At 65.6% G+C, this 54,476-nt stretch carries 58 protein-coding genes (2 of these 58 running past the window's edge); 31 read left to right on the top strand and 27 right to left on the bottom strand.

All coding sequences use genetic code 11. The features are described 5' to 3' along the window. Window positions 1–670: the 5' portion of a UTP--glucose-1-phosphate uridylyltransferase GalU gene (gene galU / locus BLT60_RS00830; RefSeq protein WP_090874323.1), read on the bottom strand. The gene continues 215 nt to the left of window position 1, outside the view; only the first 670 of its 885 coding nucleotides appear in the window; its start codon is at window positions 668–670; its stop codon lies off the left edge, out of view. A gap of 137 nt (window positions 671–807) precedes the next feature. Here galU and galE point away from each other — a divergent pair, with 137 nt between their 5' ends. From galE to BLT60_RS00815, 3 genes are all read left to right on the top strand, one after another. Further along, window positions 808–1,797 carry a UDP-glucose 4-epimerase GalE gene (gene galE / locus BLT60_RS00825; RefSeq protein ID WP_090874322.1) on the top strand — a complete coding sequence of 330 codons (990 nt, stop codon included), beginning with the start codon at window positions 808–810 and terminating at the stop codon, window positions 1,795–1,797. 165 nt (window positions 1,798–1,962) lie between these two features. Further along, window positions 1,963–3,207, top strand: coding sequence for a lytic murein transglycosylase (locus tag BLT60_RS00820; protein ID WP_090874892.1), 1,245 nt, complete (start codon window positions 1,963–1,965; stop codon window positions 3,205–3,207). A 70-nt stretch (window positions 3,208–3,277) separates the two neighbouring features. Beyond that, window positions 3,278–4,657, top strand: a complete 1,380-nt coding sequence (locus tag BLT60_RS00815) for an SGNH/GDSL hydrolase family protein (RefSeq protein WP_090874321.1) — start codon at window positions 3,278–3,280, stop codon at window positions 4,655–4,657. 119 nt (window positions 4,658–4,776) lie between these two features. Here the strand turns inward: BLT60_RS00815 and BLT60_RS00810 are convergent, their stop codons facing one another. The 3 genes from BLT60_RS00810 to gltB all read right to left on the bottom strand — a co-directional run bounded on the left by BLT60_RS00810 (window position 4,777) and on the right by gltB (window position 12,055). Next, window positions 4,777–5,652, bottom strand: a complete 876-nt coding sequence (locus BLT60_RS00810; protein ID WP_090874320.1) for a hypothetical protein — start codon at window positions 5,650–5,652, stop codon at window positions 4,777–4,779. A 72-nt stretch (window positions 5,653–5,724) separates the two neighbouring features. After that, on the bottom strand, window positions 5,725–7,143 hold the full coding sequence (locus tag BLT60_RS00805) for a glutamate synthase subunit beta (RefSeq protein WP_090874319.1): 1,419 nt from the start codon (window positions 7,141–7,143) through the stop codon (window positions 5,725–5,727). A gap of 181 nt (window positions 7,144–7,324) precedes the next feature. Next, window positions 7,325–12,055: a glutamate synthase large subunit gene (gene gltB / locus BLT60_RS00800; protein WP_090874318.1), complete on the bottom strand. Its 4,731-nt coding sequence runs from the start codon at window positions 12,053–12,055 to the stop codon at window positions 7,325–7,327. Between the two features lie 556 nt (window positions 12,056–12,611). Here gltB and BLT60_RS00795 point away from each other — a divergent pair. The 5 genes from BLT60_RS00795 to BLT60_RS00775 all read left to right on the top strand — a co-directional run bounded on the left by BLT60_RS00795 (window position 12,612) and on the right by BLT60_RS00775 (window position 16,347). Further along, a complete protein-coding gene (locus BLT60_RS00795) occupies window positions 12,612–12,899 on the top strand; it encodes a BufA1 family periplasmic bufferin-type metallophore (RefSeq protein ID WP_090874317.1) in 288 nt (95 codons plus the stop codon). Between the two features lie 172 nt (window positions 12,900–13,071). Next, the gene (gene bufB / locus BLT60_RS00790) at window positions 13,072–13,959 is read left to right on the top strand and encodes an MNIO family bufferin maturase (protein ID WP_090874316.1); all 888 of its coding nucleotides are present in this window, start codon (window positions 13,072–13,074) and stop codon (window positions 13,957–13,959) included. Then, complete coding sequence (locus BLT60_RS00785; protein ID WP_175478229.1) at window positions 13,934–14,728, top strand: HvfC/BufC N-terminal domain-containing protein; 795 nt, start codon at window positions 13,934–13,936, stop codon at window positions 14,726–14,728. The genes bufB and BLT60_RS00785 overlap by 26 nt, the downstream gene beginning before the upstream one ends. A gap of 53 nt (window positions 14,729–14,781) precedes the next feature. Continuing rightward, on the top strand, window positions 14,782–15,234 hold the full coding sequence (locus BLT60_RS00780) for a DoxX family protein (protein ID WP_210185514.1): 453 nt from the start codon (window positions 14,782–14,784) through the stop codon (window positions 15,232–15,234). Between the two features lie 45 nt (window positions 15,235–15,279). Then, complete coding sequence (locus BLT60_RS00775) at window positions 15,280–16,347, top strand: threonine aldolase family protein (RefSeq protein ID WP_090874315.1); 1,068 nt, start codon at window positions 15,280–15,282, stop codon at window positions 16,345–16,347. Between the two features lie 51 nt (window positions 16,348–16,398). On the opposite strand, the gene BLT60_RS00770 is transcribed toward BLT60_RS00775, so the two are convergent. After that, window positions 16,399–16,863: an Hsp20 family protein gene (locus BLT60_RS00770; RefSeq protein WP_090874314.1), complete on the bottom strand. Its 465-nt coding sequence runs from the start codon at window positions 16,861–16,863 to the stop codon at window positions 16,399–16,401. A gap of 507 nt (window positions 16,864–17,370) precedes the next feature. Here BLT60_RS00770 and BLT60_RS00765 point away from each other — a divergent pair. Continuing rightward, window positions 17,371–18,312 (top strand): alpha/beta hydrolase, encoded by a 942-nt coding sequence (locus BLT60_RS00765; protein WP_090874313.1) that lies wholly within the window; start codon window positions 17,371–17,373, stop codon window positions 18,310–18,312. 6 nt (window positions 18,313–18,318) lie between these two features. Here the strand turns inward: BLT60_RS00765 and hisN are convergent, their stop codons facing one another. Further along, window positions 18,319–19,101, bottom strand: a complete 783-nt coding sequence (hisN, locus tag BLT60_RS00760; RefSeq protein ID WP_090874312.1) for a histidinol-phosphatase — start codon at window positions 19,099–19,101, stop codon at window positions 18,319–18,321. A 306-nt stretch (window positions 19,102–19,407) separates the two neighbouring features. Next, window positions 19,408–20,298 carry an N-formylglutamate amidohydrolase gene (locus tag BLT60_RS00755; protein WP_090874311.1) on the bottom strand — a complete coding sequence of 297 codons (891 nt, stop codon included), beginning with the start codon at window positions 20,296–20,298 and terminating at the stop codon, window positions 19,408–19,410. 157 nt (window positions 20,299–20,455) lie between these two features. Here BLT60_RS00755 and cpdR point away from each other — a divergent pair, with 157 nt between their 5' ends. From cpdR to BLT60_RS00740, 3 genes are all read left to right on the top strand, one after another. Next, the gene (gene cpdR, locus BLT60_RS00750; RefSeq protein WP_090874310.1) at window positions 20,456–20,815 is read left to right on the top strand and encodes a cell cycle two-component system response regulator CpdR; all 360 of its coding nucleotides are present in this window, start codon (window positions 20,456–20,458) and stop codon (window positions 20,813–20,815) included. Window positions 20,816–20,935: 120 nt separating this feature from the next. Next, on the top strand, window positions 20,936–21,061 hold the full coding sequence (gene ykgO / locus BLT60_RS00745) for a type B 50S ribosomal protein L36 (RefSeq protein WP_090874309.1): 126 nt from the start codon (window positions 20,936–20,938) through the stop codon (window positions 21,059–21,061). A 78-nt stretch (window positions 21,062–21,139) separates the two neighbouring features. Next, window positions 21,140–21,754 carry a hypothetical protein gene (locus tag BLT60_RS00740; protein WP_090874308.1) on the top strand — a complete coding sequence of 205 codons (615 nt, stop codon included), beginning with the start codon at window positions 21,140–21,142 and terminating at the stop codon, window positions 21,752–21,754. An 18-nt stretch (window positions 21,755–21,772) separates the two neighbouring features. Here BLT60_RS00740 and pyk read toward each other — a convergent pair whose 3' ends face one another. Continuing rightward, complete coding sequence (gene pyk / locus BLT60_RS00735; protein WP_090874307.1) at window positions 21,773–23,215, bottom strand: pyruvate kinase; 1,443 nt, start codon at window positions 23,213–23,215, stop codon at window positions 21,773–21,775. After that, entirely contained in the window at window positions 23,212–23,673 is a 462-nt protein-coding gene (locus BLT60_RS00730; protein ID WP_090874889.1) for a DUF1036 domain-containing protein, read from the bottom strand. Before BLT60_RS00730 ends, pyk begins: the two co-directional genes overlap by 4 nt. A 428-nt stretch (window positions 23,674–24,101) precedes the next feature. On the opposite strand from BLT60_RS00730, the gene BLT60_RS00725 reads away from it, so the two are divergent. From BLT60_RS00725 to BLT60_RS00715, 3 genes are all read left to right on the top strand, one after another. After that, the gene (locus BLT60_RS00725; RefSeq protein WP_210185531.1) at window positions 24,102–24,941 is read left to right on the top strand and encodes an N-formylglutamate amidohydrolase; all 840 of its coding nucleotides are present in this window, start codon (window positions 24,102–24,104) and stop codon (window positions 24,939–24,941) included. 17 nt (window positions 24,942–24,958) lie between these two features. Beyond that, window positions 24,959–25,264 (top strand): DUF1244 domain-containing protein, encoded by a 306-nt coding sequence (locus tag BLT60_RS00720; RefSeq protein ID WP_090874305.1) that lies wholly within the window; start codon window positions 24,959–24,961, stop codon window positions 25,262–25,264. Between the two features lie 90 nt (window positions 25,265–25,354). Continuing rightward, a complete protein-coding gene (locus BLT60_RS00715; protein WP_090874304.1) occupies window positions 25,355–25,606 on the top strand; it encodes a DUF2312 domain-containing protein in 252 nt (83 codons plus the stop codon). Window positions 25,607–25,719: 113 nt separating this feature from the next. Here BLT60_RS00715 and mepK read toward each other — a convergent pair whose 3' ends face one another. The 4 genes from mepK to BLT60_RS24255 form a co-directional block, all read right to left on the bottom strand. Next, on the bottom strand, window positions 25,720–27,288 hold the full coding sequence (gene mepK / locus BLT60_RS25020; RefSeq protein ID WP_483073128.1) for a peptidoglycan L,D-endopeptidase MepK: 1,569 nt from the start codon (window positions 27,286–27,288) through the stop codon (window positions 25,720–25,722). 278 nt (window positions 27,289–27,566) lie between these two features. Beyond that, window positions 27,567–29,222 carry a L,D-transpeptidase family protein gene (locus tag BLT60_RS00705; protein WP_175478228.1) on the bottom strand — a complete coding sequence of 552 codons (1,656 nt, stop codon included), beginning with the start codon at window positions 29,220–29,222 and terminating at the stop codon, window positions 27,567–27,569. A gap of 122 nt (window positions 29,223–29,344) precedes the next feature. Then, window positions 29,345–30,838 carry a sigma-54-dependent transcriptional regulator gene (locus BLT60_RS00700; RefSeq protein ID WP_090874301.1) on the bottom strand — a complete coding sequence of 498 codons (1,494 nt, stop codon included), beginning with the start codon at window positions 30,836–30,838 and terminating at the stop codon, window positions 29,345–29,347. 37 nt (window positions 30,839–30,875) lie between these two features. Next, window positions 30,876–31,013 carry a hypothetical protein gene (locus BLT60_RS24255; RefSeq protein WP_175478227.1) on the bottom strand — a complete coding sequence of 46 codons (138 nt, stop codon included), beginning with the start codon at window positions 31,011–31,013 and terminating at the stop codon, window positions 30,876–30,878. A 44-nt stretch (window positions 31,014–31,057) separates the two neighbouring features. On the opposite strand from BLT60_RS24255, the gene BLT60_RS00695 reads away from it, so the two are divergent. Together BLT60_RS00695 and BLT60_RS24250 are read left to right on the top strand one after the other, a co-directional pair. After that, window positions 31,058–32,896 (top strand): M3 family oligoendopeptidase, encoded by a 1,839-nt coding sequence (locus tag BLT60_RS00695; protein ID WP_090874300.1) that lies wholly within the window; start codon window positions 31,058–31,060, stop codon window positions 32,894–32,896. 33 nt (window positions 32,897–32,929) lie between these two features. Continuing rightward, window positions 32,930–33,097: a hypothetical protein gene (locus BLT60_RS24250; protein ID WP_175478226.1), complete on the top strand. Its 168-nt coding sequence runs from the start codon at window positions 32,930–32,932 to the stop codon at window positions 33,095–33,097. 130 nt (window positions 33,098–33,227) lie between these two features. Here the strand turns inward: BLT60_RS24250 and BLT60_RS00690 are convergent, their stop codons facing one another. From BLT60_RS00690 to BLT60_RS00680, 3 genes are all read right to left on the bottom strand, one after another. Further along, window positions 33,228–34,097, bottom strand: a complete 870-nt coding sequence (locus tag BLT60_RS00690) for a calcium-binding protein (protein ID WP_090874299.1) — start codon at window positions 34,095–34,097, stop codon at window positions 33,228–33,230. Window positions 34,098–34,322: 225 nt separating this feature from the next. Beyond that, window positions 34,323–35,531 carry a beta-ketoacyl-[acyl-carrier-protein] synthase family protein gene (locus BLT60_RS00685; RefSeq protein WP_090874298.1) on the bottom strand — a complete coding sequence of 403 codons (1,209 nt, stop codon included), beginning with the start codon at window positions 35,529–35,531 and terminating at the stop codon, window positions 34,323–34,325. Further along, window positions 35,528–35,779 carry a phosphopantetheine-binding protein gene (locus tag BLT60_RS00680; RefSeq protein WP_175478225.1) on the bottom strand — a complete coding sequence of 84 codons (252 nt, stop codon included), beginning with the start codon at window positions 35,777–35,779 and terminating at the stop codon, window positions 35,528–35,530. The genes BLT60_RS00685 and BLT60_RS00680 overlap by 4 nt, the downstream gene beginning before the upstream one ends. 314 nt (window positions 35,780–36,093) lie before the next feature. On the opposite strand from BLT60_RS00680, the gene BLT60_RS00675 reads away from it, so the two are divergent. From BLT60_RS00675 to BLT60_RS00665, 3 genes are all read left to right on the top strand, one after another. Then, entirely contained in the window at window positions 36,094–36,531 is a 438-nt protein-coding gene (locus tag BLT60_RS00675) for a hypothetical protein (RefSeq protein ID WP_090874296.1), read from the top strand. A 76-nt stretch (window positions 36,532–36,607) separates the two neighbouring features. Further along, a complete protein-coding gene (locus BLT60_RS00670; RefSeq protein WP_090874295.1) occupies window positions 36,608–37,978 on the top strand; it encodes an ABC1 kinase family protein in 1,371 nt (456 codons plus the stop codon). An 80-nt stretch (window positions 37,979–38,058) separates the two neighbouring features. Next, window positions 38,059–38,502 carry a DoxX family protein gene (locus BLT60_RS00665; protein WP_090874294.1) on the top strand — a complete coding sequence of 148 codons (444 nt, stop codon included), beginning with the start codon at window positions 38,059–38,061 and terminating at the stop codon, window positions 38,500–38,502. Window positions 38,503–38,517: 15 nt separating this feature from the next. On the opposite strand, the gene BLT60_RS00660 is transcribed toward BLT60_RS00665, so the two are convergent. Continuing rightward, window positions 38,518–39,372 carry a metal-dependent phosphohydrolase gene (locus BLT60_RS00660; protein WP_090874293.1) on the bottom strand — a complete coding sequence of 285 codons (855 nt, stop codon included), beginning with the start codon at window positions 39,370–39,372 and terminating at the stop codon, window positions 38,518–38,520. A 200-nt stretch (window positions 39,373–39,572) separates the two neighbouring features. On the opposite strand from BLT60_RS00660, the gene BLT60_RS00655 reads away from it, so the two are divergent. From BLT60_RS00655 to BLT60_RS00635, 5 genes are all read left to right on the top strand, one after another. Beyond that, window positions 39,573–39,725 (top strand): aa3-type cytochrome c oxidase subunit IV, encoded by a 153-nt coding sequence (locus BLT60_RS00655; RefSeq protein ID WP_090874292.1) that lies wholly within the window; start codon window positions 39,573–39,575, stop codon window positions 39,723–39,725. Window positions 39,726–39,834: 109 nt separating this feature from the next. Beyond that, window positions 39,835–40,977 (top strand): Re/Si-specific NAD(P)(+) transhydrogenase subunit alpha, encoded by a 1,143-nt coding sequence (locus BLT60_RS00650; protein WP_090874291.1) that lies wholly within the window; start codon window positions 39,835–39,837, stop codon window positions 40,975–40,977. After that, complete coding sequence (locus BLT60_RS00645; protein WP_090874290.1) at window positions 40,977–41,453, top strand: NAD(P) transhydrogenase subunit alpha part 2; 477 nt, start codon at window positions 40,977–40,979, stop codon at window positions 41,451–41,453. Before BLT60_RS00650 ends, BLT60_RS00645 begins: the two co-directional genes overlap by 1 nt. Before the next feature lie 4 nt (window positions 41,454–41,457). Then, complete coding sequence (locus BLT60_RS00640; RefSeq protein ID WP_090874289.1) at window positions 41,458–42,855, top strand: NAD(P)(+) transhydrogenase (Re/Si-specific) subunit beta; 1,398 nt, start codon at window positions 41,458–41,460, stop codon at window positions 42,853–42,855. 120 nt (window positions 42,856–42,975) lie between these two features. Beyond that, the gene (locus BLT60_RS00635) at window positions 42,976–43,296 is read left to right on the top strand and encodes a hypothetical protein (RefSeq protein ID WP_175478223.1); all 321 of its coding nucleotides are present in this window, start codon (window positions 42,976–42,978) and stop codon (window positions 43,294–43,296) included. A 5-nt stretch (window positions 43,297–43,301) separates the two neighbouring features. On the opposite strand, the gene BLT60_RS00630 is transcribed toward BLT60_RS00635, so the two are convergent. The 3 genes from BLT60_RS00630 to BLT60_RS00620 all read right to left on the bottom strand — a co-directional run bounded on the left by BLT60_RS00630 (window position 43,302) and on the right by BLT60_RS00620 (window position 45,015). After that, complete coding sequence (locus tag BLT60_RS00630; protein WP_090874288.1) at window positions 43,302–43,562, bottom strand: hypothetical protein; 261 nt, start codon at window positions 43,560–43,562, stop codon at window positions 43,302–43,304. 79 nt (window positions 43,563–43,641) lie between these two features. Then, window positions 43,642–44,130 (bottom strand): tetratricopeptide repeat protein, encoded by a 489-nt coding sequence (locus BLT60_RS00625; RefSeq protein ID WP_139167723.1) that lies wholly within the window; start codon window positions 44,128–44,130, stop codon window positions 43,642–43,644. Between the two features lie 177 nt (window positions 44,131–44,307). Next, window positions 44,308–45,015 (bottom strand): HAD family hydrolase, encoded by a 708-nt coding sequence (locus BLT60_RS00620; protein ID WP_090874286.1) that lies wholly within the window; start codon window positions 45,013–45,015, stop codon window positions 44,308–44,310. Window positions 45,016–45,214: 199 nt separating this feature from the next. On the opposite strand from BLT60_RS00620, the gene BLT60_RS00615 reads away from it, so the two are divergent. Continuing rightward, complete coding sequence (locus BLT60_RS00615) at window positions 45,215–45,820, top strand: DUF1236 domain-containing protein (protein WP_175478222.1); 606 nt, start codon at window positions 45,215–45,217, stop codon at window positions 45,818–45,820. A 69-nt stretch (window positions 45,821–45,889) separates the two neighbouring features. On the opposite strand, the gene BLT60_RS00610 is transcribed toward BLT60_RS00615, so the two are convergent. The 4 genes from BLT60_RS00610 to BLT60_RS00595 form a co-directional block, all read right to left on the bottom strand. Beyond that, window positions 45,890–46,747 carry a tetratricopeptide repeat protein gene (locus BLT60_RS00610; RefSeq protein WP_090874284.1) on the bottom strand — a complete coding sequence of 286 codons (858 nt, stop codon included), beginning with the start codon at window positions 46,745–46,747 and terminating at the stop codon, window positions 45,890–45,892. Between the two features lie 226 nt (window positions 46,748–46,973). Beyond that, window positions 46,974–48,068: a 5-(carboxyamino)imidazole ribonucleotide synthase gene (locus tag BLT60_RS00605; protein ID WP_090874283.1), complete on the bottom strand. Its 1,095-nt coding sequence runs from the start codon at window positions 48,066–48,068 to the stop codon at window positions 46,974–46,976. Further along, complete coding sequence (gene purE, locus BLT60_RS00600) at window positions 48,061–48,558, bottom strand: 5-(carboxyamino)imidazole ribonucleotide mutase (protein ID WP_090874282.1); 498 nt, start codon at window positions 48,556–48,558, stop codon at window positions 48,061–48,063. The genes BLT60_RS00605 and purE overlap by 8 nt, the downstream gene beginning before the upstream one ends. Window positions 48,559–48,647: 89 nt before the next feature. Then, window positions 48,648–48,854, bottom strand: a complete 207-nt coding sequence (locus BLT60_RS00595; protein WP_175478284.1) for a YdcH family protein — start codon at window positions 48,852–48,854, stop codon at window positions 48,648–48,650. A 102-nt stretch (window positions 48,855–48,956) separates the two neighbouring features. Here BLT60_RS00595 and BLT60_RS24975 point away from each other — a divergent pair, with 102 nt between their 5' ends. Together BLT60_RS24975 and BLT60_RS00585 are read left to right on the top strand one after the other, a co-directional pair. Next, window positions 48,957–49,304 (top strand): YdcH family protein, encoded by a 348-nt coding sequence (locus BLT60_RS24975; protein WP_342028551.1) that lies wholly within the window; start codon window positions 48,957–48,959, stop codon window positions 49,302–49,304. 181 nt (window positions 49,305–49,485) lie between these two features. Beyond that, complete coding sequence (locus BLT60_RS00585; protein WP_090874279.1) at window positions 49,486–50,142, top strand: MarC family protein; 657 nt, start codon at window positions 49,486–49,488, stop codon at window positions 50,140–50,142. Here the strand turns inward: BLT60_RS00585 and BLT60_RS00580 are convergent. Then, a complete protein-coding gene (locus BLT60_RS00580) occupies window positions 50,139–50,891 on the bottom strand; it encodes a sulfite exporter TauE/SafE family protein (RefSeq protein WP_090874278.1) in 753 nt (250 codons plus the stop codon). The genes BLT60_RS00585 and BLT60_RS00580 overlap by 4 nt on opposite strands. A gap of 120 nt (window positions 50,892–51,011) precedes the next feature. Here BLT60_RS00580 and BLT60_RS00575 point away from each other — a divergent pair, with 120 nt between their 5' ends. From BLT60_RS00575 to BLT60_RS00565, 3 genes are all read left to right on the top strand, one after another. Next, a complete protein-coding gene (locus tag BLT60_RS00575) occupies window positions 51,012–51,797 on the top strand; it encodes an SDR family NAD(P)-dependent oxidoreductase (protein WP_090874277.1) in 786 nt (261 codons plus the stop codon). A 124-nt stretch (window positions 51,798–51,921) separates the two neighbouring features. Then, entirely contained in the window at window positions 51,922–52,296 is a 375-nt protein-coding gene (locus tag BLT60_RS00570; protein ID WP_090874276.1) for a VOC family protein, read from the top strand. Between the two features lie 4 nt (window positions 52,297–52,300). After that, window positions 52,301–52,984, top strand: a complete 684-nt coding sequence (locus BLT60_RS00565; RefSeq protein ID WP_090874275.1) for a helix-turn-helix transcriptional regulator — start codon at window positions 52,301–52,303, stop codon at window positions 52,982–52,984. Window positions 52,985–52,989: 5 nt separating this feature from the next. Here the strand turns inward: BLT60_RS00565 and BLT60_RS00560 are convergent, their stop codons facing one another. Continuing rightward, window positions 52,990–53,700: a DUF1013 domain-containing protein gene (locus BLT60_RS00560; protein WP_090874274.1), complete on the bottom strand. Its 711-nt coding sequence runs from the start codon at window positions 53,698–53,700 to the stop codon at window positions 52,990–52,992. A gap of 205 nt (window positions 53,701–53,905) precedes the next feature. Beyond that, a protein-coding gene (locus BLT60_RS00555) for an NAD(P)H-quinone oxidoreductase (protein ID WP_090874273.1) crosses the window boundary here: on the bottom strand, window positions 53,906–54,476 show its 3' portion. The gene runs 440 nt beyond the window's last position; 571 of the gene's 1,011 nt are visible here — the last part of the coding sequence; the start codon falls outside the window, past its right edge; the stop codon is at window positions 53,906–53,908.

Below are 54,476 nucleotides of genomic sequence, written 5' to 3'. Positions count from 1 at the left end.
GCCGGCCCTCGCCGAGCAGGTCGAAAATCTCCGGCTGCAGGATGTAGCGGCCGGTGATGTAAAGGTTGGACGGTGCGTCCTCCGGCTTCGGCTTCTCGACCATCGAGGTCATGCGGAAGGCGTCGCCGACCGCCTCGCCGACGCCGACAATGCCGTAGCTGGCGGTCTCGGACGGGTCGCATTCCTCGACCGAGACGAGGTTGCCGCCGGTTTCGTTATAGGTCGTCATCATCTGTTCGAGGCAGCTGGTCTCGCCGCGCATGATCATGTCGGGGAGGATCACGGCGAAGGGCTCGTTGCCGACGATTTCGCGGGCGCACCAGACGGCATGGCCAAGACCGAGTGGCTCCTGCTGGCGGGTGAAGGTCATGTCGCCGGCGCCGGCCTGGTCGCGGCGGAGGCCTTCGAGCGCCTCGAGCTTGCCGCGCTCCTTCAGGGTCGCCTCGAGTTCGTAGGCGACGTCGAAATGGTCCTCGATCACGACCTTGTTGCGGCCGGTGACCATAATGAAATGCTCGATGCCGGCGGCGCGCGCCTCATCGACGACATACTGGATCAGCGGACGATCGACGACGGTCAGCATTTCCTTGGGCATGGCCTTGGTCGCGGGCAGGAAGCGGGTGCCGAGTCCGGCGACGGGGAAGACTGCTTTGCGGATAGGTGCTGGCACGGCGCGTTACCTCGATCTGATCTGGTTTGGCTGACTATTGACCGGCGGATAATACATTTTGGTTACCAGCGTTCCTTTTTTGGCCTGTGGCGAAAGGATCGGCTGGACGCCGCCCGCCGGTTCCGTATAACCGCGCCATGAGCGTTCTGGTCACCGGCGGCGGCGGATATATCGGCAGTCACATGGTCTGGCATCTCACCGATGCCGGGGAAGACGTGGTCGTGCTCGACAACCTGACCACCGGCTTCGACTGGGCGATCGCGCCGGAAGCCAGCCTGGTCCAGGGCGATTGTGGCGATCTCGACCTGCTCGACCGGGTGATTGGTGAGAACGGCGTCGATGCCATCGTCCATTTTGCCGGTTCGATCGTGGTGCCGGAATCGGTCGCCGATCCGCTCGGCTACTACCTCAACAACACGGTCAAGTCGCGGACGCTGATCGAGGCGGCGGTGCGCGGCGGGGTCGGCAACTTCATCTTCTCCTCGACCGCGGCGGTCTACGGCACGCCGGAAACCTATCCGGTCTCCGAGGATGCGCCGCTGGCGCCGGAATCGCCCTATGGGCGGTCCAAGCTGATGACCGAGATGATGCTGGCCGACGCCTCGGCGGCGCACGGATTCACCTACGCGGCGCTGCGTTATTTCAACGTCGCCGGGGCCGATCCGAAGGGCCGGACCGGGCAATCGACCCGGGGCGCCACCCACCTGATCAAGGTCGCTTGCGAGGCGGCGCTCGGCAAGCGCGACAGCCTGACGGTGTTCGGCACCGACTATCCGACCGACGACGGAACCGGGGTGCGCGACTACATCCATGTCAGCGACCTGGTCGCCGCCCATGGCGACGCACTGCGCTACCTGCGGGACGGCGGGGCGAATCTCGTCGCCAATTGCGGCTACGGCCACGGTTTCTCGGTTCTCGAGGTCGTCGAGACGGTCAAACGGGTGTCCGGCGACGATTTCCGGGTCGATCTCGGGCCGCGCCGGCCCGGCGATCCGGCGGCGATCGTCGCCTCGCGCGAGCGGATTTCCCGCGAACTGGGCTGGCAGCCGCGATTCGACGATCTCGACGCAATTGTCGCCAGCGCCCTCAAATGGGAAGAATCGCTGGTCAGGCGGAACCAGCGCTAGGTCGATTTCGGCGGCATATTCCGTGGATTTTACCGGTTGTTAACGCCGTTTTGTCCCAATCTGGCCCTAACATCATCGTTAAAGGGGGGTTGCCGCGCTCCTCACGCAGACTATTTTTGCTCCAAGCATTCGGGCGGGGCGGCAGCTCGACGAAAGGTGATCATCATGACCACCGGGAACGATACCGGTCGCCGGTTTCGGCGGTTCTTCGGACTGCCCCTGGCGGGCATCGCACTCGTGATCTTTGCCGGCGCCGCCCAGGCGGCCGCCGCAAGCCCGTCGCAGTGGGTCAAGTCCTTCTGGCCGACGGCCAAGGCCGCTGGCATTTCGTGGAGCGTCTACGAACAGGCGCTCGGCAACTTCACACCCGATCCCGACGTGCTCAAGAAGGCCGGCTCGCAGGCGGAGTTCAAGTCGCAGATCTGGGACTATCTCGACATCACGGTGACCGACGACCGGATCACCAAGGGCAAGGCGCTGCTGCTGCAATATGCGCCGCAGCTTGCCGCCATCGAGCGGAAATACGGGGTCGACCGGCACTATTTCGTCGCTATCTGGGGCATCGAATCCCACTACGGCGAGGTTCTGGAGAATCCCAAGATCGTCAAGAGCACGATCCGGTCGCTGGCGACGCTCGCCTACCAGGGCGGCCGCCGCTCGAAATTCGGCCGGACGCAGCTCGTCGCGGCGTTGAAGATCCTGCAGCGCGGCGACGTCTCGCCTGCGGCGATGACCGGCTCCTGGGCCGGGGCGATGGGCCATACCCAGTTCATCCCGACCACCTACAACGCCTATGCGGTCGACTTTGACGGCGACGGGCGACGCGACATCTGGCGCTCGCCGATCGATGCGCTGGCCTCGGCCGCGGCCTATCTCGACAAGATGGGCTGGCGCGACGGCGAGACCTGGGGCTACGAAGTCGAGTTCACCCGAGGCTTCAACTACAAGCTCCTGCATGGCGCCGGCAGCAAGTCGCTTGGCGAGTGGCAGAAGCTCGGTGTGCGGCGGGTCGGCGGCAAGAATTTCCCGCGCCCCGGCGATTCGGCGACGCTGTTCGCGCCGGCCGGCGCACAGGGGCCGGCCTTCGTGCTGATCAAGAATTTCAGCGTTATCAAGCGGTACAACAATTCGGACTTCTACGCCCTGGCGGTCGGGCACCTGTCCGACCGGTTGCGCGGCGGCGACACCTTCCAGGCCTCATGGCCCCGTGACGAGCGGGCGTTGACGAGCGCCGAAAAGGAGCAGTTGCAGAAGCTCCTGGCCTCGAAAGGCCATTATGATGGCCCAATCGACGGTAAGATCGGCAGCGGAAGCCGCGGCGCGATTCGCGACTATCAGCTGAAGGTCGGTCTCGTCCCCGATGGGGTCGACTCGGTGAAGGTCTTGAAGCATCTGGAGGCCAGCCGCTAAAGTAGCCTCGGGGCGCGCGCAAAAACGGCCGGCTGACCAGCCGGCCAGAACTGGATATTCCTTCGTGCCGATGCCCCGAAAGCCGCTTTTTGCCTGCCTTGCCGTCCTGATCGGATTCGCGGTGGTCCTGCCCGACCTCGAGCCCGTCGTCGCGCAGGAAATCCAGCTCGCCCAGGCCAAGAAGCGAGACAGGCCCGGCCTGTTCGAACGGCTGTTCGGCAAGCGCAATACATCGAAACCCAGCACGACCGTCCGGAAGCGGGCGCCCATCATCAAGAAGCGGACGACGACGACGACCCGGCGCAAGACGACGACGAGCCGTCCGGCGGCGCCCGTGGTCAAGACGGTCGAGGTCGAGGAAAAGGATCCGAACGCCCACAAGATCCTGATCGTCGGCGACTTTGTCGCTTCGGGGCTGGCCTGGGGGCTCGACCAGGCGCTGGCCAAGGAATCGATGCTCGCCGTGTCCGAACGCACGGCGGATTCCTCGGGCTTCGTCCGGGCCGGCGACTTTGACTGGAACCAGAAGATTCTGGGCATCCTCAACGAGGAGTCACCGGATATCGTCGTGGTCGCACTGGGCGCCAACGATCGCGAGGCCATCAGTCAGGGCGAGGAGAAGCATCCGGTCAACTCGGCAGAGTGGGAAGAGATCTACACCACCCGAGTCGACGGTCTCATCGACACGCTGAAGGTCTATGGCCGTCCCTTCTTCTGGGTCAGCCTGCCGGCGCTGCGCGGTGCGGAGGCGACCGCCGACATGGCCTATATCAACGGCCTGTCAAAGCCGCGCGTCGAGAAAGCCGGCGGCTATTACGTCGACGTCTGGAACGGCTTCACCAATGCCAGCGGCCAGTTCATCACCAGCGGCCCGGACATCGACGGGCAGGTGAAGGCGCTGCGGACACGCGACGGGGTCAACTTCAGCAGCGCCGGCAAGTTGAAGCTCGCCTACTATGTCGAGCGCGACATCCGGCGGGCGACCGGGTTCGGCGCCGGCGCCATCGATCTTCTCGCTTCGGCGACACAATCGAGCACCATCGAAATCGGACCCGACGGCAAGAAGCGGCTGGTCGGTCCGGTGATCGCGCTCGCCGACCCGCTGCCGGGCGCCACCGCCGAACTCGCCGGTGAGCCCGACCCTGTAATCTTCGATCCGGTGACCGGCAAGGCACTGACCCTGCCCAAGCCGACCGACGATGCGATCGAGGCGGCCAACCTGACGCCGCAATACCGGCTGATCGTCAAGGGTGAGGCGCCGATCATCGTCGTCGGCCGTATCGACGACTTCACCTGGCCGCCCTCCAATCGGCAGGGACCGGCGTTCATCGATCCGATCGAGGCGGCGGCCCTGGCTGCCGAGGAGGCCGCCGCGCTGGCTGCCGAAGAGGGCGAAGGTGAGGGTGGCGGAGAGGCCGTCCTGACGCCGGTGTCGAAATCGTCCGAGTGACCGGACAGGCCGTCTCCTCGCCTGAAAAGGCGAGGGCAGGCCTCTTGTTCCCAACGTAACCAAATCAAGACATCGGCCCGACCGCTTCGAGCCTCTCGCTGTCCGGTAGTGATTCTCGATCAGCTTCGGGGCAGGATGACGCCGTTGCGGGTCTCGACACTCCAGTCGTTGCCACGACGGACGATGCGCTCGACCGTGCCGAGGCCGGGGAGGCGGGAGCCGGGCGCGACCTCGAAGTAGCCGTTCTCGCCCTGGACCAGCGCGCGCCCGTTGCGGACCCGCCAGAGAGTCCAGCCCTTCGCAATCGGCGATGACGGCGCGGCGATCGAGCCGGTGATCTCATTGGATACCCCTGCCGGGGCGTCGCTGACGGCGGCGAGCTTCGGCGCGGGCTGGATCCTGGCCGATTCGGCGCCGCCGAGAAGGCGGGGCGTGTCATCGGCAAGGCTTGCGATCCCGTTCCCGGCGACCATGGCCTTCAGGGATGCGATCTCGGCCGTCAACTGGCTGACGCTGGAGCGAAGCGCCCGCGTTGTCTCGCCGGAGCCAGCGTCGTTGCTGGCTAGGGAAACCGTGTAGCTGATGCCGTTGGAGACGGTGGTGCCGATCAGGGCGCCGACCCCGGCGGCGATGGCGATCATCGCGGCGCGACTGCTCAGCCAGTTGAGCAGCGGGTTCTGCCGGGCCCTGGCGATGGCGATGCCGGCGGCCGTGGCGCCGGACAGCGGCGACGGGCCGGCATCCTTGGCTTCCCTCTCGTCTGCGGGCTTGTCTGCCGCCTTTGCTTCCGGAATGGCGGCAGGTGAGGCGCTGGAGAGCTTGCTTTCGGGCTGGGCTTCGGCCTTCGGGTTGCTGACCGCCGCGGGGGCTTCCGCCGCCTCGGTCTTGGCGGGGGTTGGCGCCCCGGCCGTGGCCGGTTCGACCCCGTTGTCAGGCTTGTCGCCGGCCTTCGGGTCAGCGGTGACGGCAGTTCGGGTCGTGCTTTTCTTCGCCATGGCGCGCGGTCCTCCGGGATTGACCCATTGGTAACCGCGACTTGGTTAGCGAAAGGTTAGCTGACTGCCGCCTCAGCGCGGCAGGTTGGTCTCGCCCATCAGGTGCTTGTCGATCGAGCGGGCGCACTGGCGGCCCTCGCGGATCGCCCAGACCACCAGCGACTGGCCGCGCCGCATGTCACCGCAGGCAAAGACCTTGTCGCGGCTTGACCGATAGGCGTTGGTGTCGGCCAGCACGTTGCCGCGCTGGTCGAGATCGACGCCGAGCGTCTCGATCATGCCGTCCTGGACGGGGCCGAGGAAACCCATCGCCAGAAGGACGAGATCGGCCTTTAGGACGAACTCCGATCCCTCAATGGGCTGCATCTTGGCGTCGACGCGGATGCAGTGAAGCGCCTCGACCTTGCCGTCCCTGCCTTCGAACTTCTGGGTCATCACCGAAAAGTCGCGCTCGGCGCCTTCTTCCTGGCTCGACGACGTCCGCAGCTTCAGCGGCCAGTTCGGCCATGTCAGCATCTTGTCTTCGTGCACCGGCGGCTTCGGCATGATCTCAAGCTGCGTCACGGACAGCGCGCCTTGGCGGATCGACGTGCCGATGCAGTCGGAGCCGGTGTCGCCGCCACCGATGACGATGACATGCTTGCCGCCGGCGAGGATCGGCATGACGTTGCCGAGCGGCTCGTCGCTGACCCGCCGGTTCTGCTGCGGCAGGAACTCCATGGCGAAATGAACGCCATCGAGGTCGCGGCCGGGGATCGGCAGGTCGCGCGGCTTCTCCGCGCCGCCGGCCAGCGCCACGGCGTCGTGGCGCTCCAGCAATTCGGCGATCTCGAGTTCGACGCCGACATGGACGTTGCAATGGAAGACGACGCCCTCGGCTTCCATCTGCGCGACGCGGCGCGCGATATGGGTCTTCTCCATCTTGAAGTCCGGGATGCCATAGCGAAGCAGGCCGCCGGGCGTGGCGTTCTTCTCGTAGAGATGGACCTCATGGCCGGCGCGGCGAAGCTGCTGCGCACAGGCGAGGCCGGCCGGCCCCGAGCCGATGACGGCGACCGAACGACCGGTCTCCTTCGCCGGCGGCTCGGGCTTGACCCAGCCTTCGGCGAAACCCCGATCGATGATCGCGCATTCGATCGTCTTGATGGTCACCGGCGAGTCGATGATGTTGAGCGTGCAGGCGGCCTCGCAGGGCGCCGGGCAGATGCGGCCGGTGAATTCCGGGAAGTTGTTGGTCGAGTGGAGGTTGCGCAGCGCCTCCTTCCAGTCGCCGTTATAGACGAGGTCGTTCCAGTCGGGGATCTGGTTGTTGACCGGGCAGCCGTTGTGACAATAGGGGATGCCGCAGTCCATGCAGCGGGCGGCCTGGTCGCGGTTGGCCGCCTCGGACAGCGGAATGACGAATTCGCGATAGTTGCGAACCCGGTCGGCGGCCGGCGCATAACGCCGGTCCTGCCGGTCGATCTCGAGAAAACCCGTTACCTTGCCCACGTCAGCATTCTCACACTCAAATCGGCAACTTCACGAGGCCGGAAGACCGACACCCGATTGCTACCCCCAACACCAACGCCAGCGGCGCGATTCCGCCGTTGACGACAAACCCGACCGCCGGGAAACGAACCCGGCGGCAATCGACAGGCCGCGGTGAAGCCGGCGCCACCGCTGCGGCACGTCACTCCCCGGCAGCAGCCATTTCCGGCGCGTCCTCGCGCTGCTGACGCTCCAGTTCGGCAAGCGCGCGACGATACTCGACCGGCATGACCTTGCGGAACTTCGGCAGGTAGTCCGCCCAATTGTCGAGGATCTTGCGCGCGTGGTCCGAACCGGTGAAATGGACATGCCGGGTGATCAGCAGGCGCAGCCGCTCCGCGTCGTGGCGCGACAGGTCGCACAACACGTCGACCAGGCCCTTGTACTCGATGTCGCCGCCATGGTGCTGCAGGCGCTCGAGAAGATCATCCTCCTCGGTCACCGGCTCAAGCTCGACCATCGACAGGTTGCAACGGGTGGCGAAGCTGTCGTCCTCGTCCAGCACATAGGCAACGCCGCCCGACATGCCGGCCGCGAAGTTGCGCCCGGTGCGGCCGAGCACGACGACGACGCCGCCGGTCATGTACTCGCAGCAATGGTCGCCGGCGCCCTCGACGATGGCGACCGCGCCGGAATTGCGCACGGCGAAGCGTTCGCCGGCGACGCCGCGGAAGTAGCATTCGCCGGAGATCGCGCCGTAGAGCAGGGTGTTGCCGACGATGATCGATTCCTCTGGAACGATGCTCGAATCCTCGGCCGGCCGGACAACGATGCGTCCGCCGGAGAGACCCTTGCCGACATAGTCGTTGGCCTCGCCGATCAGCTCCATGCTGATGCCCTTCATCAGCCAGGCGCCGAAGCTCTGGCCGCCGGTGCCGGTCAGCTTGATGGCGATGGTGTCCTCGGGCAGGCCGTCATAGCCGTAGCGCTTGGCCACCTCGCCGGACAGCATGGCGCCGGCGGTGCGGTCGGTGTTGCCGATGGTCTCCTCGATGATGACCGGCTTGCCCTCTTCGAGCGCCGGCCGTGCCGCTTCGATCAGGCGGCGGTCGAGGATCTCCGAGATCGGGTGGTTCTGGACCTCGCAATGGTGGATCGCAACGTCGGCGCGCGGCACGGGCTTGTGGAACAGCCGGGCGAAATCGAGGCCCTTGGCCTTCCAGTGCTCGATCACCGCGCTGCGGTCGAGCATCTGCATTTGGCCGACCATCTCGTCGAACGAGCGGAAGCCAAGCGCCGCCATGAGCTCGCGGACATCCTCGGCGACGAAGAACATGTAGTTGATCACATGCTCCGGCGTGCCGGTGAAGCGCTTGCGCAGGACCGGGTCCTGGGTGGCGATGCCGACCGGGCAGGTGTTGAGGTGGCACTTGCGCATCATGATGCAGCCGGCGGCGATCAGTGGCGCCGTGGCAAGGCCGAACTCGTCGGCGCCGAGCAGGGCGCCGATCACCACGTCGCGACCGGTGCGGACACCGCCGTCCACCTGGACGGCGATGCGGCCGCGCAGGCCTTCGTTGACCAGCGTCTGGTGGGTCTCGGCCAGGCCGATCTCCCACGGGCTGCCGGCATGCTTGATCGAGGTCAGCGGCGAGGCGCCGGTGCCGCCCTCATAGCCGGCGATGGTGACATGGTCGGCGCGGGCCTTGGCAACGCCGGCGGCGACGGTGCCGACACCGACTTCAGAGCCGAGCTTGACCGAGATGGCGGCGTCCGGGTTGACGTTCTTGAGGTCGAAGATCAGCTGGGCGAGATCCTCGATCGAATAGATGTCGTGATGCGGCGGCGGCGAGATCAGGCCGACGCCCGGCGTCGAATGGCGCACCTTGGCGATGACCGCGTCGACCTTGTGGCCGGGCAGCTGTCCGCCTTCGCCGGGCTTGGCGCCCTGGACCATCTTGATCTGGATCATGTCGGAATTGACCAGATACTCGGCGGTGACGCCGAAGCGGCCCGAGGCGACCTGCTTGATCGCCGAGCGCATCGAATCGCCGTTCGGCAGCGGCTTGAAACGGTCCGGCTCCTCGCCGCCCTCGCCGGTGTTCGACTTGCCGCCGATCCGGTTCATGGCGATGGCCAGCGTCGTATGCGCCTCGCGGCTGATCGAGCCGTAGGACATGGCGCCGGTCGAGAAACGCTTGACGATCTCGGCGGCCGGTTCGACCTCCTCGATCGGTACCGGCTGGCGGCCGTCCTCGTTCGCGTCCTTGACGCGGAACAGCGAGCGGATGGTCAGGTGCTTGCCGTCGGCGTCGTTGATCAGCCGGGCGAAATCCCGGTACTTCTCCGGCAGGTTGCCGCGCACGGCGTGCTGCAGCGCCGACACCGTCTCGGGCGTCCAGACATGGGCCTCGCCGCGCAGCCGGAAGGCGTAGTCGCCGCCGACATCCAGCGCATTGCGCAGGACGGGCGAGTCGCCAAAGGCGGCGGCGTGGCGGCGCAGGGTCTCCTCGGCGATCTCGCGCAGTCCGGCGCCCTCGATCGTCGTCGCGGTGCCGGTGAAGTAGCGCCGGACGAAGTCCTGGGTCAGGCCGACGGCGTCGAAGATCTGGGCGCCGCAATAGGACTGGTAGGTCGAGATGCCCATCTTGGACATGACCTTGAGGATGCCCTTGTCGATCGCCTTGATGTAGCGGTGGACGACCTCTTCGTCGTCGACTTCCTCGGGGAATTCCGACTTCATCTGGGTCAGCGTGGCGAAGGCGAGATACGGGTTGATCGCCTCGGCGCCGTAGCCGGCCAGTACGCAGAAGTGATGGACCTCGCGCGCCTCGCCGGTCTCGACGACAAGGCCGACCGACGTCCGCAGCCCGACGCGGATCAGGTGATGGTGAACGCCGGCGGTGGCCAGAAGCGCCGGGATCGGCACGCGGTCGGGGCCGACCGTGCGGTCGGACAGGATGATGATGTTGATGCCGTCGCGCACCGCCTGCTCGGCGGCGGCGCACAGCGCTTCGAGAGCCGGTCCCATGCCGTCCGGGCCCTGGTCGGCCGGGAAGGCGATGTCGAGGGTGATCGACTGGAACGGGTTGTCCTCGAGGTCGCCGATGGCGCGGATCTTCTCGAGATCCTCGTTGGTGAGGATCGGCTGGCGCACTTCCAGACGCTTGCGCTGGCCGTGGCCTTCGAGATCGAACAGGTTCGGCCGCGGCCCGATGAAGGAGACCAGCGACATCACCAGTTCCTCGCGGATCGGATCGATCGGCGGGTTGGTGACCTGGGCGAAGTTCTGCTTGAAATAGGTGTAGAGGAGCTTCGACCGGTCGGACAGGGCCGAGATCGGCACGTCGTTGCCCATCGAGCCGATGGCTTCCTGGCCGGTGGTGGCCATCGGCGTCATCAGCATCTTCAGGTCTTCGCGGCTGTAGCCGAAGGCCTGCTGGAGATCGAGCAGGGTGCCGTTGGCGGCCGGGGTCTGCGGGGCGACCGACGGCAGGTCCTCCAGAACGATCTGGGTCCGCGCCAGCCAGCTCCGGTAGGGATGCTTCTTCGACAGCTCGGCCTTGATCTCGTCGTCGTCGATGATCCGGCCGTTCTCGATGTCGATCAGCAGCATCTTGCCGGGCTGCAGGCGCCACTTCTTGACGATGCGGCTCTCATCGACCGGCAGCACGCCGGATTCGGAGGCCATGATGACCTCGTCGTCGGCGGTGACCATGTAGCGGGCAGGGCGCAGGCCGTTGCGGTCGAGCGTCGCGCCGACATAGCGGCCGTCAGTGAAGGCGACCGCAGCCGGGCCGTCCCACGGCTCCATCAGCGCGGCGTGATACTCGTAGAAAGCACGCCGCTCCTCGTCCATCAGCGGGTTGCCCGCCCAGGCTTCCGGAATCAGCATCATCGCCGCCTGCGGCATCGAATAGCCGCCGCGGATGAGGAATTCGAGGGCGTTGTCGAAGCAGGCGGTGTCCGACTGGCCTTCCCAGGAGACCGGCCACAGCTTCGAGATGTCATCGCCGAAATAGGGAGACTGGACCGTCGCCTGACGCGCCGCCATCCAGTTGACGTTGCCGCGAACCGTGTTGATCTCGCCGTTATGGGCGACCATCCGGTAGGGGTGGGCAAGGCGCCAGGACGGGAAGGTGTTGGTCGAGAAGCGCTGGTGGACAAGCGCCAGCGCCGACTCAAAGCTCGGGTCGTGCAGGTCGGGGTAATAGGCACCGAGCTGGGCGGCGAGGAACATGCCCTTGTAGACGATGGTCAGGCACGACATCGAGACGATGTAGAAGTCGTTCTCGAGACCGCTATAGCCATCGTAGATTCGGCTCGAGATGACCTTGCGGGCCACATAGAGCTTGCGTTCGAAGGCATCGGCATCGGCGGCGTCCGAAGGCCGCCGGACGAAGACCTGGCGGCTGAAGGGCTCGCTGGCGCGGATTTCCGCCGCCTGCGAAAGGCAGCTGTTGTCGGCCGGCACGTCGCGCCAGCCGAGGAGTTCCAGACCCTCGGCGGCAATAGCCTCCTCGACGGTCGTGACCATCTCGGCGCGCAGCGCGTCGTCGCGCGGCATGAAGATGAAGGCGACGCCATATTCTCCTGCCGCGGGCAGCTCGAAGCCGATCCGTTCTGCCTCGGCGCGAAAGAAACGATCCGGCATCTGAACCAGGATGCCGGCGCCGTCGCCGACCAGCGGGTCGGCGCCGACCGCGCCGCGATGCTCGAGATTCTCGACGATGCGGAGACCGCCCTGGACGATCCTGTGGGATTTTTCCTTGCGCAGGTTGACGACGAAGCCGACGCCGCAAGCGTCGTGCTCGCGCATCGGGTCATACAAGCCGCCAGCCACGCGCCGCATGCGCGTGTCCTGGGACGCAGACGACCGCTCGCTGGTCGGCGCACTCTTCGCTGCGCTGTTCATTGTCCCCACCTCCGTCATTACGGTCGCCGATCCTCTCGCAGGTCCACGACCCCGGCATCCGTTCACGCCGCGCCGACAGTCTCGCAGAGACAGTCGCAGCGGTGCGGTTGGACACCTTGCACCAACACAAGGCACGCCTTCCAGCAAGGAAGCACGTCCATTTCACAGGAGCGCAGCGCTATGCGCAACAGGCCCGCCGGACCGTGTGCGTCGGCGCTACAAGGCCGATCCGCCTGATCCCCTCGAAGCAGTCCGCCCCAAACTATTGGACAGTAGTCCTGTCCTATCCCTTCACAATGCCAGATTTCCGGTTGCCCGGCAAGATACCTCCTGCCCCCTCCGCCAGTATGACATGCGCGCCGGCAAGGTTCACGGTCGTGTGACCGGGCCGTATGAAATCCGTAACACCCACTTGATTTTCTATTTACGCGGCATCCTAGCAGTCTTCGGTTCTCGACGGGGCGACGTGCACCGGATCGAGACACCAGTAGAGACCATTCTGGGGTTGGGAGTTCGAACGACAACCGTCGTTCTGCATCATCGACTGATTGGGTCGAACAGAGAGGAGACTAGAATGTCCACGACAAAGAAGCTCACCGCTACCGTTCTTGCCGGCGCCGTCACCGCGGCGATGGCGTCCTTCGCCGTCCCGGCTTCGGCCGCCGAAGGCGACATGGTGAAGTGCTACGGCGTTTCGTTGAAGGGCCAGAACGATTGCGCCGCCGGCGCCCATTCCTGTGCCGGCACCTCGACCGTCGATTACGACGGCCAGTCGTTCAAGCTGGTTCCGGCCGGTACCTGCACCGAGATGCAGACGCCGGAAGGCCCCGGCAGCCTCGAGCCGATCGACCGTCCGGCCTAGTTCCAGGGCATTTCCTCCGGGCAGGGCGGGCGGCGGTGTCGTCCGCCCTGCCTGGCGCGCCAGCGGCGATGCTGCCCGCGGCGCCGCAATCTTGATAGAATGAGCGCAGGCCCACCGTTTCGGGCCTCCGACCGATGGGGAGGAGACGCGCGCCATGTCGCAACAATCCACCATGCCACTCCAATCCACGAAGCCAGACGCGATCCCGGCGCGGGTCGGCGTCGGCCTCAAGCCCGAGCACTATGACGCGATCCTGACGGAGCGCCCGGACGTCGGCTGGTTCGAGGTGCACGCCGAAAACTACATGGGCGCCGGTGGCCCGCCGCACCGCTACCTGACGGCGATCCGCGAGCAGTACCCGCTTTCGCTGCATGGCGTCGGGTTGTCGATCGGGGCGGCCCGTCCCCTTGACCGCGACCACCTCAAGCGCCTGAAGGCGCTGAACGAGCGGTACCAGCCCGGCCTCTTCTCCGAGCACCTCGCCTGGTCGACGCATGACAGCGTCTTCTTCAGCGACCTGCTGCCGTTGCCCTATGACGAGGAATCGGTGCGCCGCGTCGCCGACCATGTCGACGAGGTGCAGGACACGGTCGGTCGCCGGATGCTCCTGGAAAACCCGTCGACCTATGTCGCCTTCGCCGAGAGCACGATCGGCGAGATCGAATTCCTGACCGAGGTGGCGACACGGACCGGCTGCGGACTGCTGCTCGATGTCAACAACGTCCATGTCTCGTGCACGAATCAGCGCTGGAACGCGATCGACTATCTCGACCGATTCCCGATGCAGCATGTCGGCGAAATCCACATGGCGGGCTATGCGCCAAGCAAGGACGATCATGGCGATCCGCTGCTGATCGACGCCCATGACCGGCCGGCAGATCCGGTGGTGGTCGAACTCTACGACCATGCGCTGTCGCGGTGCGGACCGATTCCGACGCTGGTCGAATGGGACAACGACGTGCCGGACTGGCCGACGCTGTTCGCCGAGGCGCGCCGGGTCGAGTCTGTCCTGACCCGTGCCCGCCGAGACGAGGATGCTGAACTTGCAGTCGCTGTCTGAAATCCAGGCCGAATTCGCCGAGGCGCTGCGCAACCCGGCCGCGGCGATACCGGCAGGAATTGTCGGTCCCGACGGCGGGCCGGCGCCGAAGCGCTTTTCGATCTATCGCAACAACGTACTGGTCGCGCTGGGGAATTCCCTGGCCGGTGCTTTCCCGGCAGTCAAGCGGATCGTCGGCGAGGACTTCTTCAAGGTGATGGCGCGGACCTATGTCCTGGAAAGCCCACCGACCTCGCCGGTGCTGATGGATTACGGCAAGACGTTCCCGGCTTTCATCGCCCGGTTCGAGCCGGCTTCGTCATTGCCCTATCTCGCCGACGTCGCCCGCATCGAGCGGCAGTGGCGCGAATCCTATCACGCCGCCGACGCCGTGCCGCTTCCCTCGACCGCGCTTGCAGAGGTGCCGGAAGCGGAGCTTGCCGACGTGACGTTCCGCCTGCATCCGTCGCTCCGCCTGTCAAAATCCTCGTTTCCCGCCGTCACGATATGGCGGATGAACGCCTCCGACGTGCCGACATCCGCGGTTGACTTTGCCATTGGTGAGGATGCACTCATCGTCAGACCGGATGCAGAGGTCGAGGTTCGAGTCGTTCCCCCGGGGGGGACGGCTTTCGTCGAGGCCCTGGCGTCCGGTGAATCGCTTGGATCGGCGGCGGCGCTCGGACAATCGTCCGATGAGCGTTTCGATCTCGGCGGCAACATTGCGGGTCTGATCGGCGCGGGCGCCTTCGTCGAAATCCGCCGCGGGCTTGAACAGGTGCCGCAATGACGGATTCGGAAAACGCACCGGCGGCGCGCTCGCCCGGGGCAGGCGGGGGTTACATGATTTTCATCCAGGCCATTGCATCGCTGGCATTGCGGATCGCGCTCGCGCTCCCCTTCTTCAAGTCGGGACTGACCAAGTGGGACGGATTCCTGGAGCTCAATGGCGGCGCCAAGTATCTCTTCGCCCACGAATTCATGCTCCACGCGCCCTCGGACTGGAGCAAGTTCTGGATTCTCGACAAGACCTATCCGATGCCATACCCGGAGATTTCCGTGTGGCTGGCGTCCTTCGGCGAGATCCTGCTTCCCGCCGCGCTGGTGATCGGCTTCCTGACGCGTCTCTCGGCGCTTGGCATGCTGGGGATGATCATCGTCATCTTCCTGGTGTATCCCCAGTTCTGGGCGACAGAGACCCTTCCCTGGGTCGCCATGGCCCTGGCGCTGATCGCCTACGGTCCCGGCCGGATTTCGTTCGACTTCCTGATCCTCAATTCCTGGAAGCGCCGCTGACAGTCGGGGAGGGGGGCGCGTGACATCCGCCTCTCCCGTCCGGCCATGATCTTCGCCAGCGACAACTGGGCGGGGGCCGCCGAGCCCATCGTGGCGGCACTGGCCGAACAGGCGCGGAACGGCGGCCCGGCCTATGGCGGCGACGCGCTGTCAAAGGCGGTCGAGGCGCGGTTCTGCGAGATCTTCGAGCGTGAGGTCGCGGTCTACTTCGTCGGCACGGGGACGGCGGCGAATGCACTGGCCATCGCCAATTACTGCCGGCCGGGCAGCATCGTCTTCGGCCATACCCAGGCGCATATCAATGTCGACGAGGCGAACGGGCTCGAGTTCCTCGGCGGCGGCGTCAAGGTGGTCGGTCTCGACGGCGAGGGTGGCAAGCTGACGCCGTCGACGCTGCTGGACGGGCTTGCCGCCTTTCCCGAACGCGGGTTCCACCATGGCCAGCCGGTGGCGGTCAGCCTGTCGCAGGCGAACGAACTCGGACAGGCGTATTCGCCGGCGGAAGTCGCGGCGGTGACCGAGGTCGCGAAGGACAAGGGGCTGGCGGTTCACATGGACGGCGCGCGCTTTGCCGGGGCGGTTGCCGGGCTTGGCGTGTCGCCGGCCGACGTGACCTGGAAAGCGGGCGTCGACGTCCTGTCCTTCGGCGGCACCAAGAATGGCTGCCTGGCGGCGGAGGCGGTGGTCTTTTTTAATCCGGCGCAGGCGCGCGATTTCGGCTTCGCCCGGCAGCGGATCGGACACGGCTTCTCGAAGGCGTGGTTCATCGCCGCCCAGTTCGCCCGCTATCTCGAGGGCGATACGTGGCTGGCGCTTGCCGGCCATGCCAACGCGCGGGCGCGGGTGCTTGCCGACGCCGTGCGGTCGGGCAGAGAGGCGCGGTTGGCGCTGGAGCCTTCCGCCAACGAGGTCCTGGCGATCCTGACCGAAGGGCTCGACGCGCGCCTCAAGGCGGCCGGCGCGATCTATTATCCGTGGTCGCCGGCCGGGATGCCGGCAGACGCCCTGCCGGGGCCGGGCGAGGTGCTGGTCCGCTTCGTCACGTCGTTCCAGACGAGCGAGGACGAGGTGGCGCGGTTCGCGGCGCTGGTTTCCGGCTCGACAACACCCTAACGAAAAAGGGCGCCCGCAAGGGGCGCCCTCCGATCGATCAGATCGCGCGGATTACGCGGCGACCTTTGCCTCGACCTGCTTCTTGGCATTGCCGTTGATCGCGATGGTCCGCGGCTTCATGGCCTCGGGAATCTCGCGGACGAGCTCGATGTGGAGAAGCCCGTTCTCAAGGCTGGCGCCACGCACCTCGACGTGATCGGCGAGCTGGAACCGGCGCTCGAAGGAGCGCGCCGCGATGCCGCGATAGAGCACGTTGCTCTCCTCGCCTTCGCTCTGGTCCTTTTTCTCGCCCTTGACGGTGAGCGTGTTCTCCTTGGCCTCGATCGAGAGGTCCTCGTCGCCGAAGCCGGCAACCGCCATCGTCACGCGATAGGCATTCTCGCCGGTGCGCTCGATGTTGTAGGGCGGATAGCTCTGGGCCGCGCCATCGAAGTTACCGAGCGAATCGAGCATGCCGAACACGCGGTCGAAGCCGACGGTCTGGCGATAAAGGGGGCTGAGATCGAAACTACGCATGTGTCTGTCCTCCATATGAGCGACTGGTTGATCGGAACCCGGTTGCCCGCCGTTATGGCCGGGATTTCAATGGGTTCGGCGGACCCGTCTGGCGTCCGCATTGTTCATCTGGGAATTGCCGCGGGCGGAGTCAAGGCCCAAATCAGGCGGCGAGGTGGCGCGCAGGTGAACCGCAGATGAACGGGCGTTTCGGGGAGCGTTCAGGTGGGGTGGGCATAGTCCGTGGCGTTGGTTCGGTCGGTCGTCCAACGGGAACAACCACCCGGATCCGACCGGACCTGAAGAGAAGAGACCGGTATCGTTCCGCCCCCCTCCGGTATCGGTTCTCTACCTGCCGGCGGCGCCTCCCCCAGGGCGCCGCCGGCTTGGTTTCCCGGCGGATCTCGCGCCAGCCAACGAAGCGAAACGCCCTGCGATCCGGAATCTCCGCTCTCCCGCCACGGAAAAGTGGATACACTTTTCGCGAAACGCTCTAATCAGGGCTCCCACATCTTTCCGGCGGAGCGGATGGAACTCTACGGTATCGAAACCAACCCCGTACCCGAGGGGGCGGTGGTCGGCGAAGTCATGACCAGCGACGGCGTCAGCCTGCGTTATGCGCGGTGGCGGCCAAGCGGGCGGAAGACGCTCGGGACGGTCTGCCTGTTCCAGGGGCGTGCCGAATGCATTGAGCGCTATTTCGAGACGATCGACGACCTGCGCCGCAAGGGCTTCGCCGTGGCGACCGTCGACTGGCGGGGGCAGGGCGGCTCGGAACGGGTCCTTCGCAACGCGAAGAAGGGGCACGTCGACAGCTTCGACGAGTATGACCGGGACATCGACGCCTTCATGCACCAGGTGGCATTGCCGGACTGTCCGCCGCCGTATTTCGCCCTGGCGCATTCGACGGGCGGGCTGGTGTGCCTGCGCTCCGCCCAGTCCGGCCGCGCCCGTTTCAGCCGCATGGTGCTGGCGGCGCCGCTGATCGCTCTCGGTCGCAAGCGCCCGTCGCCGGGCGTGATCCAGACCGGTACGGCCTTGATGACCGCGATCGGCCTCGGCGAACTCAGCCTGTCGCGCTCGCATAACCGCGCCATCGCGGACAATATCTTCGAGGGCAATCCGTTCACCTCGGATCCGGACCGCTTCGCCCGCAATTCCGCGATCTACAACCAGTTGCCCCAGGTTTCCGTCGGGCCGCCGACCTACGGGTGGCTGCATGCCGCCTGCAAGGCGATGGCCGAGGCGTCCGAGCCCGATTTCGCATCGTCGATCACCGTGCCGACCCTGGTCGTGGTCGGCATGCGCGATGCTGTCGTGTCGGTCAGCGCCGTCGAGGCGCTGGCCGGGGAATTGCGCGCCGGCGCACTGGTGATGCTGCCGGGCGCCAAGCACGAAGTGATGATGGAGCGCGATGGGCTGCGGGAGCAGTTCTGGGCCGCCTTCGACGCCTTCATCCCCGGCTCGTGAGCCGCCTCAGGCGGCCGCGAGCGTCTCCAGCACCTTCTCATGCAGCCGGGGGTCGCCGGTCGCGGCAATCCGCCCGCCGGATGCTGCCGAGCCACCGTCCCACGTCGTGACCCGGCCGCCGGCGCCCTCGATCATCGGGATCAGCGCGACGATGTCGTAGCTCTGCAGCCCCGCCTCGACGACGATATCCGCATGGCCGGAGCCGACCATGCAATAGGCGTAGCAATCGACGCCGTAGCGGGCGAGGCGGACGGCCCGCTCGACCCTCTGATAGTCGGGCAGGTCTGCCTCGGGGAACAGGGAGGGGCTTGTGGTGAACAGCGCGGCCTCCGCCAAGCTATTGCACGGTCGTGTTGCAATTGTGCGAGCGCCACCCGGTCCGGTGTACCAGGCCCGCTTGCCGTCGCCGGCGTAGCGTTCGCCGGTAAAGGGCTGCGCCATCATGCCGAGGACGGGCTTGCCCTGATGGAGCAGACCGATGAGGCAACCCCAGACCGGAAGACCGGTGATGAAGGCGCGGGTGCCGTCGATCGGGTCGAGGACCCAGACGAACTCGGCGTCGGCGCGGTCGCTGCCATATTCCTCACCGACGATCCCGTGGTCGGGGTAGGCCTCGCCGATCAGCTTTCGCATCGCGGCCTCCGCCTCGCGGTCGGCGGCGGTTACCGGGTCGAAGCCGCCGGAGGACTTGTTCTCGACGCTGACCGATGCCCGAAATAGGGGCATGATCGAATCGGAGGCAGTGTCGGCGAGGCGGTCGACGAAGGCCGACAGGCTTTCAACGTCCATCGAAACGCCCGGGCATAGCTGCCATGCGCAAGTTGCAAGTCCTGTTGCTCAAGAGACACACTCCTTCATAACCTATTGATTTCGATCAAATTCTTCGACGGCTTTTCATCGAGGAAAACGGATTTCAGGGCGGGATTGGCGCCGCTTGGCGACAAACCCCAACCCTTCCCTTGATTTACCGCTGGAGATATCTAATTGTTGCAGTGCGGTAGCGATACCGCAATGCCCTCCTTGGGCGTTTCCTCCCTAGACTTAGGCCGTCTCGGAAACGAGCGGCCTTTTTTTTGCCTGATCGCCTGTTCTGGCCTATTCGGCGGCGTCGCGCAGGGACAGCAATCCGGAGCCGACCGCGTCGGCAAGCTTCCTGACGAAAATCGAGAGATCCTCGCAGAGCGGCGTGAAACCCGCCGTGGGCTGCAAGGTGCGCTCGTCCATGTAGAGGCAGCGCTTGATCTCGATCTGCAGGGCATGGACGCCCTGGTTGGGGCGGCCGTAATGCTCGGTGATATGGCCGCCGGCATAGGGCTTGTTGCGACTGACCGAGTAGCCGAGGCGGGTCAGGATCTGCGCCGCCATGTCGGTCAGCTCGACGGCGCAACTGGTGCCGTAGCGATCGCCGATCACGATATCGGGGCGGAGGCGCCCGGTGCCGCCGCGCGCGGCGGAGGGCATCGAGTGGCAATCAACCAGCACCGCCATGCCGAAAGTCGATTGCGTCGTCTGGATGAGGTCGAGCAGGGCCTGGTGGTAGGGCTTGTAGAAGCCTTCGATCCGCGCCAGGGCCTCGCCGACATCGAGGGGGCGGTCGTAGATTTCCTCCCGTTCGGAGACGATGCGGGCGATCGTGCCGAGACCCCCGGCGACGCGCACCGAGCGGATGTTGGCAAAGGCCGGCAGGCTGCCCGCGAACATCTTTGGGTCGAGTTCGTAGGGCTCGCGGTTCACGTCGAGCCATGCGCGGGGAAAATTGGCCCTCAGGAGCGGCGCGCCATGGGCGATCGCCGAGGCGAAGAGATCGTCGACATAGCTGTCCTCCGAGTGCCGGATTGTCCAGGCGTCGAGCCGGGAGGCGGCGAGGAAGGAAGCCGGGTAAGCGCTGCCGCTATGCGGCGAATTGAAAACCAGCGGGACCACCTGCCGCTCCGGCGAGAAGATCTCGAAAGGGGGCTGGGCGGCGGAATCGTTCGGTGTCGGCATAGGCTGCAGTTTCGGGCACCGTCGATGTTGGAGGCGAATGTTGCCAATTTCGGCGGGGCCTGTCCACAGCCGCCAAAGTCCTTGCTTTTCGCCGTTCACGCGATCTTTACTCCGGGACCGCTACGTCGCGTTAGGGAAATCGGAGCCGCACTACCCAATGACGAGAATTCTCCTCGCCGAAGACGATAACGATATGCGCCGCTTTCTGGTCAAGGCGTTGCAGAATGCCGGATATGACGTCGTGTCCTTCGACAACGGCAAGTCCGCCTACGAGCGGATTCAGGAGGAGCCCTTCACGCTGCTCCTCACCGACATCGTGATGCCGGAGATGGACGGGATCGAACTCGCCCGGCGTGCGACCGAACTCGATCCTGATCTGAAGGTCATGTTCATCACCGGCTTCGCCGCGGTGGCGCTCAATCCGGAATCCAACGCACCGCCGGCCGCCAAGGTGCTTTCCAAGCCCTTCCACCTCAAGGACCTGGTCAACGAGGTCGAGAAGCTTCTCGCCGCCTGAACCGGCGGAAAGTCCAGCCGCCTAGCGGCTTCGATCTTGACACGAGCCGGCCTCGACCCTAGGTTCCGGCCACATTTCAGGCCATGCAGGGCATGGTCATCTCGAGTTGGCCAGAGACCCATGAAGATTCGTAACTCCCTCCGTTCGCTGCGCAACCGTCACCGCGCCAACCGGCTCGTTCGGCGGAAAGGGCGCATCTACGTGATCAACAAGTCCAACCCGCGGTTCAAGGCTCGCCAGGGCTGACCGCCGGTTCGGAACGTTTGACACGTTCACATCGGTTTGTTTTGACGATTGACCGCGACCGGCGCTAACGTGCCGGTCATGCGGTTTATTGCGCTTGTTCTCCCGATTGTCCTTCTCCTGCCCGGCCATGGCCATGCCAGCACCGAGGAGGCATTGCCGTTGCCCTCGGTCACCCTCGACGAGGTGAAGGAGCCGGCGGTCGAACTGACCAAGGCCGAGCGAATCGACAAGCTGTTCGAGACGCTGACGACGTCCAAGGACGAGCGCGCCGCCAAGGAGGCCGAACGCTCGATTCTCCGCCTGTGGCTGGAATCGGACAGCGACACCGTCGATCTCCTGATGAACTGGGCGCTCGGCGCCACGCAGGAGCAGCGCTACCCGCGGGCGCTCGACTTCCTCGATCGCGTCATCGTCATGAAGCCGGATTACGCCGAGGGCTGGAACAAGCGGGCGACCGTCCACTTCCTGATGGAAGACTACAGCCGGTCGCTCGCCGATATCGGGCAGGTGCTTGCGCTTGAGCCACGACATTTCGGCGCGCTGAGCGGGTTCGGGATGATCATGCGGGCGCTTGGCGAAGACGAGCGGGCGATGACCGCCTACCGCGAGGCGCTCGCCGTCGATCCCTATCTCGACAATGTTCAGGAAGCGCTCGACGAGCTTGAAGCCAAGGACATCGGCGAGTCGCTCTGACGCCCCGGGAGACCGGTATTAGCTCTTCAGCGAATCGCCGCCGTGGCTGCCGATGAAGGCGATCCGCAGCATGTTGGTCGCGCCCGGCGTTCCGAGCGGCACTCCGGCGGTGACGATGATGCGCTGTCCGGGCGTTGCCTCGAGTTCCGACGAAGCGACCTGGCAGGCCCGGTCGACCATCTCCTCCATCGTGCCGGGTTCCTTGCCGGCGATGCAATGGAGGCCCCAGACGATCGACAGGCGCCGCGCCGTCGACTGGATCGGCGACATGGCGATGATCGGGGTCAACGGGCGTTCGCGGGCGGCACGCACCGCCGTGGCGCCGGAGGCCGTGTAGCAACAGATGGCGGCCAGGTGCAGCGTCTCGGCGATCTGGCGGGCAGCGGCCGAGATCGCGTCGGCGCTGGTCGCCTCGGGCTCGGTGCGCTGGGCGTAGATGATGCTGGGGTAGTTGGGGTCGCGCTCGACCTCGATGGCGATCCTGTCCATCGTTTCCACGGCCTCGACCGGGAACGCGCCCGACGCGGATTCAGCCGACAGCATGATCGCGTCCGCGCCTTCGAAGACGGCCGTCGAAACGTCGGAGACCTCGGCGCGGGTCGGGACCGGCGCCGTGATCATCGACTCGAGCATCTGGGTCGCGACGACGACCGGCTTGCCGGCGCGGCGCGCGGCGCGGGTGATCTGCTTCTGGATGCCGGGCACGCGCTCCAGCGGCATCTCGACACCGAGATCGCCGCGGGCCACCATCAACGCATCCGATTGTTCGATGATCGCGGCCAGCCGTTCCACCGCCTGCGGCTTTTCGATCTTGGCCATGACCAGGGCGCGGCCACGGGCAATCTTCTTGACCTCGGCAAGGTCCTCCGGCCGCTGGACGAAGGAAAGGGCAATCCAGTCGACGCCGGCGTCGAGCGCCGCGTCGAGGTCGGAGCGATCCTTGTCGGTCAGGGCGCTGAAGCCGAGCGTCGAGTCGGGAACGCTGATGCCCTTGCGGTCGGACAGGGCGGTGCCGGCCTCGATGAAGGCGGTCGCCCGGGTCTTGCTGGCCTTGGTCACCCGAAGGCGCACCTTGCCATCGTCGAGAAGCAGGCGATGGCCCGGCTCGATCGCCTCGAAGATCTCGGGATGCGGAAGGTAGACCCGCTTCTGGTTGCCGGGCTTCGGATCGGAATCGAGGACGATGGAGTCGCCCGCAGTCAGCTCGATCTTGCCGTCGGCGAAGGTGCCGATGCGAAGCTTCGGTCCCTGCAGGTCGGCGAGGATGCCGATCGGCCGCGATCCTTCCTCCTCGATCGCGCGGATCGTATTGACCATGCGCCGCAGGGACGGATGGTCGGTATGGCTCATGTTGATCCGGAAGACATCCGCACCAGCGTGGGAAAGAGCCTTGATCTTTGCCTTGTCTGAGGAGGACGGACCGAGAGTCGCGAGAATCTTGACCTTACGCCACCGTCTCATCGACCACCCGTGCCGGTCTCGCCAGGCTCGGTCAGTTGCACCGTCCAGCTTCTCTGTTCGCCAGTGTCGACCTCGAAGAAGCCTGTCCGTTCAAATCCCCGTGCCACGCAGTCCTCGATCCCGTGAATGGTGAACATCTTGTCGCGCGTACACATGGCGGCCTTGCCGCCCCATGTGCCGCCCTGATCATAGTCGATGGCATACACGTAATAGAAGCGCGATACGAGCGGCCCGGCCATCAACGTCTCGCAACTGCTGGCGTCGACGTTCCACCACCCCTCGGTCGTCCAGCGACGGTCTTCCTTGTAGCCGATGGCAATTCCGACACGGCTCGGGGTCTTGTTGCAGAGGCGGAGGCCGCCGGCCCCGCTCTCGGCCGTCAGGCTGCCGGATACGCCCGCGGGCGCCGCGCCGGCCTCAAGCAGCCGAATCTCGGCCGTCCCGCCCTGGCGCAGCATGAAGAACGCACCTGTGGCGACGGCCGCCAACAGAACGATACTGGCGGTCACGACCGCCTTCCGGTGCCATGATTTTGAAGCGTGCAATCGCATCGGGTCGTATTGAGCGAACCGGTTGTCAGGCGTTTCCAGTGACGTTCTTATCGCGCGGCGGGTTTCGCCGTGTCAACGCGTCCACAGTTGATTTCATTGCCGTCTCGCCGAGGTCAGAAATTCGAATCGTCAGTTGATCGCGGCACATGCACAGGCGAAGGCGGCAGCATCAAGGCTGGTGGAGGAGTCCGCGCCACACGATGGCTCATTCCGGCCCGCTCCGTCTGCCGGGCAATCCGACCCCGGACGGCCCGCGCTGCGGCATTCAGGCGTCGCTATCCCGACCGCTCGCTCTGGCACAGGCCGGTCGTCGTCACTACAATCCGTGCATGGACATGATTTCACCCGAGACGGCCGGCGCGGACGTGGCGTCGGAAGCGTATCCGGCGTTTTCGACGATCGAGGGCGATCCGGCGCAGGGGCTCATCCTGCTTTGCGATCACGCCGAGAACCGGCTGCCGGCCGAATACGGGACGCTGGGGCTGCCGCCGGAGGCGTTCGCGCGCCATATCGCCTACGATCCGGGCGCCAGGGCCGTGACCGCCGGGCTCGCCCGACGTCTCGGGGCGCCGGCGGTGTTCACCACCTTCTCGCGCCTGCTGATCGATCCGAACCGCGGCGAGGACGATCCGACGCTGATCATGCGCCTGTCGGACGGCGACATCGTGCCGGGCAATCACCATGTCGATGAGACGGAGAGGGCGCGGCGTCTGGCGCTCTACCATGCGCCGTATCACGCCGAGGTGGAGCGGACGATCGAACGATCGCTGGCTGCCGGCACGGTGCCGGCGCTGGTGTCGATCCACAGCTTCACCCCGGTATGGCGCGGGCGTGGCCGGCCCTGGCAGATCGGCATCCTGTGGGACGCCGACCCGCGGCTTGCCCGACCTTTGGTCGAGGCGCTGGCGGCGGATCCGGACCTGGTCGTCGGCGACAACGAACCGTATTCCGGCGCGCTGATGCGCGACACCATGTATCGCCACGGCACCCGGCGAGGACTGGCCCACGGACTGGTCGAGTTGCGCCAGGACCTGATTTCCGACGATGCCGGCGCCGATCACTGGGCCGAGCGCCTCGCGCCGATCCTGGCGGATATCAACACGATGCCCGACCTGCACGAGATCCGGCACCATGGTTCACGCGCGGGGCCGGTCGAGGCCATCGAGGCGACATGAGAGGGAAGGAGCCGGCCATGGCCGAACAGGATGACGCGACCCGGACGGCGCTTGAAGCGGCGGTCTACCGCCGTCTCGTCGCGCATCTGCGCGAGCGCAGCGACGTCCAGAATATCGACCTGATGAACCTTGCCGGCTTCTGCCGCAATTGCCTGTCCAACTGGTACCGGGAGGCGGCGAAAGCCGAGGGGATCGCGATCGACAAGGACGCGTCGCGCGAGATCGTCTACGGGATGCCCTACGATCAGTGGCGTGCCCAATACCAGCGGGAAGCGACCGACGAACAGCGCGCGGCTTTCGCGCAGAACAAGCCGGATCACTGATCCCCGTTTTCATTGCTGACGGCCTTGACCCGCGGCGCAGGCCGGGGCAATCAGCGTGCCCGACCCGAGCGCAAGAGGAGAGCCGACGCAATGGCCGATACCGGTGGCATCGCAGCAGACCAGATTCGATCCATCATCGAGCGCATCGAGCGGCTTGAGGAAGAGAAGCAGGCCCTGGCTGACGACATCAAGGAAGTCTACGCCGAAGCCAAGGGCAACGGCTTCGACACCAAGGTGCTCCGGCAGATCGTCAGGATCCGCAAGCAGGACAGCGCCGAGCGGCAGGAGCAGGAAGCGCTTCTCGACCTGTATCTTCACGCGCTGGGCATGCTCAGCGAGTAGCCCGCTGACGACGGCGCCGACCGCCCTCAGAGGCGGGGCGCCGCGTTCGCTATCGCATTCCATTATCTTGAGAAAAGCGGGCGGGGCATATCGCGCCGCCCCGAACTCCAACCCTAGCGGGCTGCGAGCACCTTTTCGCCGAAGAGGTCGACGACGCTCGGCGCCTGGTCGGTTCCGGGGGCAAAGCGATCGGTGCGCAGGCCACCGGCATTCGGCGTCAGCTCGAAGGTCGCGGCGAAAGCCGCACCAGGCTTGCCAAGCAGCGACGGGGCGCGGCTGAAATCGGGCATCGTCAGCAGGGCGTAGCGCTTCTCGCGGGTCGAGGGCGTCGCGATCCACAGGCGCAGGCTCTGCGTGTCGAGCTTGGTCAACGTCAATTCTGCCGGCATCAGACGGCCGTAAACCACCGTAACGTTGACCTCGGGGGCAGGAGCAGCCGGCTCGTCCGTGGCGCCGAAAAGGCGGATCGGGCTGGACTGCGGAAGCGGCACGGCGGAGGTGATGATCTCGTCCGGCGCTTCGTCAGGCTCGGAGTCAGCCGCGGCATAGGCGAGCACCGGAGGCACCGGCTGGTCTATCCGGTCATCGTTGCCACGCAGCACGGCGGTGGTGATCGCGTCGGCGCGCAGCGGCCGGCTGAGATCGACGCCGACGTTGACAGTGGCGACAACGGCGGTCGGTGCGATCGGCAACGAAGCAGCCGACTGAGAAACCGGACGCTCGGGCTGCTGACGCTCGAGAAGGGCAGCGATCAGGTCCGGCGGGGCGACCTCGGAACCATCATGGGCGGTTTCGAAGGCAATCACCTGGGCGACGGGGTCGACCGGCTCGACCGCGGCAAAGCGGTCAGCAAACGGCGTTGCGGTCGCGGTCCGCGCGCCCTGCGGCGGGTAGGCGAGAAGCGAAGCGGCTTCGTCGGCCGGCGTGATGTCCTCGGCGACGGCGACGACGGTGACGTCATCGTCGATCCGGTCCGGCGCGATCCGCGGCAGCGGAACATCCTCGGCGGCGACCACGACATCGACGGCCGCAGATCCGACTCCGGAGGTGCTGGCGACGGCGATGCCGCGCGCCTTGCGAACCTTGTAGGCGGCGAGCGCCTGGGCATAGCCGGGAAGCGGCTTGCCGTCGGTGGGGACGTGAAGCGTGTTGCCGTTCGGGAAGACCTTGACCAACTGGCTGCGCGACATCCGCGGCCAATGACGGACGGAGCCGGTGTCCATGTGGACGAAGGGAGACCCGGAACTCGGGTAGAAGCCGACGCCACCGGCCTGCATCTGGAGACCGACTGCGCGGAGTTTCGCAAGATCGACGCCCGGGATGTAGAAATCCATCGCGTTGCCCTGAACGTGCTGGCTGTTCTGGGCCACGCCGCTCGAGCGGCGACGAAGGGCGGCGTTGGTTTCCGGCGCGCGGTAGCCGCAGATAACGGTAATCGGCCGGGTGGCGCCTGTCTTCCGATAAACCTCCCAGAGGATATCGAACAACTGCGGGTCCATCCTGGTGGATTCGTTGCGCCGCCAGTCGCGAAGGAAGCGGTTCATCTTCGCGAGGCCGGCCTTGTCGTAAGCGCCGTCCCGCTTGAAGACGATCGTCGCGCGTTCCTTGGTGTGAGCGTTGTAAAGGCTGAGAGACCGGTCTTCAGCGGACGCGCCGTGCGCGGAAACCGCAAACCCGATCAGCGCTGTCGCGCAGACGCGTGCAAGGAGCCGGCTGACCCGCTGCCCCCACGCACCTCGAACATTCGCCCCGTCGATTACCAAAACCTGTCGCCGTCCCTGTCCGTTGCTGGACCAGTCCCCATCGCAGTGTGCAGCGATAAAAGTTAACGCCGCTTTACCAAAACGGGACGTGCATCATACCCCGCCCCCGTCGAGCCTTGCCTGACTCGATTAGGGTTGAAACGTGGCATTTGAAGGGCGGCTTGGCAACCGGTTTCGGCCGGTTAGCAACGGCAATTTCAGGTTGATCCCAATGCCTTGGCCACACGTGTGTCATGGCCATAGACGTCGTCGCGAAGCTGCAACGTGCCGTCGGCATCCACCCAGGCGGTGAAATAGGTGATGTGAACCGGGATCTTGTCCTTCAGGTTCACCCAGCGTTCGCCGCCGCCGACCATCTTTCGCAGCTTGGTGCCGTCGACGTCCGAGGAGGATGCGAAGAGCGCCTCGCCGAAATCGAAGGGGTTCTGGACACGCACGCAGCCATGGCTGAAGGCCCGTGCGTCGCGGTCGAACAGGCTCTTCGACGGGGTGTCGTGGAGGTAGACGGAATATTTGTTGGGAAACAGATACTTGACCTGACCAAGCGCATTCCGGGAACCCGGCGGCTGCTTGATCTGGATCTTGCTCATGTTGACGTTGCGCCAGTTGATCGAGCGCGGATTGACCGCCCGGAACTTGCCGCGGACGTTGGCATAGACCTTGTAGCCGCCAAGGCCGCTGCCGGCCCGCAGCTTCGGCAGCATTTCGTTGCGGGCGATCGACGCCGGGACGTTCCACACCGGATTGACGACGACATGCTCCATCTCGTCGGAGAAGATGGGTGTCTGGTGGACCGTCTTGCCGACGACGACGCGGGTCGAATGGACGACGACATCGTCCTTCTTGATCTCGACCGTGTAGTCAGGGATGTTCACCCAGACATAGAACTGGCCGAGGTTGCGTGGCATCCAGCGCCAGCGCTCCATGTTGGCGACAATCGTCTCCACATGATCGACCGGGTCGCGATTGAAGGCGGCGATCGTCCGGTTTCCAACGATGCCGTCAGCCCGGAGGCGGGACGACGTCTGGAATGCCTTGATCGCGGCGACCACGTCCTCGTCGTAGACCTGCGGATCCTCGACGTCGGTCGTCACTTCAAGCCTGGCGCGGATCTCGACCACGCGGGGATCGCTCATCCCCGGCTTGATCAGCTTGCCTTCGGCGATTTCGGGCGGGCGTTCCACCGCGTCGCGGTTCCGCTCCTTCGCCAGTTCGGCGCGCAGCAGGCGGAATTCCTTCTGCGGAGGGTTATAGGCGTCCAGCGTTGCCGCCGGGTCGTCTGCCGCCGAGACGAGTCCGAGAATGTCGGCCGCTTCAAGACGGGTCGGCGTGTAGCCGAAATTCGAGCTGACCGACAAGGGCGTCAGGCGGCCGGAATAGGCATGACGGGCGTAATCGACGATCGCCTGGCTCAGCATCAGGTCGACTTCAGCGAGCTTGGCGTTGTCCGCGGCATAGTAGACGCCGACATTATCCCAGGGCAGGGCGTAGGCGTCGGCATCGAGCCCGTCCTCGTCGGCCTGGCTGATGCGATCGATGATCGAACGGGCGGAACCGCTCAGTCTGCCGTTCTCGATCCAGGCGAAAGCAAAGGCCTGGTCCTCGTAGAAGGCAGCGACGGCTTCCGCATCGTCCTTGTGGACCAGCCCGGCATCGACGGCCTCGGCAAGGGCGGCCTGCATCGCAAGCGCCCGTGCGTCGGGTAGGCGGTGGTAGATCGCATAGGGGACAGGCGGTTCGGTCTGCTTGGCCGCGTCGGTGCCGGTCTTCACCGGCGATGCCATGCCCGCACCGGCGAGCATCGTCAGGGCGGCGGCGCCGGCAAGGCCCCGGGACAGGCTACGGAACATCATGAAATGCCTCATCGTTTGCTTGCCGCAGAAAGCGACGCGCCCTGTTGGCAAGAGAAACCAACCGGTGCCGTATTTCAACCGTAATCCATCAAGGTAAAAATGATTTTACCGCTGCGAAAAGCCTATTCCGCGGCGATTCCCGACCCTTCGTCGGCGATGCCGAGTTCCTTCAGCTTGCGGTAGAGGGTCGACCGACCGATGCCGAGCTTGCGCGCGACAACCGTCATCCTGCCTTCGTAGCGCTCAAGAGCGAGGCGAATCATCGCTTCCTCGATCTCGGCCAGCGGGCGCACGTCGCCGCCCGGGTCGAAGGGCTCGAGACCGTTGCCGCCGCCCGGATCCTGATCGGCCGGCGCCTCATCGAGGGTGATCGCCTCTGCCAGACCGGGTACCGACGGTTGCCGGGCCTCCGGGGCCGGCGGGGCGAGGCCGACCAGCGCGGCGATCTGGGGGAATTCTTCCGGGGTCAGCATCGCGCCATCGGCAAGCACGATGGCGCGGAACATCGCGTTCTCGAGCTGGCGGACATTGCCCGGCCAGTCAAAGCGCAGCAGCAGGTCGAGCGCTTCGGCGCTCACGCCGCGGATGCCGGGCTTGCCCTCCTCGGCGGCGAAGCGCGCCGTGAAGTGGCGGACGAGTTCCGGGATATCCTCCCGGCGCTCCCGCAGGAGCGGGACGCGGATCGGGAAGACGTTGAGCCGGTAGTAGAGGTCCTCGCGGAAGGCGCCTTCCTTGACGAGATCGATCAGGCTGCGGTTGGTCGCCGAGATCAGCCGGAAGTCGATCCGGCTCGGGCGTCGGGCGCCGACGGGATCGATCTCGCCATCCTGCAGGGCGCGCAGGAGCTTGACCTGGACGTCGGGCGGCAATTCGCCGACCTCGTCGAGGAAAAGCGTGCCGGAATGCGCCTCGCGGAACTTGCCGGCATGCTTCTCGGCCGCGCCGGTGAAGGCGCCTTTCTCATGGCCGAAGAGAATGCTTTCGACGAGATTGTCGGGGATCGCACCGCAATTGACGGTGACGAAGGGCCTCGACCGCCGCTCGCTGGTTCCCTGGATGGCGCGGGCGATCAACTCCTTGCCGACACCGGATTCGCCTTCGATCAGGATCGGGATCTGGGAAGCGGCGGCGCGTTCGCCCAGCCGGATGACCCGATCCATCGCCGGGCTTCGCGTGATGATGTCGCGAAAGGTCAACGTGCCATTGGCGGCGCGCTTGACCCGGGCAAGCTCGCCCTCGAGCGCGCCGAGCTTCAGCGCATTCTCGATCGAGACCTGGAGCCTCTCGGGCGAAACCGGCTTGACCACGAAGTCGATGGCGCCGGCACGCATTGCATTGACCACCGTATCAATTCCCCCATGGGCGGTCTGGACGATCACCGGCGTCAGGCGACCCGTTTCGCGCAATTTCGCCAGCACCGCCATGCCGTCGAGATCGGGCATCACGAGGTCGAGAACGATCAGAGCAATGCTGTCGCCGTCGGCCGCCGCGATGCGCGCGAGCGCTTCTCCGCCTCCGGCGACGACGATCGGCCGGTAGCCGAATCGTTCGATCGCCGCGGAGAGGAGCCGACGCTGTACCGGGTCGTCATCGACGACAAGGATGGATACGGTCATGTCCACGCAATGATCCGGCTGCGCGGTTAACTTGGTGCTAACCGGCAAACTGAACGGTGCACATCCTCTCCAAAGATGCGATTGGCGATTGCGCGACCGCATTGTTGCCGTGAACGATCGGTGCCGCATTCGGCGAATCGGCGGCGTCATCGGGACGGTTGATTGCAGCCGCCATGATGCCCACTATCCTGCCACCGTCCTCAACACAGCGATCCAGACATGGCCTCTTCCGATCCGTTCGCCACGCCCGCCACCGATGCGCCCTATGGCGAATTGCCGGAATGGAATCTCGGCGACCTCTATCCATCGCCCGATTCCCCTGAACTGAAGGCCGACCTCAAACGGGCGGAGGCGGACTCGACCGCGTTCGAGGAGCGCTACAAGGGTAAGCTGCAGGGCCTTGCGACCGGTGAGAAGGCGGGCGCGGACCTTGCCAAGGCGGTGGCCGCCTTCGAGGCGCTGGAGGACCTCCTGGGGCGGATCATCTCCTATGCGGGGCTGCTGCATGCCGGCGATACCAGCGACCCGGCGCGGTCGAAATTCTTCGGCGATGTCCAGGAGAAGATCACGACGGCAAGCTCGCACCTCCTGTTCTTCCAGCTCGAACTGAACCGGATCGAGGATACGGTGCTTGAGACGGCGATGGCTGAGCCAGCGCTCGGTCACTACCGGCCCTGGCTGGAAGATATCCGCCGCGACAAGCCCTACGAACTGGAGGATCGCGTCGAGCAGCTCTTCCACGAGAAGTCGGTCACCGGGCGCGGCGCGTGGAACCGGCTCTTCGACGAGACGATGGCGAGCCTGCGCTTCGAGGTCGATGGCGAGACGCTGGCGATCGAGCCGACGCTGAATCTCCTGCAGGACGCCAATGGCGACAAGCGCAAGGCGGCGGCCGAGGCGCTGGCGAAGACCTTCAAGGCCAACCTCCGGCTCTTCACTCACATCACCAACACGCTGGCCAAGGACAAGGAAATCTCCGACCGCTGGCGCGGCTTCAGCGACGTCGCGGCGTCGCGGCACCTGGCCAACCGCGTCGAGCCGGAAGTCGTCGATGCGCTGGTCGATGCGGTGCGGAATGCCTATCCGCGCCTCTCTCACCGCTACTATGCGCTGAAGGCGAAGTGGTTCGGCCAGGACCATCTCGATCACTGGGACCGCAACGCGCCGCTGCCAAAGGTGCCGAGCAAGACGATCCGGTTCGATGAGGCGCGGACGACGGTGCTGGGCGCCTACGGGCTGTTCTCACCGGACATGGCGAACATCGCCCGCCGCTTCTTCGACGACCGCTGGATCGACGCGCCGGTGCGGCCGGGCAAGGCGCCGGGGGCGTTTTCGCATCCGACGGTGCCGAGCGCCCATCCCTATGTGCTGCTCAACTACCAGGGCAAGGTGCGGGACGTGATGACGCTCGCCCACGAACTCGGCCACGGCGTCCACCAGGTGCTTGCCGCGCCGCAGGGCGCGCTGATGGCGTCGACGCCGTTGACCATGGCCGAGACGGCCAGCGTCTTCGGCGAGATGCTGACCTTCAAGTCGCTGCTCGTCGAAACGACGGAACCGGCCCAGCGGAAGGCGATGCTGGCCGCCAAGGTCGAGGACATGATCAACACGGTGGTTCGCCAGATCGCCTTCTACAGCTTCGAGCGCGAAGTCCATATCAAGCGCGCCGAGGGCGAACTGACGGCCGAGGACCTCGGCGAGATCTGGATGAAGGTGCAGGCCGAGAGCCTTGGGCCGGCGATCCGGCTGCAGCCGGGCTACGAAGTGTTCTGGAGCTACATCCCGCACTTCATCCATGCGCCCTTCTATGTCTACGCCTATGCCTTCGGCGACTGCCTGGTGAACTCGCTCTACGCGGTCTACGAGGAATCGGCGTCGGGCTTCCAGGACAAGTATCTCGCCATGCTCAAGGCCGGCGGCTCCAAGCACCACAAGGAGTTGCTGGCGCCCTTCGGGCTGGACGCGAGCGATCCGGGCTTCTGGGACAAGGGGCTCGGCGTCATCGACCGTCTGATCGGCGAACTCGAGGCGATGGAAGACGAGGGCGACAGCGGCTAGGCTGCCGTCGTTCAAATCGGGGAGACGCGAACCGTGCCTGTGCTGTTTTTCATCCTGCTGATCATTCTCATCGCCACGGTGGGATTCTGGAAGACGCTCGGCGCGATCGTCGGCGCCGTGGCGATGGTCGTGCTGCTCGTCATCCTGATCGCCGCGGTCGCCGCGATCGGCGGCATCATCGCGGTCAAGCGCCTGCGCTGACGACCGGGAAACCGTCTCGCTTCATGCACCGGCCCGACGCGAAAATGTCCTGAGCGACGGCACAAAAAGGCCGGCGCCAGGGCGCCGGCCAAGAATGTCGGAGGCTGCGGAGAACCGCGGCCGCTGATTGCTACAGGTCGAAGTCGTCGGCCTTCAGCTTGTTGACGTCGACCAGCAGGATAAACTCCGGCGCCTTGTCGTTGTCGGTGTTGCCTTTCAGCTTGCCGTTCTTGAAGCTCAGCTCGCCCTTGCCGGTCGGTTTGTCTTCGCCGACATACTTGAAGGCATTGTCACCGCCGCCCTTCTTGGCGTCGATCTCGCTGAGGTCGATGATGTCGCCTTCCTTGCGGTTGAAGTCGCCGATCATGTCGCGATCGGCCTTCTTCTTGCCGATCTCCTCGACCGAATTGAAGTGGAAGACGTCCGGCCCGTTGCCGCCAAACAGATCGTCCTGGCCGAGGCCGCCGTAGATATCGTCCTCGCCGCCGCCGCCGTAGATCTCGTCGTCGCCGTCGCCGCCGTAGATCTCGTCGTCGCCTTTGCCGCCGTACATCTCGTCGTCGCCGTCACCGGCATTGGCGGTCTCGAGGTCGCCGCGCATCTGGTCGTTGCCAGTGCCGCCTTCCATGTAGTCGTTGCCGGTGCCGCCTTGCATCTGGTCATCGCCGGCACCGCCATACATTTCGTCGTCGCCGGGGTCGTCTTCTTCGTCAAGGATCGACGGCGTTCCGTCCAGGGCTGCGCCGATCTTGTCGTTGCCGTCGCCGCCGAACAGGTGGTCATTTCCGGTACCGCCCTGCACCTGGTCTTCGCCGCGGCCGCCTTCGACCACGTCATCGTTCGACCCGCCCTGGAGAAGGTCATTGGCTTCGCCGCCATACAGGTAGTCGTTGCCGGCTGCGCCCTTCAGGGTGTCGTTTCCGCCCATACCATAGGACGTGTCGGATGCACCCGTTCCGCTGTTCGAGTTGGCTGCTTCTGTGCCTACATAGAGTGCCATTTCGGGGTTCCTTCCTCTGTCCGACTGGTGGTGTACAAGTCGTGGAACCGACCTCTAGTGGAATGCTCACCTACCCGCTGTTATCCACCTCACACCCCGTGACATCACCACGCCACATTCCTGTTGGCGATCGCGGAACCGGCCGGCAATACCGTCGGCGGGCGCCGGATTCGCGACATTCTGTGGGTGGAAGAAACGTGTTGCGGCGGTCACACCCGGACGAAACTAGGCGGGTCCGAAGGCGAGAACCGCATTGAGCCCGCCGAAGGCGAACGAGTTCGAAAGGGCAGCGCGGACTGGCATGGCGCGAGCGGTGTTGGGCACGATGTCGAGGTCGCAGTCCGGGTCTGGCTCCTGGTAATTCGCCGTCGGTGGAACGACCTGCGACTGCAGCGTCAGGGCCGTGGCAATGGCCTCGAAAGCGCCCGCAACGCCGAGGCCATGGCCGAGGACTCCCTTATTCGACGAGACGGCGAGACGATCGGCATCGGGGCCGAAAACACCGCGGATGGCCTGCGTTTCCGTGGCGTCATTGAGCCGGGTGCCTGTACCATGGGCGTTGACATAGTCGATGTCGGCGACGTCGGCCCCGGCATCGCGCAGCGCCGCGCGCATGGCGCGTTCCGCGCCGTCGCGATCGGGCGCGATCGCGTCATTCGCGTCGGCGCTCATTCCGAACCCGCGGACCTCTGCGATGATTCTCGCGCCGCGCGCCGCGGCATGATCCCAGTCCTCCAAAACGAGCACGGCCGCTCCCTCACCGAGAACGAGGCCCGAGCGATTGCGGGAGAATGGCCGGCAAAGATCGTCGCTGAGGACGCGGAGCGATTGCCAGGCGATGATCGTTCCGACGGTCAGGCAGGCTTCGGACGCGCCAACGATGGCCAGCGGCGCCATGCCGGAACGGATCATCTGGAAGCCGAGGCCGATGGCGTGGGCGCCCGAGGCGCAGGCGGAGACGATCGCGAAGGCCGGGCCCCTCGTGCCGATGTCGATCGACACCTGGCTTGCCGCCGCGTTGTCCATCCCCCTGGGGACGGAGAACGGATGGATTTTCCGCGCGTCCTCGGCATAGACGCGCCGGAAGGAGTCGTCGAGCGTGTGCATGCCTCCGGCGCCGGTGCCGATGATCGTTGCGGTCCGGAGTGCCAATTCCTCGTCGATCGCGATTCCGGAATGCGCAACCGCCGCCCGCGCCGCGACCACGGCAAACTGCGAAAACCGGTCGAGAAGCGACATCTTCCGCGCGGCGAAATGATCGGCCGGGTCGAAATCCTGTACCTGTGCGGCCTGCGCGGTGTTCAGCCGGCTGGTGTCGATGCCGGTGATCGGGCGGATACCGGATCGCGCTTCGACAAGGGCCGACCAGAACTCCTCAATGGTGTTGCCAACCGGCGAGACGACGCCGACGCCGGTGATTGCAACCCGCTTCAAGCGGCTTCTCTTTCGGCGACCAGACGGTCGATGATCCGCGCGACATCCTGAACCGTGTCGAGCGACTCGCCGGGCGCCTTCGAATTCAGCGGGACATCGACCTTGAATTCCACTTCGAGGGCATAGACGACCTCGATCAGGTCGAGCGAGTCACCGAGATTCTCCAGCCGTGTTTCCGGGCGCACATCGTCCGAAGGCCGCTCCAGTTGCTCCGCGATGATCTTCTGAACTCTTCCCAAAGTGTCCACAATCAGACCTCCTTGGCGGCATCATCCCGTCGGCGTGGCCGGTCGTGACATCCGATATCAGGACCGGAGGCGACCTTCGTCGTTGCGTCTGACCTTTGCAAGGTGCCTAGGACCGTCATCGCGAGAAATACCAGCGAAGGGTTGGCCGCGCTGTGACCTTCGTCGCAAGCCCTCATCCAGCGTTTGGCGGTCGCCGCGAGGCTCTGTTAAATTTCGCCAACACGGCCGTGCATAGCCCCGGATCGGAGACAGAGATGACGGACGCTGCCGAGAAAGCTCATCCGCTTCGGACACGAGTATTCGATAACCGGGCGATGGCTCTCGGGCTCGCGGTGGAATACCTGATGAAGAAGCCGGCCTTCGCGCGGCTGCCCTTCGGCCACTGGTCCCGGGTGCTCACCGGCCAGATCAGGCGCGGTCACTATTTCTTCGTCATTCGCGGCAGCGAGGTTGTCGGCTTTTGTGGCTGGGCGATCATGACCGAGTCCGAAGCGGAAGCCTGGGTGACCGGCGGCCCCGCCGCGACCGAGGTCTCCGGGTCGGCGGGGGATTGTGGCGTCATCAATGCGTGGTCCGCCGAGACGGACGAGGTCAACCAGTTCCTCCTGGCCGAGGTCGTCAGTCGCGGCAAGGGCGTGCGGACCCTCTACGCCAAACGTGAATATGCCGACGGGCGTTCGCGGCCCCTCCGCCTCAACATCAAGAAATACGAGGCGGGCGTCGCGGGCGGCGAAACGCCGGTAGGGGCCTAGCCTCCGCCGGGCGGACCTTGCGCATGCGACACTCGCGGGCCTTCTCTCCGCCGTGATGCCTGCCTAGATATCGCTTATGGACGACGCGCCCGATCCCGAGAAGAACCGTCTTTCCCGTCGCGTGACGCGCTATGCTCGCGTTGGCGCCAATGTCGGCGGGGTGGCGGCGAAGATGGCCGGGGCGCGCCTGTTCGGTCGCGACCTCTCCGATCAGCGCAACGCCGCCGAACTGATGGCGGCGCTTGGCGGCCTCAAGGGGCCGCTGATGAAGCTGGCCCAACTCCTGTCGACCGTGCCGGACCTGCTGCCGCCCGAATATGCCGCCGAACTTCAGAAACTCCAGGCATCGGCGCCGCCGATGGGGCCGGCCTTCGTCAAGCGTCGGATGAAGGCGGAACTCGGGCCCGACTGGAAGCAGTGCTTCGGGTCCTTCGACGAGACGCCATCGGCCGCGGCCTCGCTTGGCCAGGTGCACCGGGCGACCGATCACGACGGGCGGGCGCTCGCCTGCAAACTCCAGTATCCCGACATGCAGTCGGCGGTCGAAGCCGACCTCGGTCAGCTCGGCGTGGTGTTCGCGCTGCAGCGCCGTTTCAATCCGGAGATCGACACGACGGAGATCGCCAAGGAACTGTCCGAGCGCCTGCGCGAGGAACTCGACTACCGCCGCGAGGCGAGCAATGCGTTGCTCTACGGCCAGGCGCTGGCCGCCGAGCCGATGATCCGGGTGCCGGAGATGGTGCCGGAGCTATCGACCGGGCGGCTGTTGACGATGGGCTGGCTCGACGGCGCGCCACTGCTGTCGTTTCTCGATCACGATCTTGAGGACAGGAACCGGATCGCGGAGGCGATGTTCCGGGCATGGTGGCACCCCTTCGCCACCCACGGCATCATCCACGGCGATCCGCATCTCGGCAATTACAGCGTCTTCGAGGAGGGCGGCCGGCCCGAGGGGATCAACCTTCTCGACTATGGCTGCATCCGGATCTTCACGCCGCGCTTCGTCAGCGGCGTGGTCGAGCTCTATCACGGCTTCCTCGACGACGATCGCGACCGCGTTATCGAGGCCTATCGGCGCTGGGGGTTCACCGGCCTCAGCAACGAGCAGATCGATGTTCTCAACATCTGGGCCCGCTTCATCTATGCCCCGCTGATCGATGACCGGGTGCGGACGATCGCCGATGGTGTCGACCCGCATGCCTATGGCCGTCGCGAGGCGTGGAAGGTCAAGCAGGGCTTGAAGGCGGGGCCGCCGATCAGGGTGCCGCGCGAATTCGTGCTGATGGATCGCGCCGCGATCGGCCTCGGCTCGGTGATGCTCCATCTCAAGGCGGAGCTGAATTTTCATCGTCTCTTCGCCGAGGCGGTCGACGCCTTCGACGAGGCGAAGCTTGCCAAGCGGCAAGCCGCCGCGCTGAAGGCGGCGGGGCTGGCGGACAAATCCTGAGCCCGGTCTACGGGCGGCCGAATATTCGGGCCGCTTCGCGTGTTAGGTATCCCGACGCCAGTCTTCCGGGAGGCCTGCCGATGCGACCCTTCATCCCCGCCCTTGTCCCTGTCTATGCCGCGCTGTCCGAGCCGGTCTACGCGCTGACCCGGCTGACGGCCGGGGCGTTTCTCGTGCCGCACGGGTTGTGGAAGCTCTTCGGTATCACCGGCAGCCAGGAAGAGATGATCGCCTTCTTCCAGGCGATCGGGCTTGAGCCGGCCGTGCCGCTGATGCTTGCCGTCGGGATCGTCGAGGTGGTGGGCGGCGCCTGTATTGCGGTCGGCCTTCTCACCCGGCCGGCGGCGCTGGCGGCGGCGGCCACCACGGCGACGGCGGCGCTCTACGTTCACCTGCCGCTTGGCTTCTATGTCGAACCGGGCGGCGTCGAATTCTCGGCGTTGTGGGCGGTCATCCTGCTGATGATCGCCGTGCGCGGGGGAGGGCGCCTCTGCGTCGATGCGTGGATTGGCCGGGAGTTCTGAGAGCCGTCGCCGCGGCTAGTCCGGACCGGGAAAGGGGCCGACGAAGCGCCTGCCGTGCTCGATCTGGAAGACGTTGGAGTTGAGCGCGGCGATCCACTGCTTGCCCTCCGTCGTCAGTTCCAGGTAGCCGAGAGCCGTGCCGATATAGGGCCGGACATGGCTCCAGAAGAACTCCGGATACTTGTCGATGAGGTCGGCGGGATTGTCGTAGCCGAGTTCCTTCGCCGTGCCGGTCTCGACGAATTCGAGAAAAAGCGCGTTGATCTTCCGGTGGTAATACGGGTCGGCCATCTGGCCGATGAGGTCGGCGGCCCGGACCAGCGCGCCCTCGGTATCGGTCGCCGCATAGAGCTCGCCCTCGGGGACGGGGAAACGAGTCATCTCGATCGCAGCGCCGATCCGCTTTGCCTCGACATAGGGGGAGGAGCCGAAGCGCTCCTGTGCGTAGAGCTTGCCGCGGTCGATATGCCAGGGCGCCAGGAAGGCGTCGGAGGCGCCACGCGGCGGCGTGACGGTTTCTCCCGCTTCGTTGATCACCTGGGTGCTGGTGGTGTCGCCGCGACAGATGCCGCGGACGAAGCCGATGTCGTGGACGAGGCAGGCACAGGTGTAATGTAGCCAGTCTTCCGGGGTGAGCGCCTCGGAAAGCAGGCGGCCGCGAATGATCTGCTGGCCGACCTGGGTCACCATCATCGTATGCTCGATGTTGTGGTAGAGGGCGTCCGAGTTACCGATCCGCTCGAGGACGAGCCGGGCAGCGCCGCCGAGATAGGTGGCGTATTCGGGGCTTCGGTAGGAGAAATACTCGTGGTAGTGCCCGGCGAGGTAGTCGCCGTAGTGCTCGGCCAGAATCGAGATCGGGTTCAGCATGCCGGGATCTCCTAGGAGGTCGTTCCGCCATCCAGTTGCCGGCGGATGCTACTCCTGTGCGCGGCGCGCGGTCTGCACAATTTTGCTGCAGGGACGGATTTTCCCTTGGTCAAACGCGATGCGACGCCATACACGATTGTCGCTGGCCGCGGTTTTGCTATAAAGCCCGCCTTTCAGGGCTCGCAAGGGAGATAGCGACGATGGCAGAGCATGGCGCCGCCGAAATCGGAACCGCAACCGGCACCGACTATGCCGATCACCTCCGCACATATGAAGGTTTCGTCCAACTGTCGAAGTGGGGATCGATTTTCGTCGTCATCGTCCTCATCCTGATGGCCTTTTTCTTGCTTTGATCGAGACGGGCAGGCAGGTCAGCCGACCCTTCGTCAGGGCGGGTTTGCCGGCGGGCCCGATCAGGTCGATGCACGCAGTCTGCAGTCCAGATAGGATCCGGAATCGCCCATGAAAATCGCCGTGCCGACGGAAACCGACAAGACCGAACCACGGGTCGCCGCGACTCCGGAAACGGTGAAGAAGTTCATCGCTCTCGGCGCGGAGGTGACGGTCCAGGCCGGTGCCGGGGCCGGATCGCGGATCACGGATGCGGATTACGAGGGGGCGGGCGCGACGATTGCCAAGACCGCGCCGCCGATGCTCAAGGCGGCGGATATCGTCCTGAAGGTGCGTCGTCCCAGCGCCACGGAGGTCAAGAACCTTGTGTCGGGCGCCATCCTGGTCGGGGCGCTCGATCCCTTCGGCAATGACGAGGACGTCAAGGCACTCGCCGAAAGCGGTATCGACGCCTTCACCATGGAATTCATGCCGCGCATCACCCGCGCCCAGAGCATGGACGTGCTGTCGAGCCAGGCGAACCTCGCCGGTTACCAGTCGATCATCGACGCAGCGTCGAATTTCGGTCGCGCCTTCCCGATGATGATGACGGCGGCCGGCACGGTGCCGGCGGCGCGGGTCTTCGTGATGGGCGCCGGCGTTGCCGGGCTCCAGGCGATTGCCACGGCGCGCCGGCTCGGCGCGGTGGTCACGGCGACCGACGTGCGGCCGGCGGCGAAGGAGCAGGTCGAGTCGCTCGGCGCCAAGTTCATCGCGGTCGAGGATGACGAGTTCAGGCAGGCAGAGACCTCCGGCGGCTACGCCAAGGAGATGTCGAAGGAATACCAAGCGAAACAGGCCGACCTGATCGCCGCGCATATCGCCAAGCAGGACGTCGTGGTGACGACCGCGTTGATCCCCGGCCGCCCGGCGCCGAAGCTGGTTTCCAAGGCGATGGTCGCGGCGATGAAACCCGGATCGGTTCTCGTCGATCTCGCGGTCGAGCGCGGCGGCAATGTCGAGGGCGCCAAGCCCGGCGAGGTCGTCGATGTCGACGGGGTCAAGATCGTCGGCTACCTCAACGTCGCCGGCCGCATCGCGGCCAGCGCATCGGCGCTCTACGCCCGCAACCTCTACGCCTTCGTCGAGACGATGATCGACAAGGAGAAGAAGGCGCTGGCGATTGACTGGGACGACGAACTGATCAAGGCGACGAACCTGACCCGGGACGGCAAGGTCGTCCACCCGGCCTTTGCCGAAAAGGGAGGTGAATGATGGCATCGATGACCCCCGAACAGGCGGCTGCGGCGGCGCAGGCGGCGGCAGACAGCGCAAAGTCGGCGTCGGAAACGGCGGTCGAGGCGGCAACCGCGGCCCAGGGCTATGCCGACCAGGCCGCCGAGGCGATCGGCGGTGCGGTCCATGCCGCGACCGGCGGGGCGATCGACCCCTTCGTCTTCCGGCTGGCGATCTTCGTGCTGGCGATCTTCGTGGGTTACTACGTCGTCTGGTCGGTGACCCCGGCGCTGCACACGCCGCTGATGTCGGTCACCAACGCGATCTCGTCGGTGATCGTCGTCGGCGCGCTTCTGGCGGTCGGGGTCAGCGCCGCCGACGCGGTGTCGAGCGGCAGCTGGTTGTCCAAGGCCTTCGGTTTCCTCGCGCTGGTTTTCGCCTCGGTAAACATCTTCGGCGGCTTCCTCGTCACCCAGCGGATGCTGGCCATGTACAAGAAGAAAGAGAGAGCGTGAGCTCATGAGCGCCAACCTCACCGCGCTGCTCTACCTCGTCTCCGGCGTCCTCTTCATCCTGGCGCTCCGCGGGCTTTCGAGCCCCGAGAGTTCACGGCGCGGCAATACCTTCGCCATCGCCGGCATGGCGATCGCCATCGTCACGACGCTCTTCGTCGCCGCGCCGGGCTGGGGTTCCTTCTTTCTGATCGTTCTCGGTATCGCGATCGGTGGCGGCATCGGCGCGGTGATTGCCCGTCGCATCCCGATGACGTCGATGCCGCAATTGGTCGCCGCCTTCCACTCGCTGGTCGGCCTCGCCGCCGTGCTCGTCGCGGCTGCCGCACTCTACGATCCGGCCGCCTTCGGCATCGGGACGCCCGGCACGATCCATGGCGCGAGCCTGGTGGAAATGTCGATCGGCGTCGCCATCGGCGCGCTGACCTTCACCGGTTCGATCATCGCCTTCCTCAAGCTCGATGGCCGCATGTCCGGCGCACCGATCATGCTGCCAATACGCCACGTGGTGAATGCCGGGCTGGCGATCCTGCTGGTGGTGCTGATCATCATCTTCGCCGCCACCGAAAGCCATTTCGCTTTCTGGCTCGCGACCCTCGTCGCGCTGGCGCTCGGCGTTCTGATCATCATCCCGATCGGCGGCGCCGACATGCCGGTGGTGATCTCGATGCTGAATTCCTATTCGGGCTGGGCGGCGGCCGGTATCGGCTTCACGCTCGGCAATACCGCGCTGATCATCACGGGCGCGCTGGTCGGCTCGTCGGGTGCGATCCTCTCCTACATCATGTGCAAGGGGATGAACCGCTCCTTCATCTCGGTGATCCTCGGCGGCTTCGGCGGCGAGGCGGCTGCGGGCGCGGGCGACGACGGCGTCGTGCGCACGGTCAAGCAGGGCTCGGCCGACGATGCCGCCTTCATCCTCAAGAATGCCTCGAAGGTCATCATCGTCCCGGGCTACGGCATGGCGGTGGCGCAGGCCCAGCATGCGCTGCGCGAGATGGCGGACGAACTGAAGGAAGCCGGCGTCGAGGTCAAATACGCGATTCACCCGGTCGCCGGCCGCATGCCCGGCCACATGAACGTCCTGCTCGCCGAGGCCAACGTGCCCTACGACGAGGTCTTCGAGCTGGAGGACATCAATTCCGAGTTCGCCCAGGCCGATGTCGTCTATGTGATTGGCGCCAACGACGTCACCAATCCGGCCGCCGAGGACGATCCATCCTCGCCGATCTACGGCATGCCGGTGCTGCAGGTGTGGAAAGCCGGGACGGTGATGTTCGTCAAGCGGTCGCTCGCCTCCGGCTATGCCGGCATCGACAACCCGCTCTTCTACCGCGACAACACGATGATGCTGCTCGGCGACGCCAAAAAGATGACCGACGGCATCGTCAAGGCGCTGGCCTGACGCCGCGGTCGGCCTTTCCAGCGGCTAAAAGCGGGTGAGCGCTGACGTTGAGCGGAGGGGCTCTTGCCGTCCGTCGCGGGGCGTTCCATGTTCGTGGTCATCGCAGCAGCGAGGCCCGGAATGACCAAACCCGACCCGAATGAATGGCAGGCGATGAAGACCGCGCCGCAGGACGGGTCGCGGATTCTGGTGACCGTCCGGGCCAGCGAGCAGGGACCGGCCGAGGTCGACGTTGTGCGGTGGACGACGGCGCGGGACCAGGCCGAGCCGGCGTGGCTGGCGACCGACTCGGACGCCGACGCGCCGGTCATTTACGCGGAGGCTGAGCTTGCGTCGTGGATGCCGCTGCCCAGCGCCCTGTCGCGGTCACGCATGCCGCCGATTGCCAAGAGCGACTTGCCGCCGCCGGATCCGGGCGAGATCGACGGCTCGTCAATCTGAATTGGTCAGGTCTTGTCGTCGCGGTCGATGTAGCGCTTCTTGACTCTTGCTGCGAAGGCGCCGGGGTTCTTCACCGCGTCGGACTCGCGGGCCATCTGGGTCAGTTCGTCCCGCGTCGCCTTGAGCTTCGGTTTCGTCTTCCGCCACGTCTCGGCGGCGCGCGGCTTCACTTCCTTCTCGAAGACCTCGGCTGCCTTGGTCCGGACGCGCGGATCGCTTGCCAGTCGTGTCGCGGCGGAGATGAACCAGCGGCTGATGATTGCCATGCGGTGTCGGCTGCCTTTCGCTCGTGATGCACCGGACTGTCGCACGCCTGCCGCGCGCGGCTCAACCCGGCTCGGCCCTCTATATGTCCTGGCCAGGAACGGGAACGATCATCGCCCTCTCGCGAAGGAACGGGTTGATCTCCACTGCTTCGCGCAGGATGGCCTGCGCCTGCCGAACGCGGCCCTGCTGCGTGAGGATGAGCGCCATGCCGGCCATGGCGCCGAAATGGCGGGGTTCGCGCTGGAGTGTTTCCTCGATGTCGGAGAGGGAACCCGGGAAATCGCCCTGCATGAAGCGGATGGTCGCCCGCTGGTTCCAGCCCTCTGCCCACTCGGGGGCAAGGACCACAAGGTCGTCGAGAATCGCGACGGCTCCCGCGAAATCATAACTGGTGCGGCGCTCCATGGCCTTGGCCATCAGTTCGGCGGCGGCGCTGTCCGGCGCGCGCATCCAGTGCCGCCAGATCTCGTCCTCCATGGCACGGGCCTCGGCCTCGGTGCGCGCCCTGGAGAGGAAGGCGAACAAGCGGTCGCCCTCGGCAATGTGTTCGGCGGCGTCGCCGCGCAACGGCGTGGTCTCCGCCGCGGTTGTGGGCGACAGGGTGCCCGCGGCCATAGCTGCGACGACGGCCGCGATATGCGGCAGGCGCCGCCAGGAGGATCGGACGAATCTCGGCATGTCAGGCGACTCCCTCCAGAGGGGCTCGCCCAATCACGTATGGCCGCCGGACGGGCCGTCAAGCCGTCAGAGGGCGCGGACCAGTTCGGGCAGGCCGCCGAGGTCGGCCAATTCGCGGAAGCGCGGCGACCCGTTCGGCGGCTCGGCATGCTCCAGTGCCCAGGTCAGGTCGTGCGGGACGTAGACGCCCCAGCCTCCGGCCTCGATCGCCGGCAGGATGTCGGACCGCAGCGAGTTGCCGACCATCATGCCGCGCTCGGGGCCGTCGCCGTGCTGGGCGAAAATCCGCGTGTAGGTCTCGACGGTCTTGCTGCTGACGATCTCGATTGCGTCGAAGAGCTCGCCAAGCCCCGATTGGGCAAGCTTGCGCTCCTGGTCGAAGAGATCGCCCTTGGTGATCAGGACGATGCGATAGTCGCCGGTCAGTTCCTCCAGCGTCTCGCGCGCACGAGGCAGCGTCTCGACCGGGTGGCTCAGCATCTCCCGGCCGGCGGCGAGGATTTCGCCGATGACCGACGCGGGTACCTCGCCATTGGTCACCTCGACCGCGGTCTCGATCATCGACAGGGTGAAGCCCTTGATGCCAAAGCCGTAGGCGGCGAGGTTCCGCTTCTCGGCCTCCAGCAAACGGGCCGACAGATCCTCGCCTTCTGCGTAGTCGCTGACCAGCGCGTGAAACCGTTCCTCGGTCATGCGGAAGAAGGTTTCGTTCTGCCAGAGCGTGTCGTCGGCGTCGAAGCCGATGGTGGTCAATGATCTTGCGCGGGTGGTCATTCGGAACGCCTACTGTGACTCAAGGGGCGCGGTCATGGCCGCTACGTCGAATTTGTTTACCAAGCGGTCAGTTGGTTCATCTCTGGTGACCAGCGGGTAGCGAATGTCTAGTATCGGTCGCGTGCGATGGCGCTGGCGTCATGTCGATGCGGGATGGCGAGATTACCAGCGTTCGAACAACAACATGGAAGGGGCTGACATGAAATACGCACGAACTCTCGCGGTCGCAACCGCGGTTGCGGCGACGCTTGCCGGCAGCCAGGCGGCATTTGCCTTCGCGGCCTTCTCGAATGCCAATCTCAACCTGCGCAGCGGTCCGTCGACCCACTACCCGATCATTGCGACGACCAACCACAAGGATCCGCTGAACGTCACCGGCTGCCTGGAGGATGTCACCTGGTGCGTCGTGCAGTGGGGCGGGACCGAGGGCTGGGCCGCAGCGGCCTATATCGATGTCGACGAGACCGATGGCGTCAAGACGCTGCCGCTCGCCAAGAACGATTTCGGCATCCCGGTCGTCACCTTCACGGCCGTTGACGCGGTGGTTCCGACCTTTGTCGGCACGGTCGAGCCGGTCAACGCCTATGTCGAGGCGATCAGCCCGCCGACCGCCGTGACCGCCTATGTCAGCGAGCAGACGGTCGATACCGTGCATGTCACCGGCGAAGTGGTCGTCGGCGCGGTGCTGCCGGAGAAGGTGCCGCTCTACGCGATCCCGCAGTCGAAATACACCTTCGCGCGGGTCAACGGCCAGAATGTCGTGGTCGATAACTCGTCGCGTCAGGTGCTCTACGTCCACCAGTAGGTCGACGCCAGTTCCCGGGCCGCATGGCAGAAGCCATCGGCCCGGATCGGCGTGTCAGCCAACCGACACTCAGGTCGTGCGGGGATTGCTGCTCGGCGAGGTCCGCTTCATCCCGGCCTTGGCCGGCCCGTAATTCGGGTTGATGTTGGCGGCCTTGGCGAAGGCGGCGAAGGCTCGCTCGCGATCTCCGAGCTTCTCGAGCGCCAGTCCCTGGTTGGTCCAGGCGGCGTAGGAATCCCGGTCGCGGGTCACGGCTTCGTTGAAGTTGTCGAGCGCGGCCTTGTAGTCCCCCATCGCCAGATAGGACAGGCCGCGGGCGTCGAACGGCTCGGCGGTCTTCGGCGACATGCTGATCGCCTTGGAGAAATCGTCGATCGCCTGGGTCTGGTTGTTCGAGGCCTGGTAGATCAGGCCGCGGTTATGGTAGGCGCGCGGATCGGCGGTATCGAGCGCGATGGCCTTGTTGAAGTCGGCCAGCGCAAGATCGGCCCGGCCGTTCTGGCGGTAGATGTTGCCGCGTCCGATATAGGCGATGTCGTAATTCGGGTTGATCTGGATCGCGCGGTTGTAGTCGGCCAACGCCTTGTCGGTCTGCCCGAGGCGGCGTTCGACCAGCGCCCGGTTGGCATAGGCCTGGTAGAAATTCGGATTGAGCTTGATCGCCGTGTCGAAATCGGCGACCGCCTCCCGCAACTTGCCGGCCTTGCCATAGGCCGTGCCGCGGACGTTGTAGCCGTTGGCGTCGCTCGGATTCTGCGTGATCACCGTCGACAGCGAGCCGATATTCACGGCGGAGCCGGTCGCCGGGTCGATGTCGGCGCTGGTATAGGCGTTCGGGCTGGTCTGGCAGCCGGCCGCAACGGTCAGCCCGGCGAGCATAAGTGCCGTCGGCAAACGCATCGTCTGTTGAACAATCTGCGCGAGCATCCCCGCCGCCGCTCCTCGAGGCTGCTGCTTCCAAACCCCTGCCCGGAAGGCGCCCGCCGATTCTGCTTACACTAACCTGTAGCCAAGCGTTGAAAACCGGCGATTTGAGGGCGTCGGCCCATCATGCCGGCATCCGACGGTCGATCACCGGATCGGCCCCATTCCGCCAGGACCAAATGGGGCGTGTGCTTTATCAGAAGCGCACCGAGACTGTCAAAAACGCTCGTCAGGATGACGACCGCGGCGTGATGCGATTGACGTGGCCCATTTTCCGCCCCGGCCGCGCTTCCGCCTTGCCATAGAGATGGGGCCGGGCGCCGGCCTCGGCGGCTAGAACTGGCCACTCCGAAACCGCGTCGCCGATCAGGTTGGTCATCACCGCGTCGCTATGGCGCTCGACGCTGCCCAGCGGCCACCCGGCAATGGCGCGGATGTGCTGCTCGAACTGCGAGCACAGGCAGGCGTCCGTCGTCCAGTGACCGGAATTGTGGACCCGCGGCGCAATCTCGTTGACCAGCAGGCGCGGGCCGCCGCCGGACATGACGAACATCTCGACCGCCAGCACGCCGACATGGTCGAGGGCGTCCGCAATCCGCTGGGCGATCGAGACCGCTTCACCGGTGAGTTCGGCCGGAATCGAAGCCGGTACCGTGGATGTCGAGAGAATGCCGTCCTTGTGGACGTTCTCGACGACGTCATAGGCAGCCGTCGCGCCGTCGCGGCCGCGCGCCAGGATGACCGAGACCTCGCGTTCGAAGGGGACGAGGGATTCGAGGACCGCCGGCGCCTGACCGATCACCCGCCAGGCCCCGACCGGATCGTCGCCGGCGCGGATCGCCGCCTGGCCCTTGCCGTCATAGCCGAGGCGGCGTGTCTTGAGGATGGCCGGACGGCCGGTCCTGGCCAGCGCCGAATAGATATCGGCCTGCTCGGCGACCACCGCGAAGGCGGGGACGGGAATGCCGAGGTCGGTGATCAGGGTCTTCTCGGTGAGACGGTCCTGCGTCGGGGCGAGCGACCCGGGACCGGGGAAGACCGTAACCTTCTCCGCCAGGAAGCGGAGGGTCTCGACCGGGATATTCTCGAACTCGAAGGTGACGACGTCTACCGCGCCGGCGAAGGCGGCAAGCGCCGACTCGTCGTCATAGGGGGCAATGGTGCGGGCTGCCGAAACGGCGAAGGCGGGGCTCTTCGTATCGGGGCAATAGATATGGCAGGAGAGGCCGAGTTCGGCCGCAGCGAGCGCGAGCATGCGGCCGAGCTGCCCGCCGCCAAGGATTCCGACGATCATGCCTGGCTTGATCGGCGGTTCCTCACTCATCGTCGATGGGCCGCTCGTCGACCGCCGCCGACTGGGCCATCCGCCATCCATCGAGGCGGCTGGCGATATCGTCGTCCCACAATGCCAGGACCGAGGTTGCCAGAAGTGCTGCGTTGATCGCGCCCGAGCGGCCGATGGCGAGGGTGCCGACGGGGATGCCGGCCGGCATCTGGACGATCGACAGCAGGCTGTCCTGGCCGCCAAGGGCCTTCGATTCGACCGGAACGCCGAAGACCGGCAGCGGGGTGAGCGATGCGCACATGCCCGGCAGATGGGCGGCGCCCCCGGCACCGGCAATGATCACCTTGTAGCCGGCGCGGCGGGCGCCCTTGCAGAAGGTGATCATCCGGTCCGGCGTGCGGTGGGCGGAAATAATCCGGTCGTCATGGGCAATGTCGAGGGAATCAAGCGTGTCGGCAGCGTGCCGCATCGTGTTCCAGTCCGACTGGCTGCCCATGATGATGGCGACGGGCGGCGTCGGCTCGATCATGAAAAAGGTATCCGTTTCAACGGGTGACGGGACGTGCCGGATTATAGGGACCGGCTAGGGCTCCGCAAGAAGATGCGGTGGGCGGATGATCAGGCGATGATGTCGGGGAGCAGCCGATCCTCCAGGCTGGCAATCCGGTCCTTGAGCACGAGCTTCCGCTTCTTGAGCCTCTGGATGCGGATCGTGTCGGGAGAGCCGCTGGCGACCATGGTGTCGATCGCGGCGTCGAGGTCGCGGTGCTCCTGGCGCAAATCCGCCAGTTGATTCCGGATTTCTTCTTCTTCTTCCGACGACACGCGGCGATCGCCCGACTGCATTCCGTCTCCCCAGGGTGCCGGTCGCCCGGCCGACGACTTCGATGTTTGGGCATCATAACACGAACCACGGCCAGCCCAACGATGACCGTCGAAAAGGCCTTGAAAGTCCGTTCCGAGACCGCAAATAAGACTAACGAGGAACGCGTGGAAAGGTCGAATATTGCGGCGCAGCAACACTTTTGGCCTGATCGACAGGTTTCGGGGGCTGTGCCAGACTGCCACGGTGACTCGGTCAACAGGAGGCCTTTGCTGATGACCCTGAACTCGCATCTGGTGGAACTTGAGCGCCGCCATCAGGCGCTGGAGAAGCAAATCGAGGACGCGGTAAATCATCCCGCCTCGGACGATCTCACCATCGCCGCGATGAAGAAGCGGAAGCTTCAGTTGAAGGACGAAATCAGCCGGCTGTCGTCCGAACGGATGCATTAGACGAGCCCAACCGGCGTCGCGAGCGGGCGCCAGCAGCAAAGGCGCCCATCGCGATCCGGTCGGCTGGCAGCGTCATCGATCACAGCCGTTTCCGGCGGCTATGAAGAAATGGCGTTTTCCGTCATTGTTTGAACCCTCGGGCGATTGAGTCGCCCGACGGGGAAATCGTGACGGAGGCGGGATGGGCACGACGCTACAGACCATCATCAACGAAGTCGTGATGATGTATGTGCTGATCGATCCGATCGGCACGCTGCCGATCTTCCTCATGGTCACCGCGCATATGAAGCCCGAGCATCGCTCGATGATCGCGGTGCGCGCGGTTTTGACCGCCGGCGTCATCCTCACCGGCTTCCTGATCGGCGGCAGCCTGCTGCTGAAGCTCCTCGGCATCCCGATCGCGAGCTTTCAGATTGCGGGCGGTATCGTCCTGTTCCTCTTCGCCCTGACGATGATCTTCGGACCGCCGAAGGCCGAGCAGGAAAAGGAGGAGGTGGCGACGCTGGAGCGGGCCCGCAGCATCGCGGTCTTTCCGTTGGCCATCCCGGCGATCGCCAGTCCCGGTGCGATGCTCGGCGCAGTTCTGCTCAACGATTCCCACACCCTGACCCTGACCGAAACGGCCATCGACCTCGGCGTGATCTGGCTGCTCCTCGGCGTGACGCTGGCGCTGCTCTTCGCCGCCAAGCCGATAGTCAGGATCATCGGCGATGCCGGGGTCAGCGTTCTCAGCCGGATCATGGGCCTGATCCTGGCCGCGGTGGCGGTCGACAGCGTGCTCGTCGCGATCGCGGAATTCTTCCAGATCAGTTCCGTCAGCCAGCAGGGGCTGATCTAGACCATCCCGTAGATGCTCTGACCGACCAGGAAGACGCCGACGACGAAAATGAAGCTGTAGATCAGTTCGTAGAACGTCTTGGGATCGATGCGCTTGACCAGCCAGACCCCGAGAATAGTCGCCGGGATCGAGATCGGCAGCAGGATGGCGGAGGTCAGCAGGTTTTCCTGCTGGAACTGGCCGAGGAAGAAATACGGAACCAGCTTGATGGTGTTGACCGTGGCGAAGAAGATGACCGCGGTTCCGGCGAATATCCGCGGTGGCAGCCGTAGCGGCGCGGCATAGACCTGGTAGGGCGGCCCGCCGGCGTGGCTGACAAAGCTGGCGAAACCGGTGATCATGCCGAAGAAGGCGCCCTTGGCCGCGTTTGGCGCGCTCGCTTCGGCCTGCCGCCGGTGACGGAGCCAGTAGTTCAGCGCGAAGGCGACGGCGACGACACCGACGATCAGCCGGATCATGCCCTCGCTCACCCAGGCCGCCGTCAGCCAGCCGATGAGGATTCCGACAAGGGCGCCCGGCAGCATGACCGCAAGCACCCCCTTGTCCCATTGACGCCAGTAGGAGGAGACGGCCACCACGTCGCTGAGGATCAGGATCGGCAGGGTTATTCCCGCTGCCTGGACCGGCGAGATGGCGATCGACAGCAGCGGCACCGTCAACATGCCGATGACGCTGAACCCGCCCTTGGACAGGCCAAGGACGATCATCGCCGGTACGGCGGCAGCATAGAACCAGGGATCTGAGATCATCGGTCGCGCGTTGGAGAGGGGCGGCGGGGCAGGGAGGACGAAACATCATCATACGCCCAGCCCCACCGGCGCCACAACCGCGCTAGGATGCATTCGTCAGTGGAAGCAGGAGAGACGTCCATGTTGCTCGAGAACAAGGTCGCCATCGTTACCGGTGGCGCCCGTGGCATAGGCTATGCCATTGCCCGGCGTTTCCTCGACGAAGGCGCCCGCGTCGTCATTGCCGATATCGACGATACCGCCGGCCCGCGGGCGGCGGAGGAGCTCTCGGTGTTCGGTCCGGTCCGCTATTCCGAATGCGATGTCGGCGAGCGTCTCGACGTGCGCAACATGATCGCCGCCACCATCGAGGCGTTCGGCGATATCGACGTGCTGGTCAACAATGCGGGGATTCTCGCAGCGGGGGATTTCCTCAAGATCGACGAGGAGGACTTCGACCGGGTGCTCCGCGTCAACCTCAAGGGTGCGTTCCTGTGCTCCCAGGCTGCGGCGCGGCATATGGTCGAGCGGATCGAGGCCGGCGGTCGGCCCGGGTCGATCGTCAATCTCTCGTCGGTGAACGCGGTGTTCGCGATCGCCAACCAGGTGCCTTATTCGGTGTCGAAGGGCGGCCTCAACCAGCTTACCCGCGTCATGGCCCTGTCGCTGGCGCCGCATGGCATCCGGGTCAATGCCATTGGTCCTGGCTCGATTGCCACCGAGATGCTCGACTCGGTCATCACCGACCCCGAACAGCGCGGGAAGATCCTGTCGCGGACGCCGCTGGGGCGGATCGGCGATCCGCAGGAAATCGCGGCGATCGCCGCTTTCCTTGCTTCGGACGAGGCGAGTTATGTGACCGGGCAGACGATCTATGCCGATGGGGGCCGGCTGCCCCTGAATTACACGGTCCCGGTCAAGGAATAAGGCTTCAGGACCCGGCGGTGGGCTGGCCCGGCACGGCCCTTCTTCTTGCGACAGGCTCCTGACAGAATGCTGTCAGGAGGGGTGTGACAGATTGGCGATGTCACAACCCCGAGGAGACACCGTCATGACAACGCAGACCCCCACCAATGTCGCCGTGTGGTTCGAGATTCCGGTCACCGACATGGATCGCGCCACAGCCTTTTATAACACCGTGCTGCAGACCGAACTGAAGCGTGACGACACCGGCCCCAACCCGATGGCGGTCTTTCCCGCGCGTGAGGACTCTGGGGTCGCCGGCCATCTCTACCCCGGCAAATCCGCCGGTTCCGGCAGCGGCAACACGATCCACCTGGCTATCTCGGATTCGCTCGAGGATGCGCTGGGACGCGTTCGCGACAATGGCGGCGAGGTGCTCAGCGACGTGATCACGATCCCGGCTGGCCGCTTCGCCTATTGCCTCGATCCGGACGGCAACAGCGTCGGCCTTTTCGGTCGCTGACCCGATGCGCCGCGCCGACCGGCTCTTCGAGATCATCCAGCAGCTTCGCGGCAGCCGCCTGGTTACCGCGAACCGCCTGGCGACGCAGCTCGAAGTGTCGGTCCGCACGGTCTATCGCGACATCCGCGACCTGCAGGCGTCGGGCGTGCCCATCGATGGCGCGGCCGGCGTCGGCTACCTGCTGCGGCCGGGGTACCATCTCCCGCCGCTGATGTTCCTGCCGGCGGAGATCGAATCGCTGATCGTCGGGGCGCGCATGGTCGAGGCCTGGGCCGGCCGGTCACTGGCCGCGGCGGCGACCGAAGCGCTGGTCAAGATCGGCGCCGTGGTGCCGTCCGAACGCATGCGCGAGGCGGAACGCGTCCCGATCTTCGCCACCGGGTTCCGGGTCCAGGAAGACGAGCGGCGCAATCTCGACGATTTCGCCAAGGCGATCGACGAGCGGCTCAAGGTCAATTTTGCCTATCGCGATGCCGACGGCGGCGACACCCAGCGGATTGTCTGGCCGCTGGCGCTGCATTTCTGGGGGAAGGTCTGGACGCTTGCCGCGTGGTGCGAACTCAGGGAGGATTTCAGGACATTCCGGGTCGACCGGGCCGAGCGGCTCTGTCTGGCGGAAGACCGATATCCCAAGGTCGGTGGGCGGACGCTGGAAGACTACCTCGCCCGCGTCACCTGTGCTCCCTGATCGCCTCAGTCGTCCTCGGCGTCCGGTTCGGCGCTCTTCATCGACTTGAGCTTGGCGAAGACGGCGTCGGCCTCGGCCACGGCCTCGCGCTCGGCATCGGGCGCCGATGAAGGCGGCGTTGCCAGCGATGCGGGCGTCGCGGTTTCGCTGGCCGAGATCAGCGTTGCGCCGACCTCGCTCTCGGGCTTCGGCGGCGCCAGCTTGGCGGCCTTCTCGACCTCGAAATCAAGATCGATCTGGGCGCAGAGCCCGAGCGTCACCGGATCCATCGGCGCCAGGTTATTGGCGTTCCAGTGGGTCCGGTTGCGGATCGCGTCGATGGTCGGCTTGGTCGTGCCGACCAGCCGCATGATCTGCGCATCCTTGAGCTCTTCGTGATTGCGCAACAGCCAGAGGATGGCATTGGGCCGATCCTGGCGGCGCGAAACCGGCGTGTAGCGCGGGCCGCGCCGCTTGGCGACCGGCACGCGGACCTTGCTGTCGGCCATCTTCAGGCGGTGGGCCGGGTCGGCCTGGGCCTTTTCGATTTCCTCGCGGGTCAACTGGCCGGTCAGCATCGGATCGACGCCCTTGATCGTGATCGCGGATTCGCCGTCGGCAATGGCGCCAACCTCAAGCGGGTGGAGCTTGCAGAAATCAGCGATTTGATCGAACGACAGCGACGTGTTGTCGACCAGCCACACGGCGGTGGCCTTGGGCATCAATGGCGTGCTCATAAACCTCTCCCGGCTGCTCCGCCGCGAGTCGAACGGCAAAGCGATTGTCCACAATCGGGTGATGGGGATAGCCGCCTATATAGGCCGCGATGGCAGCCGGCGCAATGCGTGTCTCAGGCTTCCGGCGCTATTTCCACGGCCGTCCGGCGTGCCTGGCCGCCGTGGAATCCGGCGGATCGGCTCGCCCGTACAGCCAGTCCCGACGCTAGTCCTCGGTGACCGTCAGCACGATGCGGCCGATGTGGTCGCCGGCGTCCATGCGGAAATGGGCATCGGCGGCGCGGGCGAGCGGATAGGTCGAGCCGATGATCGGCGTGATCTTGCGCGCTTCGAACAGGGGCCAGAGCTTTTCGTGCAGGGTCGAGGCGATCCGCGCCTTGAAGGCGATGGACTGCGGCCGGAGGGTGGATCCCGTATGCCACAGACGCTTCATCATCAGGCGGCGGACGTCGACCTCCGCCTTCGCTCCGCGCTGGACGGCGATCTGGACGATCCGCGCCTCGACGGCCGCTGCCTCGTAGTTGCGGTTGACGTAGTCGCCGCCGACCATGTCGAGGATGACGTTTGCGCCGGCGCCTTCGGTGACGCGCTTGACGACCTCGACGAAATCCTCGGTCTTGTAGTTGATCGCCACGTCGGCGCCGAGTTCCCGGCAGGCCTGGCATTTCTCGTCGCTGCCCGAGGTGGTGATCACCCGGGCGCCGGCGACCCGGGCGAGCTGGATGGCGCTGGTGCCGATGCCGGAGGTGCCGCCATGGATCAGGATCGTGTCGCCG

The sequence above is a fragment of the Bauldia litoralis genome, assembly GCF_900104485.1.
GTDB classification, from domain to species: domain Bacteria; phylum Pseudomonadota; class Alphaproteobacteria; order Rhizobiales; family Kaistiaceae; genus Bauldia; species Bauldia litoralis.
This window is presented reverse-complemented; position numbering and strand designations above follow the sequence as displayed.

Excerpts from the sequence above, each read along its gene's own strand:
- BLT60_RS00565 (WP_090874275.1), top strand. The coding sequence starts at position 52,301 with ATGCGCCGCGCCGACCGGCTCTTCGAGATCATCCAGCAGCTTCGCGGC.
- BLT60_RS00615 (WP_175478222.1), top strand. The coding sequence starts at position 45,215 with ATGAAATACGCACGAACTCTCGCGGTCGCAACCGCGGTTGCGGCGACG.
- BLT60_RS00695 (WP_090874300.1), top strand. The coding sequence starts at position 31,058 with ATGGCCTCTTCCGATCCGTTCGCCACGCCCGCCACCGATGCGCCCTAT.
- cpdR (WP_090874310.1), top strand. The coding sequence starts at position 20,456 with ATGACGAGAATTCTCCTCGCCGAAGACGATAACGATATGCGCCGCTTT.
- BLT60_RS00630 (WP_090874288.1), bottom strand. The coding sequence starts at position 43,562 with ATGGCAATCATCAGCCGCTGGTTCATCTCCGCCGCGACACGACTGGCA.
- BLT60_RS00765 (WP_090874313.1), top strand. The coding sequence starts at position 17,371 with ATGGAACTCTACGGTATCGAAACCAACCCCGTACCCGAGGGGGCGGTG.
- gltB (WP_090874318.1), bottom strand. The coding sequence starts at position 12,055 with ATGACGGAGGTGGGGACAATGAACAGCGCAGCGAAGAGTGCGCCGACC.
- BLT60_RS00730 (WP_090874889.1), bottom strand. The coding sequence starts at position 23,673 with ATGCTGCGCCAGGGCGGGACGGCCGAGATTCGGCTGCTTGAGGCCGGC.
- BLT60_RS00700 (WP_090874301.1), bottom strand. The coding sequence starts at position 30,838 with ATGACCGTATCCATCCTTGTCGTCGATGACGACCCGGTACAGCGTCGG.
- BLT60_RS24255 (WP_175478227.1), bottom strand. The coding sequence starts at position 31,013 with ATGGCGGCTGCAATCAACCGTCCCGATGACGCCGCCGATTCGCCGAAT.
- BLT60_RS00785 (WP_175478229.1), top strand. The coding sequence starts at position 13,934 with ATGCTGAACTTGCAGTCGCTGTCTGAAATCCAGGCCGAATTCGCCGAG.
- BLT60_RS00635 (WP_175478223.1), top strand. The coding sequence starts at position 42,976 with ATGACCAAACCCGACCCGAATGAATGGCAGGCGATGAAGACCGCGCCG.
- BLT60_RS00820 (WP_090874892.1), top strand. The coding sequence starts at position 1,963 with ATGACCACCGGGAACGATACCGGTCGCCGGTTTCGGCGGTTCTTCGGA.
- BLT60_RS00665 (WP_090874294.1), top strand. The coding sequence starts at position 38,059 with ATGCGACCCTTCATCCCCGCCCTTGTCCCTGTCTATGCCGCGCTGTCC.
- BLT60_RS00725 (WP_210185531.1), top strand. The coding sequence starts at position 24,102 with ATGATTTCACCCGAGACGGCCGGCGCGGACGTGGCGTCGGAAGCGTAT.
- BLT60_RS24975 (WP_342028551.1), top strand. The coding sequence starts at position 48,957 with ATGACCGTCGAAAAGGCCTTGAAAGTCCGTTCCGAGACCGCAAATAAG.
- BLT60_RS00610 (WP_090874284.1), bottom strand. The coding sequence starts at position 46,747 with ATGCTCGCGCAGATTGTTCAACAGACGATGCGTTTGCCGACGGCACTT.
- BLT60_RS00650 (WP_090874291.1), top strand. The coding sequence starts at position 39,835 with ATGAAAATCGCCGTGCCGACGGAAACCGACAAGACCGAACCACGGGTC.
- ykgO (WP_090874309.1), top strand. The coding sequence starts at position 20,936 with ATGAAGATTCGTAACTCCCTCCGTTCGCTGCGCAACCGTCACCGCGCC.
- BLT60_RS00740 (WP_090874308.1), top strand. The coding sequence starts at position 21,140 with ATGCGGTTTATTGCGCTTGTTCTCCCGATTGTCCTTCTCCTGCCCGGC.
- BLT60_RS00575 (WP_090874277.1), top strand. The coding sequence starts at position 51,012 with ATGTTGCTCGAGAACAAGGTCGCCATCGTTACCGGTGGCGCCCGTGGC.
- BLT60_RS00780 (WP_210185514.1), top strand. The coding sequence starts at position 14,782 with ATGATTTTCATCCAGGCCATTGCATCGCTGGCATTGCGGATCGCGCTC.
- purE (WP_090874282.1), bottom strand. The coding sequence starts at position 48,558 with ATGATCGAGCCGACGCCGCCCGTCGCCATCATCATGGGCAGCCAGTCG.
- BLT60_RS00720 (WP_090874305.1), top strand. The coding sequence starts at position 24,959 with ATGGCCGAACAGGATGACGCGACCCGGACGGCGCTTGAAGCGGCGGTC.
- BLT60_RS00810 (WP_090874320.1), bottom strand. The coding sequence starts at position 5,652 with ATGGCGAAGAAAAGCACGACCCGAACTGCCGTCACCGCTGACCCGAAG.
- BLT60_RS00585 (WP_090874279.1), top strand. The coding sequence starts at position 49,486 with ATGGGCACGACGCTACAGACCATCATCAACGAAGTCGTGATGATGTAT.
- BLT60_RS00755 (WP_090874311.1), bottom strand. The coding sequence starts at position 20,298 with ATGCCGACACCGAACGATTCCGCCGCCCAGCCCCCTTTCGAGATCTTC.
- BLT60_RS00645 (WP_090874290.1), top strand. The coding sequence starts at position 40,977 with ATGGCATCGATGACCCCCGAACAGGCGGCTGCGGCGGCGCAGGCGGCG.
- BLT60_RS00675 (WP_090874296.1), top strand. The coding sequence starts at position 36,094 with ATGGCTCTCGGGCTCGCGGTGGAATACCTGATGAAGAAGCCGGCCTTC.
- BLT60_RS00775 (WP_090874315.1), top strand. The coding sequence starts at position 15,280 with ATGATCTTCGCCAGCGACAACTGGGCGGGGGCCGCCGAGCCCATCGTG.
- BLT60_RS00560 (WP_090874274.1), bottom strand. The coding sequence starts at position 53,700 with ATGAGCACGCCATTGATGCCCAAGGCCACCGCCGTGTGGCTGGTCGAC.
- BLT60_RS00580 (WP_090874278.1), bottom strand. The coding sequence starts at position 50,891 with ATGATCTCAGATCCCTGGTTCTATGCTGCCGCCGTACCGGCGATGATC.
- galE (WP_090874322.1), top strand. The coding sequence starts at position 808 with ATGAGCGTTCTGGTCACCGGCGGCGGCGGATATATCGGCAGTCACATG.
- BLT60_RS00605 (WP_090874283.1), bottom strand. The coding sequence starts at position 48,068 with ATGAGTGAGGAACCGCCGATCAAGCCAGGCATGATCGTCGGAATCCTT.
- BLT60_RS00640 (WP_090874289.1), top strand. The coding sequence starts at position 41,458 with ATGAGCGCCAACCTCACCGCGCTGCTCTACCTCGTCTCCGGCGTCCTC.
- BLT60_RS00690 (WP_090874299.1), bottom strand. The coding sequence starts at position 34,097 with ATGGCACTCTATGTAGGCACAGAAGCAGCCAACTCGAACAGCGGAACG.
- BLT60_RS00660 (WP_090874293.1), bottom strand. The coding sequence starts at position 39,372 with ATGCTGAACCCGATCTCGATTCTGGCCGAGCACTACGGCGACTACCTC.
- bufB (WP_090874316.1), top strand. The coding sequence starts at position 13,072 with ATGCCACTCCAATCCACGAAGCCAGACGCGATCCCGGCGCGGGTCGGC.
- BLT60_RS00620 (WP_090874286.1), bottom strand. The coding sequence starts at position 45,015 with ATGACCACCCGCGCAAGATCATTGACCACCATCGGCTTCGACGCCGAC.
- BLT60_RS00715 (WP_090874304.1), top strand. The coding sequence starts at position 25,355 with ATGGCCGATACCGGTGGCATCGCAGCAGACCAGATTCGATCCATCATC.
- pyk (WP_090874307.1), bottom strand. The coding sequence starts at position 23,215 with ATGAGACGGTGGCGTAAGGTCAAGATTCTCGCGACTCTCGGTCCGTCC.
- BLT60_RS00655 (WP_090874292.1), top strand. The coding sequence starts at position 39,573 with ATGGCAGAGCATGGCGCCGCCGAAATCGGAACCGCAACCGGCACCGAC.
- BLT60_RS00670 (WP_090874295.1), top strand. The coding sequence starts at position 36,608 with ATGGACGACGCGCCCGATCCCGAGAAGAACCGTCTTTCCCGTCGCGTG.
- hisN (WP_090874312.1), bottom strand. The coding sequence starts at position 19,101 with ATGGACGTTGAAAGCCTGTCGGCCTTCGTCGACCGCCTCGCCGACACT.
- BLT60_RS00705 (WP_175478228.1), bottom strand. The coding sequence starts at position 29,222 with ATGATGTTCCGTAGCCTGTCCCGGGGCCTTGCCGGCGCCGCCGCCCTG.
- BLT60_RS00770 (WP_090874314.1), bottom strand. The coding sequence starts at position 16,863 with ATGCGTAGTTTCGATCTCAGCCCCCTTTATCGCCAGACCGTCGGCTTC.
- BLT60_RS00815 (WP_090874321.1), top strand. The coding sequence starts at position 3,278 with ATGCCCCGAAAGCCGCTTTTTGCCTGCCTTGCCGTCCTGATCGGATTC.
- BLT60_RS00570 (WP_090874276.1), top strand. The coding sequence starts at position 51,922 with ATGACAACGCAGACCCCCACCAATGTCGCCGTGTGGTTCGAGATTCCG.
- BLT60_RS00795 (WP_090874317.1), top strand. The coding sequence starts at position 12,612 with ATGTCCACGACAAAGAAGCTCACCGCTACCGTTCTTGCCGGCGCCGTC.